This window comes from Brevibacillus sp. MCWH, from assembly GCF_013096935.1.
GTDB lineage: Bacteria > Bacillota > Bacilli > Brevibacillales > Brevibacillaceae > Brevibacillus > Brevibacillus aydinogluensis.
Genome location: NZ_SDLF01000016.1, coordinates 1 through 56671, shown reverse-complemented (window position 1 = coordinate 56671; position 56671 = coordinate 1). Strand labels below are relative to the sequence as shown.

Annotated in this window: 56 protein-coding genes and 1 tRNA gene (1 of these 57 cut by a window edge); 19 read left to right on the top strand and 38 right to left on the bottom strand. The window is 57.5% G+C overall.

Annotation, left to right across the window (positions count from 1 at the left end):
- On the bottom strand, positions 1-1208 hold the 5' portion of the coding sequence (locus tag ETC00_RS14325; protein ID WP_171566754.1) for a CoA-acylating methylmalonate-semialdehyde dehydrogenase. Its footprint begins 301 nt before the window's first position; only the first 1208 of its 1509 coding nucleotides appear in the window; its start codon is at positions 1206-1208; its stop codon lies off the left edge, out of view.
- 125 nt (positions 1209-1333) lie between these two features.
- Here ETC00_RS14325 and ETC00_RS14320 point away from each other — a divergent pair, with 125 nt between their 5' ends.
- Positions 1334-3010: a PucR family transcriptional regulator gene (locus tag ETC00_RS14320; protein WP_171566753.1), complete on the top strand. Its 1677-nt coding sequence runs from the start codon at positions 1334-1336 to the stop codon at positions 3008-3010.
- Between the two features lie 45 nt (positions 3011-3055).
- Here the strand turns inward: ETC00_RS14320 and ETC00_RS14315 are convergent, their stop codons facing one another.
- The 9 genes from ETC00_RS14315 to ETC00_RS14275 all read right to left on the bottom strand — a co-directional run bounded on the left by ETC00_RS14315 (position 3056) and on the right by ETC00_RS14275 (position 16515).
- Positions 3056-5281: a S8 family serine peptidase gene (locus tag ETC00_RS14315; RefSeq protein ID WP_171566752.1), complete on the bottom strand. Its 2226-nt coding sequence runs from the start codon at positions 5279-5281 to the stop codon at positions 3056-3058.
- Between the two features lie 180 nt (positions 5282-5461).
- Positions 5462-7873 (bottom strand): AAA family ATPase, encoded by a 2412-nt coding sequence (locus tag ETC00_RS14310; RefSeq protein ID WP_171566751.1) that lies wholly within the window; start codon positions 7871-7873, stop codon positions 5462-5464.
- 231 nt (positions 7874-8104) lie between these two features.
- Positions 8105-8308 carry a hypothetical protein gene (locus ETC00_RS14305; RefSeq protein WP_171566750.1) on the bottom strand — a complete coding sequence of 68 codons (204 nt, stop codon included), beginning with the start codon at positions 8306-8308 and terminating at the stop codon, positions 8105-8107.
- Positions 8309-8502: 194 nt separating this feature from the next.
- A complete protein-coding gene (locus ETC00_RS14300; protein ID WP_171566749.1) occupies positions 8503-8829 on the bottom strand; it encodes a hypothetical protein in 327 nt (108 codons plus the stop codon).
- 5 nt (positions 8830-8834) lie between these two features.
- Complete coding sequence (gene parC / locus ETC00_RS14295; protein WP_171566748.1) at positions 8835-11387, bottom strand: DNA topoisomerase IV subunit A; 2553 nt, start codon at positions 11385-11387, stop codon at positions 8835-8837.
- A gap of 2 nt (positions 11388-11389) precedes the next feature.
- Positions 11390-13351 (bottom strand): DNA gyrase/topoisomerase IV subunit B, encoded by a 1962-nt coding sequence (locus ETC00_RS14290; protein ID WP_171566747.1) that lies wholly within the window; start codon positions 13349-13351, stop codon positions 11390-11392.
- A 309-nt stretch (positions 13352-13660) separates the two neighbouring features.
- Positions 13661-14413, bottom strand: coding sequence for a YebC/PmpR family DNA-binding transcriptional regulator (locus tag ETC00_RS14285; protein ID WP_171566746.1), 753 nt, complete (start codon positions 14411-14413; stop codon positions 13661-13663).
- 78 nt (positions 14414-14491) lie between these two features.
- Positions 14492-15622 carry an Rv1355c family protein gene (locus ETC00_RS14280; RefSeq protein WP_171566745.1) on the bottom strand — a complete coding sequence of 377 codons (1131 nt, stop codon included), beginning with the start codon at positions 15620-15622 and terminating at the stop codon, positions 14492-14494.
- Positions 15623-15645: 23 nt separating this feature from the next.
- Positions 15646-16515, bottom strand: a complete 870-nt coding sequence (locus tag ETC00_RS14275) for a hypothetical protein (protein ID WP_171566744.1) — start codon at positions 16513-16515, stop codon at positions 15646-15648.
- Positions 16516-16786: 271 nt separating this feature from the next.
- Here ETC00_RS14275 and ETC00_RS14270 point away from each other — a divergent pair, with 271 nt between their 5' ends.
- Positions 16787-17164 (top strand): YflT domain-containing protein, encoded by a 378-nt coding sequence (locus ETC00_RS14270; protein ID WP_171566743.1) that lies wholly within the window; start codon positions 16787-16789, stop codon positions 17162-17164.
- Positions 17165-17622: 458 nt separating this feature from the next.
- On the opposite strand, the gene ETC00_RS14265 is transcribed toward ETC00_RS14270, so the two are convergent.
- Both ETC00_RS14265 and ETC00_RS14260 read right to left on the bottom strand, forming a co-directional pair.
- A complete protein-coding gene (locus ETC00_RS14265; RefSeq protein WP_171566742.1) occupies positions 17623-17928 on the bottom strand; it encodes a DUF1292 domain-containing protein in 306 nt (101 codons plus the stop codon).
- Positions 17929-18010: 82 nt separating this feature from the next.
- On the bottom strand, positions 18011-19447 hold the full coding sequence (locus ETC00_RS14260; RefSeq protein WP_216369499.1) for an ATP-binding protein: 1437 nt from the start codon (positions 19445-19447) through the stop codon (positions 18011-18013).
- A gap of 188 nt (positions 19448-19635) precedes the next feature.
- Here ETC00_RS14260 and ETC00_RS14255 point away from each other — a divergent pair, with 188 nt between their 5' ends.
- The gene (locus ETC00_RS14255; RefSeq protein WP_212132525.1) at positions 19636-20553 is read left to right on the top strand and encodes a TIGR01777 family oxidoreductase; all 918 of its coding nucleotides are present in this window, start codon (positions 19636-19638) and stop codon (positions 20551-20553) included.
- Between the two features lie 50 nt (positions 20554-20603).
- Here ETC00_RS14255 and ETC00_RS14250 read toward each other — a convergent pair whose 3' ends face one another.
- The 7 genes from ETC00_RS14250 to ETC00_RS14220 all read right to left on the bottom strand — a co-directional run bounded on the left by ETC00_RS14250 (position 20604) and on the right by ETC00_RS14220 (position 27952).
- Positions 20604-20774 carry a hypothetical protein gene (locus ETC00_RS14250; RefSeq protein WP_171566740.1) on the bottom strand — a complete coding sequence of 57 codons (171 nt, stop codon included), beginning with the start codon at positions 20772-20774 and terminating at the stop codon, positions 20604-20606.
- A gap of 23 nt (positions 20775-20797) precedes the next feature.
- Complete coding sequence (locus tag ETC00_RS14245) at positions 20798-21664, bottom strand: ABC transporter permease (RefSeq protein ID WP_171566739.1); 867 nt, start codon at positions 21662-21664, stop codon at positions 20798-20800.
- Positions 21664-22590, bottom strand: coding sequence for an ABC transporter ATP-binding protein (locus ETC00_RS14240; protein ID WP_171566738.1), 927 nt, complete (start codon positions 22588-22590; stop codon positions 21664-21666). The genes ETC00_RS14245 and ETC00_RS14240 overlap by 1 nt, the downstream gene beginning before the upstream one ends.
- Positions 22583-24835, bottom strand: a complete 2253-nt coding sequence (locus tag ETC00_RS14235; RefSeq protein ID WP_171566737.1) for a hypothetical protein — start codon at positions 24833-24835, stop codon at positions 22583-22585. Before ETC00_RS14235 ends, ETC00_RS14240 begins: the two co-directional genes overlap by 8 nt.
- Positions 24836-24853: 18 nt before the next feature.
- The gene (locus tag ETC00_RS14230) at positions 24854-25927 is read right to left on the bottom strand and encodes a PD40 domain-containing protein (RefSeq protein ID WP_171566736.1); all 1074 of its coding nucleotides are present in this window, start codon (positions 25925-25927) and stop codon (positions 24854-24856) included.
- Positions 25924-26487 (bottom strand): RNA polymerase sigma factor, encoded by a 564-nt coding sequence (locus ETC00_RS14225; protein WP_171566778.1) that lies wholly within the window; start codon positions 26485-26487, stop codon positions 25924-25926. Before ETC00_RS14225 ends, ETC00_RS14230 begins: the two co-directional genes overlap by 4 nt.
- A 289-nt stretch (positions 26488-26776) precedes the next feature.
- The gene (locus tag ETC00_RS14220; RefSeq protein WP_171566735.1) at positions 26777-27952 is read right to left on the bottom strand and encodes a trans-sulfuration enzyme family protein; all 1176 of its coding nucleotides are present in this window, start codon (positions 27950-27952) and stop codon (positions 26777-26779) included.
- Positions 27953-28062: 110 nt separating this feature from the next.
- On the opposite strand from ETC00_RS14220, the gene ETC00_RS14215 reads away from it, so the two are divergent.
- From ETC00_RS14215 to ETC00_RS14200, 4 genes are all read left to right on the top strand, one after another.
- Entirely contained in the window at positions 28063-28755 is a 693-nt protein-coding gene (locus ETC00_RS14215; RefSeq protein WP_171566734.1) for a peptidylprolyl isomerase, read from the top strand.
- A 236-nt stretch (positions 28756-28991) separates the two neighbouring features.
- Entirely contained in the window at positions 28992-29615 is a 624-nt protein-coding gene (locus tag ETC00_RS14210) for a cell wall hydrolase (protein ID WP_171566733.1), read from the top strand.
- A gap of 376 nt (positions 29616-29991) precedes the next feature.
- On the top strand, positions 29992-30300 hold the full coding sequence (locus ETC00_RS14205) for a DUF1811 family protein (protein WP_171566732.1): 309 nt from the start codon (positions 29992-29994) through the stop codon (positions 30298-30300).
- A gap of 228 nt (positions 30301-30528) precedes the next feature.
- Positions 30529-30978 carry a DUF441 domain-containing protein gene (locus ETC00_RS14200; protein ID WP_171566731.1) on the top strand — a complete coding sequence of 150 codons (450 nt, stop codon included), beginning with the start codon at positions 30529-30531 and terminating at the stop codon, positions 30976-30978.
- Positions 30979-30987: 9 nt separating this feature from the next.
- On the opposite strand, the gene ETC00_RS14195 is transcribed toward ETC00_RS14200, so the two are convergent.
- On the bottom strand, positions 30988-31308 hold the full coding sequence (locus tag ETC00_RS14195) for an iron-sulfur cluster biosynthesis family protein (RefSeq protein ID WP_171566730.1): 321 nt from the start codon (positions 31306-31308) through the stop codon (positions 30988-30990).
- Positions 31309-31409: 101 nt separating this feature from the next.
- Between ETC00_RS14195 and ETC00_RS14190 the strand changes: the two genes are divergently transcribed.
- The 3 genes from ETC00_RS14190 to ETC00_RS14180 all read left to right on the top strand — a co-directional run bounded on the left by ETC00_RS14190 (position 31410) and on the right by ETC00_RS14180 (position 33708).
- A complete protein-coding gene (locus ETC00_RS14190) occupies positions 31410-31550 on the top strand; it encodes a hypothetical protein (RefSeq protein ID WP_171566729.1) in 141 nt (46 codons plus the stop codon).
- 146 nt (positions 31551-31696) lie between these two features.
- The gene (locus ETC00_RS14185) at positions 31697-32743 is read left to right on the top strand and encodes a DUF2515 family protein (RefSeq protein WP_171566728.1); all 1047 of its coding nucleotides are present in this window, start codon (positions 31697-31699) and stop codon (positions 32741-32743) included.
- 23 nt (positions 32744-32766) lie between these two features.
- Positions 32767-33708: a hypothetical protein gene (locus ETC00_RS14180; RefSeq protein ID WP_371808908.1), complete on the top strand. Its 942-nt coding sequence runs from the start codon at positions 32767-32769 to the stop codon at positions 33706-33708.
- On the opposite strand, the gene ETC00_RS14175 is transcribed toward ETC00_RS14180, so the two are convergent.
- On the bottom strand, positions 33705-34553 hold the full coding sequence (locus tag ETC00_RS14175) for a DUF1444 family protein (RefSeq protein ID WP_171566726.1): 849 nt from the start codon (positions 34551-34553) through the stop codon (positions 33705-33707). The two genes, ETC00_RS14180 and ETC00_RS14175, sit on opposite strands and share 4 nt — an antisense overlap.
- 26 nt (positions 34554-34579) lie before the next feature.
- Positions 34580-35692 (bottom strand): DUF3900 domain-containing protein, encoded by a 1113-nt coding sequence (locus ETC00_RS14170; protein WP_171566725.1) that lies wholly within the window; start codon positions 35690-35692, stop codon positions 34580-34582.
- 109 nt (positions 35693-35801) lie between these two features.
- On the opposite strand from ETC00_RS14170, the gene ETC00_RS14165 reads away from it, so the two are divergent.
- Positions 35802-36638 (top strand): serine/threonine protein kinase, encoded by an 837-nt coding sequence (locus ETC00_RS14165; protein ID WP_171566724.1) that lies wholly within the window; start codon positions 35802-35804, stop codon positions 36636-36638.
- Positions 36639-36668: 30 nt separating this feature from the next.
- Here the strand turns inward: ETC00_RS14165 and ETC00_RS14160 are convergent, their stop codons facing one another.
- The 3 genes from ETC00_RS14160 to ETC00_RS14150 all read right to left on the bottom strand — a co-directional run bounded on the left by ETC00_RS14160 (position 36669) and on the right by ETC00_RS14150 (position 38337).
- Positions 36669-36824 carry a hypothetical protein gene (locus ETC00_RS14160; protein WP_171566723.1) on the bottom strand — a complete coding sequence of 52 codons (156 nt, stop codon included), beginning with the start codon at positions 36822-36824 and terminating at the stop codon, positions 36669-36671.
- Between the two features lie 37 nt (positions 36825-36861).
- Entirely contained in the window at positions 36862-38052 is a 1191-nt protein-coding gene (locus tag ETC00_RS14155; protein WP_171566722.1) for a DEAD/DEAH box helicase, read from the bottom strand.
- 141 nt (positions 38053-38193) lie between these two features.
- Positions 38194-38337 (bottom strand): hypothetical protein, encoded by a 144-nt coding sequence (locus tag ETC00_RS14150; protein ID WP_171566721.1) that lies wholly within the window; start codon positions 38335-38337, stop codon positions 38194-38196.
- A 121-nt stretch (positions 38338-38458) separates the two neighbouring features.
- On the opposite strand from ETC00_RS14150, the gene ETC00_RS14145 reads away from it, so the two are divergent.
- The gene (locus ETC00_RS14145; protein ID WP_171566720.1) at positions 38459-39511 is read left to right on the top strand and encodes a phosphodiester glycosidase family protein; all 1053 of its coding nucleotides are present in this window, start codon (positions 38459-38461) and stop codon (positions 39509-39511) included.
- Positions 39512-39678: 167 nt separating this feature from the next.
- Here ETC00_RS14145 and ETC00_RS14140 read toward each other — a convergent pair whose 3' ends face one another.
- Positions 39679-40566, bottom strand: coding sequence for a HEPN domain-containing protein (locus ETC00_RS14140; RefSeq protein ID WP_171566719.1), 888 nt, complete (start codon positions 40564-40566; stop codon positions 39679-39681).
- A gap of 195 nt (positions 40567-40761) precedes the next feature.
- Here ETC00_RS14140 and ETC00_RS14135 point away from each other — a divergent pair, with 195 nt between their 5' ends.
- Together ETC00_RS14135 and ETC00_RS14130 are read left to right on the top strand one after the other, a co-directional pair.
- Positions 40762-40914, top strand: a complete 153-nt coding sequence (locus ETC00_RS14135; RefSeq protein ID WP_230076979.1) for a small acid-soluble spore protein P — start codon at positions 40762-40764, stop codon at positions 40912-40914.
- Positions 40915-40977: 63 nt separating this feature from the next.
- Positions 40978-41742 carry a DUF5937 family protein gene (locus ETC00_RS14130; protein WP_253264307.1) on the top strand — a complete coding sequence of 255 codons (765 nt, stop codon included), beginning with the start codon at positions 40978-40980 and terminating at the stop codon, positions 41740-41742.
- An 11-nt stretch (positions 41743-41753) separates the two neighbouring features.
- Here the strand turns inward: ETC00_RS14130 and ETC00_RS14125 are convergent, their stop codons facing one another.
- The 5 genes from ETC00_RS14125 to pdhA all read right to left on the bottom strand — a co-directional run bounded on the left by ETC00_RS14125 (position 41754) and on the right by pdhA (position 47020).
- On the bottom strand, positions 41754-41915 hold the full coding sequence (locus tag ETC00_RS14125; RefSeq protein WP_171566718.1) for an aspartyl-phosphate phosphatase Spo0E family protein: 162 nt from the start codon (positions 41913-41915) through the stop codon (positions 41754-41756).
- Between the two features lie 137 nt (positions 41916-42052).
- Complete coding sequence (lpdA, locus tag ETC00_RS14120) at positions 42053-43465, bottom strand: dihydrolipoyl dehydrogenase (RefSeq protein WP_171566717.1); 1413 nt, start codon at positions 43463-43465, stop codon at positions 42053-42055.
- Positions 43466-43470: 5 nt separating this feature from the next.
- A complete protein-coding gene (locus tag ETC00_RS14115; RefSeq protein ID WP_171566716.1) occupies positions 43471-44850 on the bottom strand; it encodes a dihydrolipoamide acetyltransferase family protein in 1380 nt (459 codons plus the stop codon).
- Between the two features lie 100 nt (positions 44851-44950).
- Entirely contained in the window at positions 44951-45931 is a 981-nt protein-coding gene (locus ETC00_RS14110; RefSeq protein ID WP_171566715.1) for an alpha-ketoacid dehydrogenase subunit beta, read from the bottom strand.
- 3 nt (positions 45932-45934) lie between these two features.
- Positions 45935-47020, bottom strand: a complete 1086-nt coding sequence (pdhA, locus tag ETC00_RS14105; protein ID WP_171566714.1) for a pyruvate dehydrogenase (acetyl-transferring) E1 component subunit alpha — start codon at positions 47018-47020, stop codon at positions 45935-45937.
- 306 nt (positions 47021-47326) lie between these two features.
- Between pdhA and ETC00_RS14100 the strand changes: the two genes are divergently transcribed.
- A complete protein-coding gene (locus ETC00_RS14100; RefSeq protein WP_171566713.1) occupies positions 47327-48061 on the top strand; it encodes an alpha/beta hydrolase in 735 nt (244 codons plus the stop codon).
- A gap of 18 nt (positions 48062-48079) precedes the next feature.
- Here ETC00_RS14100 and ETC00_RS14095 read toward each other — a convergent pair whose 3' ends face one another.
- Complete coding sequence (locus tag ETC00_RS14095) at positions 48080-48274, bottom strand: hypothetical protein (RefSeq protein ID WP_171566712.1); 195 nt, start codon at positions 48272-48274, stop codon at positions 48080-48082.
- 321 nt (positions 48275-48595) lie between these two features.
- Between ETC00_RS14095 and ETC00_RS14090 the strand changes: the two genes are divergently transcribed.
- The gene (locus tag ETC00_RS14090; protein WP_171566711.1) at positions 48596-50029 is read left to right on the top strand and encodes an amino acid permease; all 1434 of its coding nucleotides are present in this window, start codon (positions 48596-48598) and stop codon (positions 50027-50029) included.
- Between the two features lie 312 nt (positions 50030-50341).
- On the opposite strand, the gene ETC00_RS14085 is transcribed toward ETC00_RS14090, so the two are convergent.
- A tRNA-Ser gene (locus ETC00_RS14085) sits at positions 50342-50434 on the bottom strand.
- Between the two features lie 241 nt (positions 50435-50675).
- On the opposite strand from ETC00_RS14085, the gene ETC00_RS14080 reads away from it, so the two are divergent.
- Entirely contained in the window at positions 50676-50978 is a 303-nt protein-coding gene (locus ETC00_RS14080) for a HesB/IscA family protein (protein WP_171566710.1), read from the top strand.
- Positions 50979-51057: 79 nt separating this feature from the next.
- Here ETC00_RS14080 and ETC00_RS14075 read toward each other — a convergent pair whose 3' ends face one another.
- From ETC00_RS14075 to yneA, 4 genes are all read right to left on the bottom strand, one after another.
- Positions 51058-53301: a UvrD-helicase domain-containing protein gene (locus ETC00_RS14075; RefSeq protein WP_171566709.1), complete on the bottom strand. Its 2244-nt coding sequence runs from the start codon at positions 53299-53301 to the stop codon at positions 51058-51060.
- Between the two features lie 33 nt (positions 53302-53334).
- Positions 53335-53700, bottom strand: a complete 366-nt coding sequence (crcB, locus tag ETC00_RS14070) for a fluoride efflux transporter CrcB (protein ID WP_171566708.1) — start codon at positions 53698-53700, stop codon at positions 53335-53337.
- Between the two features lie 90 nt (positions 53701-53790).
- Positions 53791-53988: a DUF896 domain-containing protein gene (locus tag ETC00_RS14065; RefSeq protein ID WP_171566707.1), complete on the bottom strand. Its 198-nt coding sequence runs from the start codon at positions 53986-53988 to the stop codon at positions 53791-53793.
- Positions 53989-54093: 105 nt separating this feature from the next.
- Positions 54094-54432, bottom strand: a complete 339-nt coding sequence (gene yneA / locus ETC00_RS14060; RefSeq protein WP_171566706.1) for a cell division suppressor protein YneA — start codon at positions 54430-54432, stop codon at positions 54094-54096.
- 156 nt (positions 54433-54588) lie between these two features.
- Here yneA and lexA point away from each other — a divergent pair, with 156 nt between their 5' ends.
- Positions 54589-55212, top strand: coding sequence for a transcriptional repressor LexA (lexA, locus tag ETC00_RS14055; RefSeq protein WP_171566705.1), 624 nt, complete (start codon positions 54589-54591; stop codon positions 55210-55212).
- A 123-nt stretch (positions 55213-55335) separates the two neighbouring features.
- On the opposite strand, the gene ETC00_RS14050 is transcribed toward lexA, so the two are convergent.
- Positions 55336-55824 carry a DUF456 domain-containing protein gene (locus ETC00_RS14050; RefSeq protein WP_171566704.1) on the bottom strand — a complete coding sequence of 163 codons (489 nt, stop codon included), beginning with the start codon at positions 55822-55824 and terminating at the stop codon, positions 55336-55338.
- 361 nt (positions 55825-56185) lie between these two features.
- Between ETC00_RS14050 and ETC00_RS14045 the strand changes: the two genes are divergently transcribed.
- A complete protein-coding gene (locus ETC00_RS14045; RefSeq protein ID WP_171566703.1) occupies positions 56186-56410 on the top strand; it encodes a hypothetical protein in 225 nt (74 codons plus the stop codon).
- The last annotated feature ends 261 nt before the right edge of the window (positions 56411-56671 follow it).

Genomic DNA, 56671 nt, shown 5'->3' with positions numbered 1-56671 from the left:
TCTTCAAAATCGCGGACCCGCAGCACGCTTAACACCGGCGCAAAAATCTCGTCGCGGACGATGACCATTTCCGCATCCGCGTGGTCGAAGATGGTCGGACCGAGGAAAAAGCCCTCCCGTTTGGCCTTGGCGTCTTCCCGGCCGTCCCGGACCAGACGGGCACCGGCAGCGATCCCTTTCTCGATGTAGCCGTGCACTTTTTCCAGATGAGCCGGCCGGATGACTGGCCCCAGATCGACGCCCGGCTCCAGTCCGTTGCCCATCTTCAGCGCGTCGGACTCTTCGACCAGGTATTGAATCAGCTCGTCGGCGATCTCCTCCACCGCGACGACGACACTGGCCGCCATACAGCGCTCCCCTGCACAGCCAAATGCTGAGCTGACAATCGTTTTGGCGGCGCGGCGCAGGTCGGTGTCAGGCATGACGAGATGATGGTTTTTCGCGCCGGCCAGCGCCTGCACCCGTTTGCCGTGAGCAGAAGCCGTTTTGTAGACGTACTCCGCGACGGGCTGGGAACCGACGAACGAAATGGCTTTCACATCCGGATGCTCCAGCAGGCCGTTGACGACGTCGTGAGCGCCGTTGACCACGTTGAACACCCCGTCCGGCAGGCCCGCTTCCTTCAGCAGTTCGGCAATCCGGATGCAGGAGAGCGGCGTGCGCTCGGACGGTTTCAGCACAAAGGTGTTGCCCGCCGTAATGGCAATCGGGTACATCCACATCGGCACCATCAGCGGGAAGTTGAACGGCGTGATGCCGGCCACGACGCCCAGCGGAAAGCGGATTACCTGGCAGTCGATGCCCTTGGCAATGTTGGGCAGCGACTCGCTCATCAACAGCGTCGGCATCCCGGCGGCAAACTCCACCATCTCAATCCCGCGCAGCAGTTCGGCGTGCGCCTCGGGCAGGTTCTTTCCGTTTTCCAGCGTGATCATCCGCGCCAGTTCGTCCTGGTTTTCCCACAGCAAATGCTGGAAGCGAAACATGATGCGCGCCCGCTCCACCACCGGGGTCTCGCTCCAGGCGGGAAACGCCGCCTTGGCTGCCTGGACAGCCTTGTCCACGTCGTCTTTGGTCGACAGCGGGACGCGCGACAAAAGCTCGCCTGTCGCCGGATTGGGGATGTCCTCGTAACGGTCGGACTGGGACTGCACCCACTCGCCGGCGATGTAGTTCTTCAGCATGGGCCCTACGGTCGTCGTACTCATTGCTTCAACTCCTTACCATTTGTTTGATAGTTCCATCTTATCTGAATTTTTCACACGACATCACTAGACAAACTGCAAGTAGTTGGGTAGTATTCATCATACATACTGTCAAGAGGAGGAAAAGCATGAACAGCGACTGGCGTCTTACCGTGGCCGATGTCATCAGACGGCCGCTGTTTTGCGATGCGGAGGTGGTGGCCGGCAGCCGCGGGTTGTCCCGTCCCATCCGCTGGGTCCACGTGCTGGAATCGGCCGACACCTGTCAATTCCTCAACGGCGGCGAACTGATCCTGTCCACCGGCCTAGGATTCGGCGAGGCCAAAGAGAAACGGCTGGCCTATCTGTCCGAGCTGATTCGCCGCAAAGCGGTCGGCCTCTGTATCGAGCTGGGCGCCTATATCCCGCACGTGCCGGATGACATGCTGGAACTGGCCGATCATCACGATTTTCCCCTGATCGTGTTCCACCAACCTGTCCGCTTCGTCGACATCACGCTCGATCTCCATGAACATCTGATCAACCGGCAGATGCAGGCGCTGCGCAATCTGGAGTCCTACTCGCGCGGCCTGCAGCGTTTGAGCCTGCAGACGCAGGGCATCTCCAGGCTGCTGCAGCATTTCCAGGCGGCCGTGGGAACACAGGTGTTTTTGTACACACCGGAAGCGCCTCCGCAATTTGTGCCGCCGCTTCCGCAGACCGTTCAGAGCGAACTTGCGTCCATGATGCGCTCCGCCTTTCCCGCTGTTCCCTCGGCGGAGGGGGGAAATGGCGTCCTCGCCCTGTCCGACAAAAAGCGCATCGTCTACCAGCCGGTGACCGCGATGGGCCATCTGCTTGCGTACCTCGGCGTGATTCTGTACGAACGGGAAGCGGACGAGTACCTGCTGCTCACGCTGGATTACACAGTCAGCGCTCTGGCCCAGGTCCTGATGCGCCGAATGTTTGCCGAAGAGCAGGCGCTCGCGACGGAAAACCGGCTGTTTGACGACCTGATCATCAACCGTTCGCTGACGGAAGAGCAGATTCGCGCGCTGCTCGGGCTGGCCGGGACAGGAAAGGCGCCCGTCTACCATATCCTGTTGATGTCCCTGCGGCGTGACGGCGACGAGCACGCCGCTCCCCTGCCGCCGCACGAACTGACAGGTGTATTCCGTTCGCTCCTCTCGCGGCTGGGCTTTCGCCCGTTTATCCGCTGCAAGGGCAGCCGCTTTTACCTGCTCGTGATCGGCCCGTACAAAGCTGCAGACGCCCGCCGCTCTCTGGACAAGGCAATGGCCGAGATGAAACGCATCTGCCGGCAGGTGATGGGAGCGGACACGGACGTGCTGTTTGGCGTCAGCCGTCCAGGCACTCGGCTGGGGGAGGCCGGCAGGCACCTGACAGAGGCGGAACAGGCGCTCGCCTTTCAGCACGATTCTCCAAGCCCCTATTTTGCCGATCTTGGCCTGTTTCGCCTGCTCTTTCACGTTCCGCATGAATCGGTGTTGAAGCCGTTCATCAACGATTACCTGGGGGCGCTGATCGACTACGACGAAAAACACGGCACACAGCTCGTCCACACACTGCGTGTCTACCTTGATTCCAACCTCTCCAAGCAGGAGACGGCCACGAAACTCTACATTCACCGCCAAACCTTGTATCACCGTCTGGAAAAGATTGAAGAGATCCTTCCGCCTGACTATGCCCATCCGCACCACCGGCTTTGTCTCGAAATTGCCCTGCGTGCCTATGAATGGCTGAACCACAGACCGGCCGCTGCCCCCTTCCGTCCGGACGAACAAACGGCGCGACCGTCACGCTGACGTGACGGGACGCGCCGTTCAATTGGGGTTGTCTGTGTGTCTGCCTCAACGGCGGGATCTGGCCGGATAGGTAATTTGCATGTCATACCAAGCCATCCTGCCTTTTTCCAGTTGAATGACGATTCGGTACGGTCCGGGTTCGGCCAAATCCACCGTCAGCGTTTCGGGATTGTCTTCGCTGTCGGTGGAGCCGATCAGATTTCTGTCACCATCGTAGACGTACAGATTGACATCGGCATCGCCGATCCATTCCGCAGTCACGGTCATTTCACCCGCCTGCTTGGCCCGGATCCAATACGTGTGATACCTGTTATTACGCGAATTTTCGATAAGTCGCCCCGTTTTGACTTCTGTTATCCAATCGTCGGACAGCAGCTTGCCGTTGGCTGCCAGAGCGTACGGCTGAGGCCCCTTGGGGATGTTGTAGCCCTCTACCGTCACCGTGTAGATGCCTTCCTCGGGATGCTTGATCCAGACCTGCTCCACGTTGTTGAGGTTGTCCACTTCATCGTCGTAGGGATAGCGGAAAAAGTCGTTGCCGTTCAAGGTCTCGCCGCTTGGCGTTACTACTCGCAGGTTCAGATCGTTGACCAGCGTGCGCGTGGCTGCCAGGGAAGCCGGGTAATCTGTCCAGGCCAGGGTGATGGCCAGCGGTTGGGAATCGTCCGTCACCTTGAGACGGTAGGTGGCTTCATCCCCTGTTTTCATCCCCTTTTTCTCATCCACAAAGCTCGTCTCGATCGCACGCTGCAGGTTGGCTCGTCCAAAACCCTGCAAGCGCATGTCTTCGTCCAAATCGTCGGCGCCGCTGATGAGCATTGCCTTGATCAACGCCCCGCTTGGATTGTCCACGCCGTTTTCCTGCAGGTACTGACGGACTTGGGCCACACCGCCGGCCAACACTGGCGTCGCCATGCTTGTCCCGCTGAGATAGGCGTAGAACTCATCAAAATGTCCGTGATAATTCTCGTCGGGTGCCAAAGAGGAACGCGTGGACAGGATGTAGCTTCCCGGCGCGACCAGATCGGGCTTGAGGCGGCCGTCCGCCGTCGTCCCCCGGCTGCTGAATTCGGCTACCTCGTCCGGGTCGTCCGCTTCGTAATCATCCAGCTCCGGCCGGTCGTTCTCGGTAGCGCCCACGGCGATCACGTTTTTGGCTGTCGCCGGCGTGCCGATGGTCTCGTATCCGTATACGCCCGAATTGCCAGCCGCCACCAACGCCGTCATGTCCGGATGTTCCCAGAGGAACTGGTCGAACAAAAACGAGTCCAGGCCGTATTCGCCATAGTCATCGACGCCCCAGGAATCGGAGTGGATGCGCGCGCCTTCCGCGTAAGCCTCCTCCAGAATGTCATGGACATCTCCTGCCAGATATCCGTCTTCGTCCAGCATGGAATGAAAGACGAGCTTCGCATCGGGAGCCATGCCTTTGTACTGGCCGTCTGACGCTTTGCCGGTGCCCACGATCGAGCCCGCCACGTGAGTGCCGTGGCCGTCAGGATCGCTGGCATCCCCTTGGCGCCCGATGGCATAGAGTTCTTTCACCTGGCCTTCAAAATCCGGGTGGATCTGATCGGGATCGCCGGTGTCCAGGCCGCTGTCCGCTACGCCGACAATCTGCCCTTCGCCGGTGTAGCCGGTGGAGGCCAGGTAGTCGGAATGGATGATTGCCGCCGCCCGGTCATTGCGAAGTTTTCGCTCCAAAACGGGAACGACGGCGATGACCTCGTCGGATTGGATTACCTCTTCCAGACTGCGGCCGCTCAGCCGCGCCATCGAGATGTGGGGAGCTTCCTCCAGGCTTTTCACTTGTCTGGCTTCCCCGTCTTTCACGATCCGCTTCAAGGTGCGCTCCATGTCGACACGGTGGTCAAACCCGATGACCGCTACCTCCACATCCGCCCGCTTGCCGAGGGTGGAGCGCAGCGACGGCGACACCTTGGAAACGGGATGAAACGGGAGGACGTCCCTGACGAACGGCAGCTTTTTCAGCGCCCGCCGCGCTTTTTCCTCGTCCACCCGGGCAATGAACGCGTAATCGGGTATGTAATCCCCCAGGGTTACGCCCAGGTCTTCCACCTGCTCCTTCCACTCTTCCACCACCGGACCGTCAAACTGAATGACGATCAGATCCGTGCTTCCCTTCTGCGACGTTTGGGAAGCGAGTGAAAGTTCCTCCTTCGCCTCGATCGCCAGTCTGCCCTTGCGCCCCTCTTCCCGCTTGGCGCTGACAGGCAGTTGACCGACCATCAAGGATACGACCAGTGTCATGGATAGTGCCGCATGCCATTTGAACCGCAAAGAATCAACACCCTCTTCCCATTGTTGTATAATGTTTCCATTATACGGAAAAATTCGACGATGGGAAAGAGTCTGAATATTTCCTTTAGACAAAAAAGGATCGAGGAACAGTCCCCGATCCAGGATGAAGAACTTCCCTGCACCGACTCGTCACCCTCCGTGGACAGACGTTCCTGACGCCGGTGCGCCATTTGGAAACAACGGCTGAAAATCAACCCATTCCAAACGGCTCAACTGCTCAATGTCCGGGCTGTCGTCGCCCGCCTGCGTCAGCCGGAGCGCCTGGTATTGCAAGGCTTCCTGCAGCAGGTTGTGCACCATCCGACCGTTGCCAGTGAGCGTCCCCGCTTGAGCCGCTTGTTCCAACTGCTGCCGAATGCGCTCCTCCACATCGCCGCCGAGCCGGTATCCCGCCTGCGTGACCGCCTGCAGCAGCATGCGGGTGAGCTCGTCTGTCGTGTAATCGGGGAAGTGGAGGTATTTTTTGAAGCGAGACAACAGGCCCGGATTGCTCGCCAGCAAACGCTGCATCTCCGACGGATAGCCGGCCAGCACGACCACCAGGTTTTCGCCATGACGGGACATTTCCTCCACCAGCGTGTGAATCGCTTCCCGACCGTAGTCCCGTTCGCCGCCCTCCAGCAGTGCGTACGCCTCGTCGATAAACAGGACGCCGCCCAGCGCTTCGCGGATTTTGCGCCGGGTCAGCGCCGCCGTCTGCCCGACGTATCCGGCTACCAGATCGGCCCGGCTGGCCGTGACCAGATGGCCCCGTTTCAGATAGCCGATTTCCTGCAGCATCTCCGCATACAGGCGGGCGACCGTCGTTTTCCCCGTGCCCGGACTGCCGGTGAATACGGCGTGCAGCTCAACGGGAACGGTCGGCAGTCCGCAGGCGGCCCGCTTCCGCTGCACCGAGGCAAACGCGGCGATTTTGTTCAGTTCCGCCTTTACTTCATCCAGGCCAATCAAGGACGCCAGCTTTTCTCTCGCCGGCTGGACATCCGGCAGCGCGTCCAGACCGCCAACGTCTTTGGGGTAGAGAATGGTGAAGTCGTCCCACTTCAGTTCATCCGGTTCGTCGAGACGCCGCCCCTTTGCAAAAATCGCTTCCATCACGAGATTGGCCACCGTTCGGGCATTGCCGAAGGTGTGGTCCACACGCGCCTGTTCGATTCGCTGCCGCAAAGCCCGCCGCGCTTCCGGCGTGAAGGAAAAATCGTTTCGGCTGGCCACCTGCTCGGCAATCGCCACCAGTTCGTCGGTCGTATAGTCGGGCAATAGGAAGTGGCCCGTCTCTGGAAAACGACTGCGCAGCCCCGGATTGGCGTACAAAAACTGCCGCATCTCCTCCGGATAACCGGCCAGCATCACCACAAACCGGCCGGCGTATTCACCGCCGGTCATCGCGGCCACCAGCGTGTCGATTGCAGCCTGGCCGTAATCGCTGCCCGAGCTGTCAGCCCGCTTCAGGCTGTAGGCCTCGTCAATAAACAGCACGCCCCCGACCGCCCGTTTGACCGCCTCCATCACCCGCTGTTCCGTCTGTCCCACATACGCCCCGACCAGATGGGAGCGGTCCACTTCCACCACGTCGCCGCGCTCCAGAAGTCCCAGCTCGTGATACAGACGGCCGATCAGACGGGCCAGCGTGGTCTTCCCCGTCCCCGGATTGCCCATCAGCACCAGATGGAGGGGCAGCTGATCGGTCAGGTGCCAACCTTTTTCCTCACGGAGCTGCCGATACCGCAGGAAGCAGGCCAGCTTGCGCACGCGCTCCTTGATCTCGTCCAGCCCGATCAGCCCTTCCAGTTCCTCCAGGGCTGACTGCCCGCGCCCGCCTCCAGGCATCTCTGCATCGTCCGATTCCCCGTCAATGGACAGCAGCCGTTCATGTTCTTCCTGCTGTGCGGTCAAGCGTTTGACGCTCTCCTGCAAGGCAGCCAGCATTTCCGCCGAATAAAACATGCCCTGCAGCGAGGCCGCATAGGCCTGGGTCCTCTCCAGCATATCGCCGAGCAGGCGCTCCCGCTCCGCGTACAACCGCTCCACGCCGGCTGCCGCGTGCACCGCTGTTTCGTCCCCGGCCGCTTCGGCCGCTTCGCGCGCGGCGGCAGCCAGAGCCTGCCATGACGGAAGGGCTTGCAACTCGGCCTCGGCGGCTTGTTTCAGCTGCTCTGCGTTCCGCCTGCGGGTAGCGGCGTTATCCGTTTCGCGGATCAGCGGATAGCTGCCGTCGAGGCGGTGTTCCTTCAGACGGGTCAGGTACAGGCGCACCCGCAGTTCGGCGGACGGCCGGTAGGCAGGGTCCAGCCGGACGGCACGGGACAGCCATTCCTCGGCCAACCCGTAGCCTCCCCGCTTTTCCATGCGGAGAGCAGCCAGCCAGGTGAGCACCACCGCTTCCGCCTGATCCAGCCGTTTGTCCTCGTCCGTCCCGCGCCGCTCCTCGATCAAGCGGAGGAGCGGGATTAGCTCCCCTTCCGACAGCTGTCGTATGTCAGGTGGGTGCTCCCGCCACCTCCACACAACTTCCAACCGGTCCGCTGCTCGCTGCTGCATCGTGCCCCTCTCCTTTTCTGGTTTTTCGTGTGTACTCCAGTTGTACCATACTTCAATTTTGGTGAAAAAGGCAATGATCGAAAGCACACGCCTGGCACACGGCAAAAAAGCAACCTCCCGTCATTAGGAGGTTGCTCAGGCCCGATCACCCATGCGCCACGAACTTTGTCTGCATGCTGAACAACCTCCCGTCATAGGAGGTTGCTCGTTTTTGTTGTGTTGTTCCCTACACTACAGCTTTACGTTGCCAATGTCCACATCGGCCTTGAAGCGGGCCTGGGCTGCTGCAAATACGTCCTGTTCCGACTCGGCGGCGACCTTGAACATGGTAATCAGTTTGTCGCCGCTGTGCACCTGCACGTTGTACTGCGAATCACCGTCGTACGTAGCGGAAAACGTGTATGCGCTGCCGTTCACGTTGATTGTTCGTTCCATATCGTTCGGACACACCTCCCGCCATAGTGTGTCCGCCTGCGGCCCGCTTCATCCCCGGGGCAGTGCGTGCTCAAGACGCGGCTGCTGCCTGCCTGGGCACAGCGAAACACAGTGAAACTGGCAGTGCGTCCCGCAGGCTGCATGCGGTCAGGGAGAAAGCAGTCGCGGACAGGACGTTCATATCTGACAGGACCCTATACCGGCGAAAACGCCTGGTAGTCAGTCGGCTGGCGGATAATGGTACCATCCGGGAGCTCGACCAGCAGCAGATCAGCCTCCTCTTGGCTGCCCTCCTGCCAGTCAAAGACAAACACTTGTTTGTCCATCGGCTTGTTTTCGTCCAGAACGGCCAGGATTGCGCGCAGCGTGTCGGCCGTGATCGGCACCGGAATGCTCGTCCCCTGCCGGTCAGGGATGGAGAGCAGCTTCGGTGCCTCTTCAAAATACTGGACGGTATCCAGCAGCAGCGACACCTGCTGAGCGTTCAGTTCAGAAGCAAATCGTTCAAACGGCTTGGCCATGTGCATCATTCCTTTTCATCCGCAGAATTGTCGAACAGGCTGAATTGGGTTACCGCATTACCATCCCGGGTTGTTTTGTCCGGCTCCGCTTCGGCCGACCCTTTCGGGGGCTCCGCCGCTTTTTCCGCTTCGTCCGGCAAAACGGCTTCATAGGCGACGGCTTCCACGCCGCCGTCCACCACGCTGCGAGCCGCCCCCCCTTGTTCCGTCACAGCCACCTGTTCGGTCGGCACCAGTACCCACTCGTTTCTGTCCGTCAAAGCGTACAGCGTGTCTTCCACAGTCACCGCCACCACCCGATGCGGATTGGTTTTCCGCTTGCGAATCACCTGGACCCCTTTGCCTGCCCGGCCCTGCAGCGGGATGGCGGAGATCAAGGTGCGTTTCACTTGTCCTTCAGCCGTCAGCAGGCCGAACGACCGCGCATCTTCCGCCTCCGTCGGCAGCAAGGCGACTACCTCGTCGCCAGCCGCAAGCGAAATCGCCTTGACGCCGCTGGACGCCCGGCCGGTCGCACTCACCTCGCTGCGCGGGAAGCGGATGCCCATGCCGTCTTTGGTCACCGCGAGGAAGGCACCCTCATCACCTGCCACAAACGCCGTGACAAACTCGTCTCCCTCTGCTTTCAGCTTGGCCGCCACCAGCGCGCCGGAACGATTTGTCTCGTACTCGGTCAGCGCCGTCCGCTTGATCAAGCCGGAGCGGCTGACGTGATAGACGTAGAGCGGCTGCTTGAAATCGTCCACGATCGCAAACCCGACGATGTGCTGCTGCTTGTCCAGCGGGATGACGTTGACCAGCGCGGTCCCGATCTCTTTCCACTTGTCGTCGGGAATGGAGTTGACCAGCGTGGCAAAATACTTGCCGTCCTGGGTGAAGAACAAGGCCGTGTGGGAGGTGTTGGCCTCCGCAAAATAGCGGACCTTGTCCCCTTCCTTGACGCCGCAGGTCTCGATTGTCCCGCCCATCGACTTGAACGAGCGCGGGCTGGTGCGCTTGATGTAGCCTTCGTTGGTCAAGGTCACGACGCAGTCTTCCGCGTTGATCTGCATCGCGATATCCACTTTGACCTCCTCGATCTCTCCCTGGATCTCGGTCAGACGCGGCTCCGCGTACTTTTTCTTGATTTCGTTCAGCTCGGCGGTAATCACCTGGATCAGCTTTTTCTCGCTGCCAAGAATCGCCTTCAATACCTCGATCTCTTTGGACAGCGTTGCCAGCTCCTTCTCCAGCTTGACGATATCCAACCGGGTGAGCGACGCCAACTGGATGGACAGGATCGCCTCCGCCTGTGCCTCCGTGAACCCGTACTGCTCCATGATGTTTTTTCTTGCGTCGGCCCGGTCTTCGGAGTTCATGATCGTCTCCACGATCTGCCGCAGGATCGACTTGGCCCGGATCAGCCCCTGTACGACGTGCTCCCGTCTTTGCTTTTTGTCCAGGTCGTACTGGGTACGGCGCGTCACCACGTCTTTCTGGTGGTCGATGTAGGCGGCCAAAAGCTCCTTCAGCCCCATCTGCCGGATCGTTCCCTCGTGGATGACGTTCATGTTGTAGTTGTAATAGATCTGCAGGTCGGTGTTTTTGTACAAATAGTTGAGGATCGCATTTTCGTCCGCGTCTTTTCGGATGTCGATGACAATCCGCACCTTCTTTTGTTCCGCCTCTTTACGGCCGGTCTCGTCGCGGACAGCCAGCGCCCCCTCGATCTTACGCTCCATTACCAGTTCGTCAATCTGGGCGACCAGCTTCGATTTGATCACGTCATACGGAATCTCCGAGATGACGATCTTTTTCACCTTGGTGCCTTTGGGCTCCTCCACGTGGCTGCGGCCGCGGATGACAAATTGTCCGCGCCCGGTCTCAAACGCCTTGCGAATGCCGGATGTGCCCTGGACAATGCCGCCGGTGGGAAAATCGGGCCCTTTGATATGCTGCATCAGCTCGTCCAGCGTGATGTCCGGCTTTTTCATCTGGGCGATCGCCGCGTCGATCACTTCCCCCAGGTTGTGCGTCGGAATCTCCGTCGCAAACCCGACCGCAATCCCCGACGCTCCGTTGACGAGCAGGTTGGGAAAACGGGACGGCAGCACGGCCGGCTGCTGTGCCGAGTTGTCGTAGTTGGGGATAAAGGTGACCGTGTCTTTTTCAATGTCGCGCAGCATTTCGTTGGCCAGCGCGGACAGGCGGGACTCGGTGTAACGCATCGCTGCCGGCGGGTCGGCGTCCAGGCTCCCGAAGTTGCCATGACCCTGAATCAACACCTGACGCATTTTCCACCACTGCGCCATCCGTACCATCGTCTCGTAAATGGCGCTGTCCCCGTGCGGATGGTAGGTCCCCATCACATACCCGACCGTCTTGGCCGATTTGCGGTACGGCTTGTCATGCGTATTGCCCTCCTGGTACATCGCGTACAGGATGCGGCGCTGCACCGGTTTGAGGCCGTCGCGGGCATCGGGAATGGCGCGGGACAAGATGACCAGGTTGGCGTAGTCGCTGAAACGCTTCCCCATGATTTCCGCGAAACTCTGTTCGATGATCTGATTGGACAGCATGCTTATTCATCCTCTCCCACTTCAAAGGTGACGTGGTTCTCGATCCACTCGCGCCGGGGCGGCACCTTGTCGCCCATCAGGACAGTGACCAGTTTTTCGCAATGGGCGAGGTCTTCCAACTGCACCTTGATCAGCTTGCGCGTCTCCGGATTCATCGTCGTCTCCCAGAGCTGGTCGGCGTTCATCTCGCCCAAGCCCTTGTAGCGCTGCACTTCCGCACCGCGCCCCAGCCGCTTGAGAGCCTGCTCCAGCTCGTAGTCGTTCCAACAGTAGACCACGTCCGCCGGCTTGCCGCGGTTTTCCTTTCGCACCTGATACAGCGGCGGCTGGGCGATGTACAGCTTGCCTGCGGCGATCAGCGGCTGCATGTAGCGGAAGAAAAACGTCAGCAGTAGCGTCTGGATGTGCGACCCGTCCACGTCGGCGTCGGACATGATGATGATTTTGTCAAACGCGCAGTTTTCGATGGAAAAGTCTTCTCCGATATCGGTCTCCAGCACCTCCAGAATGGTGCGGAACTCCTCGTTGGCGAGGATGTCGGACAGCTTTGCCTTTTCGGTGTTGAGCGGTTTACCCTTCAGGCCAAAAATCGCCTGAAACTCGGAGTTGCGCGCCTGCTTGGCCGAACCGCCGGCCGAATCCCCCTCGACGAGGAACAGCTCATTGCGCTTGGGGTCCTTGTACTGCGGCGGCGCGAATTTGTCGGAGATGGATTTCCGCTTCTTGGCGTTTTTGCCCTTCTTGTCGCCGCGCAGCGCTTCCCGCTGTTTGCGCAGTTCCTCACGAATTTCCGCGGAACGAATCGCCTTTTCGATCAACAACTTGCCGATCTCCGGGTTTTCCTCGAGGAAAAATCCGAGTTTTTCCGAGACGATCTGCTCCACAATGGTCCGCGCCTCTTCGTTGCCCAGCTTGTCCTTGGTTTGAGACTCAAACTGGACATCGGCCATCTGCAGGGACAGCACCCCGAGGAAGCCTTCGCGCAGGTCGTTGCCCGACAGGTTGGGGTCCTTCTCCTTGAGGAAGCCTTTTTTACGGGCAAATTCGTTGAACACCCGCGTGGTTCCGTTGCGGAAGCCGGTTACGTGCGTGCCGCCGTCCGTCGTCGGAATGGAGTTGACGTACGAGACGAGCGTTTCCGTGTAGCCGTCGTTGTACTGAAACGCCAGCTCGACGTAAACGTTTTCCTTTTCCCCCTCGAAATAGACCACCGGGTGGAGCGTTTGTTTGCCTTCGTTGAGGTACTCCACGTAGGATTTAAGCCCGTCCTCGAAGTAAAACTCCTCCCGTTTGACCTCGGGGCCGCGCTCGTCAATCAGCACCAGGCGCAGCTTTTTCAGCAAAAACGCCGTCTCGCGCAAACGGTCGCGGATCGTCTCGTAATCAAACCGGGCGCTGCCAAACACCGCGTCGTCCGGCAGAAAGCGCACGGTCACACCGGTTCGCCTGGTGGTGCCGACCACTTCCAGGCCGGTCACGGGCTTGCCCACGTGTTCGTTGCCTTGTTCGTCCACCACGTAGGCATACCGCTGTTTGTGAATCTTGCCGTCGCGGTGGATCTCCACCTCCAGCCATTTGGAGAGGGCGACTACCACGCTGGAACCGACCCCGTGCAGTCCCCCGCTCTTTTTGTATCCGCCGCCGCCAAACTTGCCGCCGGCATGCAGCGTGGTAAAAATCACTTCCGGCACCGGGCGGCCCGTCTTGTGCATGCCGGTGGGGATACCCCGCCCGTGGTCCTCCACACTGACGCTGCCGTCCTTGTGCAGGGTGACGATGATCGTATCGTTAAAACCGGCCAGCGTTTCGTCCTTGGCGTTGTCCACAATCTCCCACAGGAGATGGTGCAGACCGCGGCTGCCGGTGGAACCTATGTACATGCCCGGCCGCTTGCGCACGGCAATCAGGCCTTCCAGCACCTGAATGTCTTCTTCGGTATACGTAAGTGTATCTGTTTCCTTCAATCGCGTTCTCCCCTCTGCTTCTTCAACTTGCGCAAGGAAACGCGGCGCCGGCCGCCCGTGGCGAAAAGCGGCGCCGTGGTCGCCCTTATGCGTAACGGACGTGACGTTTCCGGTCTTTGTCCGGTAAAAAAGCGAACACTTAATCGCTATTGTACCGTATGGAATTGACTGTATTCAACGCCTGCTGGCAGCAAACGGCAAGAAAATGCGATGTTGACGGGCAAAAAAACGCCCGTCCGTCTTGTGCGGTGACGGGTGAACTCTGAAAAAAGGCCACCTCGTCCCCGCGAGATGGCCGAATGTGCTGCATTATTTTTCATTCAGCAGCCGTTCCATTTCTTCGTCGTCAATTTCGTAGTTGGCGTAGACGTTTTGGACGTCGTCGTTTTCTTCGAATGCCTCCATCATCTTGAGCATTTTCGCTGCATCTTCTCCGCTGATTTTGACGGTGTTCTGCGGAATCCACTGAACGGAGGCGTTGGCAAACGTGTAACCTTCTGCTTCCAGTCCGTTTTTTACCTGTTCCAGCTCGTGCGGGTGGGTCAAAATCTCGTAGGAGTCTTCGCTGGTCACCATATCCTCGGCGCCGGCTTCGAGCGCCTGCATCAGGATGGTGTCCTCGTCGACGGGAAACGCTTCGCGGTCGATGACGATGACGCCTTTCTTGTCAAACATAAAGCTGACGGAACCGGTCTCCCCCAGGTTGCCGCCGCGCTTGTTGAAGATGGCGCGCACGTCGGCCGCGGTCCGGTTGCGGTTGTCTGTCAGGCATTCGACGATGACGGCCACGCCGCCCGGTCCGTATCCTTCGTAGCGGATTTCTTCGTAGTTGTCCATGTTGCCGGTATCCGTCGCCTTTTTGATCGCACGTTCGATATTTTCCACCGGCATATTGATCGCGCGCGCGTTGGCGATGATCGATTTCAGCTTCAGATTGGCGTTCGGGTCCGGGCCGCCTTTCTTTGCCTCCACGTAAATCTGCCGGGCAAATTTTACAAACAGGTTGTTTCGTTTTTGGTCGGCTGCGCCTTTTTTGGCGGCAAACAGTTTGAATTTTGGCATAACCAACTCTCCTCATCTCAAACAAAAATACCATGTTTAAGTGTAGCACTAGAGGAGAAGATCGGTCAAAGCCAAACCTCACACGACCAGGCAGTTCCCGTCGGCGATCAACTGTTCCAGATCGACATAAAATCGGCCGGACGCGCGAAACTGGCCGAGGGCGATTCTGCGGCAGACATCGGTGCCAACTGCTGCTCCCAGCGTGACGGACGAGGCCAACTGCGGCCAGGTGCAGACGGTTTTGCCCACCTCTAAAAGCGACATACGCAAGCGCGCCGAGATGGCGTCACCCCCGACGATCCGCAGCACATACGGGATTTTTTCCTGGTTGGACAGCCCCTTTAGAGTGTCGTAGTCCAATCCGTCGACCAGCCCGTGTAAAATCGGCCGGTCCGGTTCAAGGTCAAACCGTTCCACGTCCAACAGCCCTCTGTCGCTGGTGTCCATCACGACGGGAATGCCCAGCTCCCGGGCTTTGAGCCGGCATAAAATCTTCATGTTCAAGCTGTCGCACTCGTCCACCAGGATGTCCAGCCGCCCTCCTTCCACCAGAAAGCGGTCCAGATTCTCCTCGTTCACCCCGTCTGCAAAGCAGACCACTTTCAAAAAGGGATCGATCTCCGCAATCTCCCGCGCCGTGACGATGACTTTCGGCATGCCCAGATGGTGAACGCCGGCCCGGATGCGGTTTAGGTTGGAAAGTTCCAGCGTGTCAAAATCGGCCAGGCGAATTTCGCCGCACACCCGTTCCATCGCCAGCGTGAGCGCGAGGGACTGGCCGACGGAAAGGCCGATCACCCCTATCGCCTTTCGGGCCAACACCTCTTGTTCCTGCTGTGTGATCTTGTTTCGATTCCGATTCGTCCGCACAAACACGAATTCCTCTTCGTCCAGCAGGTGCACGAGGGTCTTGCGCCAGGGGTAGTACACCCACACGCCTTTCTCCTCGGGGGCATCCCCCAGATACTCGTCGACCGCCGCTTGCAGCTCTTCCCGGCTGAACTGGCGGTCCGGGTGCCTTGTCTCGATCAGTTCCTCCACCTGTCCGCGAAACGGATTGAGCATCACGAGATCGTTTTGGCAGCGGCAGAGGTCCTGTAAGCGGCGGCGGTCATCCTCCTGCCGGAGGCGGAAAAACAGCGGCGTATACAGCCATTCCTCCCTCCTCGTCTCTGTATGTGCGGCCAGCAGCGAACGCAGGTCCGTCATGATAAACTTCCCCCTTTCTTTCGTCACTCCTGATCAATCACAATGCTGAGCCCGTCCACGGTCTGCACCAGCGGCGACATGCAAAAGCCTACCGTGTACAGGGCCGGCTGCCGGCAGGTTTTTGCATCCGGCCGCCAGTACTTGTAAAAAGCCTGCCGCATGAACGCGTGTTTGTCCGATGCAGCGGGAACCGCAGCGGGCACTCTGGTCAGCTGAATGCCTGTCTGTTCCAGAAACACTTTGACGTGAAGTGGCAGGATGGCAAAGACCGTGCGGATTTCCCGCGCTTCCATGAACGCGAACATGTGGCGGAGCAGAAGGCGAAACAGGTAGCGCTTGTGCAGATCGAGGAGCGGTCGATACCGCTTCGTCCCTTCGTCTTTGCCGATAAAATCCAGCAGCGGATGAAAAGCGAAGCGGACGAACTCCGCCGCTTTTGCCGGCTTGTTTACGCCAGCAAACAGCTCGTAACAGTCCAGTTCGTCGTCCACCACGGCCCGCGCGGTCGTCAGCACCAGCGGATGGCTGCCGACCTGCTGGACGACGGCAAACACGTCCGCCTGTTTTTCCGTATGGGTGCCGACATCTTCAAACTCAAGCTGGTCATGCAGATAGCGGAGGTTGTAGCTGAAATTGACGATGTCGTTCACCTGCTCGTGCAGATGCGTTTCCGTCTCGTCCAGTGTCCTGCACTCGTACAGGGCGGCGTCGAGACATGCATTTCGCTGTTCACGGACGGGACGCACCAGCTTGTCGAACAAGCAGGTCAGCTTGGTGTTTTTGATACCCGCTGAGGAAGACTGCACCAACCAATCGTTCGGCAGCAAGCTGAATGGGCTGGAACTAAAAGGGACCAATTCTGTTACCGTTTGACAAGAGCGGGAGTACACCATTCCGTTTGTTCCTCCAATCTCCCATGCAGGGCGCCGTGTCTGTCGACAGCGGACGGCCACGGATGGGATGAGATTTTTGAAACAGGAAAAAAGTTCTACAAAATGCACGGTTTTCCTCCAAAAACATACAACGTTTTCCAATTTTTTAAACTTTTTGTTCTTTTCAAACGTCGAACCGTGTGGTCAACACCATGTTTTTCGGCTAATTGCCTGAAGATGGGGCAAGCTATGGAGGAGTTGAAAACCCAAGGCAGACAAAGGGGGAAGTTCCTTGATCAGCGCAACAAAACCGTTTGTGAAGTTTCACCGCTATGACCAGGAGCTGGTCTCCGACATTCAGGCGCTTAATTCCTCCGGCTACCACAAGGACGATATCTGGGTCCTACGGTGGAATCCGGACAAAAACCACTCCAACCAGCGCGACAACTACTACAAGTACAGCAGCCATTCCGAGGATGTCATCGGCGATATCGACAGCAAGGCACATGTCTTTGAAAACGGCGGCGAAGAGCTGCGGACTCGTTTGGAGAAGCTGGGGCTGAGCAAGGACGAAGCCTCGGCACTGTTCCGCGAGCTGCAGGAGTCGGATTACTCCTGCCTGCTGGTCGTGCGGGATCTCAAGGACAATATCATAAAGATGAGCAACTGATTCCTCGCATAAGAGAGGTGCCTTTCGCGCACTGAAAAAAGCCGCTGCTATGCCGCAGCGGCCTCTGACTGAAGACAAAGTGCATTTTTTATCATTACGAGTTCGTAAGGAACCGATTTTCCCATCGGTTCCAGGCCGCAAGGCCTGCACATTGATCAACCAAGGTGGAGAAAAAGTACGAGGCATGGGGTGATGGGCAAAGCGAGCTCCTTTGACGACCTGCCAAGCGAAAAAACGCAGGACGCGGGGAAAACAGGGGGCACAAGTCTCACTTCGTTGAACTACCCAGATGTTTGCCCCCCTGCCCGCGTCGCGTTTTGGAGCGGACATCATCCACTTCTTTGCTGGTCGTCAAGTGAGCGAGCGGGCCTCATCACCCATGACACCACCGGACTTTGTCTACACGCTGAAGCCGCTGCCATGCCGCAGCGGCTTTATTGCATGTGTTTTTGTGATGCTTACTTTGTTTCGTCGACCAGTTCGATGCCTTCCAGCACTTCGTTGAGCTTGACGTAGACGGCTGCTTCCTCGTTTTCCTCCAGCGGCACCATTTCACCGCCGTCGACCTGGAATACGAAGATGTCCACTTCTTCATCCACGTCGTCTGCTTGCGCCTCGTCTTCAACAGCGTCGGTCAAGGCGACGTATTCCTTTCCGTTTAGTTCAAACAAGGCGATGACTTCGAAGTCGCCAAGCGGTTCGCCGTTTTCGTCGTCCAGCGTAATGATGTCGCCCAGTTCCAGGTCTTTGTTTTCTGCGGTCAATGTGTTCACGTCCTTATTGAAAGATTCATGATACGTGTCCATCATACAGGTTTTTTCGCAAAGACGCAAACACGCATGGCTGTCAGCTGACAGGCAGCCTCACCTCGAAGGTGGAACCTTGGTGCAGCTGACTCGTGACGGAAATGGTTCCGCCGTGGTTGTGAATAATCCGGTAGCTGACCATCAACCCCAGACCTGTCCCGTTCTCCTTGGTCGTGTAAAACGGCTCCCCCAGTCTCGCCAGGCGATCTTCGGGAATGCCGCAGCCTTGATCGCGGAAGCTGATGACAACCGTGTCTTCCTCCCGCCGCACGCTCACGTGCACTTCGCCTCCGTCCGGCATGGCCTCGATGGCGTTTTTCAAAAGATTGAGAAACACCTGTTTGAGCTGGTTCTCCTCGCACATGACCGCAGGAAGATTGGGTTCGTGATGGATGAAGATGCGGACGTTGTGCATGACGGCGTGTGTCTCCGCCAGCACGATAATATGCTCCAGCATGGGAACGACGTCCCTCTCCTTGAAGGCGATGTCCTGCGGTTTGGCCAGCACGAGCAGTTCACTGATAATTTTGTCGATCCGGTTTAACTCCGACAACATGATGGTAAAGTACTGCTGCTTGTCCTGATGGTGGGAGTACATCAGCTGCAAAAAGCCCTTGAGCGAGGTCAGGGGGTTGCGGATCTCGTGCGCCACTCCGGCCGCTAGCTGACCGATGACGGAGAGCAGTTCCGACTTGCGGACCATCTCCTCCGCCTGTTTTCGCTCCGTGATGTCCTGCAGAATGCCGATTACGGCCGGCTTCCCCTTGTAGATCGTGGTCTTCTGCAGCACTTCGAGATGAACAATGTTGCCGTCGCTGCGCAGACCGTGAAACTGATAACGAATGGGCGAGCGGTCTCCCTTGCTGCGGCGGCTCTGGTTTTTCAGCACAATCTCCCGTTCCTGCGGCACGACCAGATCGACCGCTCCTAGCCGCATCATGTCCTCCTGGGTGTAGCCGAACATCTCGGCCATGCGGGGATTGACGTAGACGAAGCTGTGTTCGTTCACGTACGCAATGTACACGCCGACCAACGTGTCCTCGACCAGACTGCGGTACAATTCCTCCGCTTCCTGCAGTTCATGCTCGATGCGCTTGCGCTCCGTAATCTCCGTCGAGGAGCCGACCACTTCCACGACCCGCCCCTGTTCGATGATCGGGGAGAGGGTCGTCGTAAAAATTCGTTCCCCCATGGTTGACTCATACTCCACCACATGGCCGTCATACGCCTTTTCGTACATGGACATGATGTCATCGCTGCACAACTGCAATACGTCTTGCAGCCGCTTGCCGCTGATGCTGTCCGTCGTCAGTCCGAACTCTCTGGCCAACTTTCCTTCCGAGAGGGTGAACACGAACTGACCGTCTGCGTCACGCTTGTACTTGAAAATGTGATTGTGCAGATTTTCCACAGTTCGGCGTAGTTCGTCCTTGTTCAAGTCGACCGACGGTTTTCCGGTGTAGATCCCTGCTTGCAACAGGCGAGCACTCCTTTACCCTGAGAATGAGATGCAACAAGAATTCGCTGTGCCTTCCACGTTTCCTCTTTTTTCCTAAAAAAATCGTATCTTCCGCAATCTGCGCCCGCATGGTTTTGTCAAAATCTTTCTATTTTTGGTATAATTGGATGGGTTGTGGGCACATCTCTCCGAGAAAGGGTGGTCGTGTGAAGAAAAAAATCATTCTCGCAGGGGGTTCCGGTTTTCTTGGGCAATCACTGGCTGCGTTGTTGACTCAGAAAGGATATGACGTCGTCATCTTGACGAGAGGCGCGTCGACCGAACGAAATCATGTCCGGTACGTTCACTGGGACGGCGCGACCATCGACACGTGGACGGACGAAATCGACGGAAGCCATGCCGTCATCAACCTCACCGGGAAAAGCGTCAACTGCATCTATACCAAAAAAAACCGGGACGAAATCATCCGCTCCCGCCTGGATTCCGTCAACGTGTTGGCCGACACCATTTTGACCTGCAAGCATCCGCCCAAAGTCTTTGTTCAGGCGGGGTCCCTGGCCATTTTCGGCGACACGCGAAACCTCTGCGACGAGGATGCCCCACATGGAACGGGATTTTCCGCTGACGTCTGCAAACAATGGGAAACAGCCTTTTTTTCCAGGGAGCTGCCTTCGACCAGACAAGTGCTATTGCGGATCGGCTTTGTGCTGGGTCGCGACGGCGGCGCGCTTGAACCGATGATCAAGCTGACCCGGTACAACCTGGGAGGAACCATCGGGAAGGGCAATCAGTACATCAGCTGGCTGCATATTGACGATATGAACCAGATCTTCCTCGCAGCTGTCGAAGACGACAGGATGACCGGCATCTACAACGCGACCGGGCCGCACCCGGTCACAAACAAGGAATTCATGGCTGTGCTGAGAAAGGTGCTGAACAAGGGGTGGGCACCCCCGACTCCTGCGCCTCTGGTGTGGCTGGGAGCATACGTCTTCATGCGGACGGAACCAAGCCTGGCGCTGACCGGCAGAAATTGTGTGCCAAAGCGGTTGGCGGATCACGGTTTTCGCTTCCGCCATCCCGACCTGGAGGCAGCGCTGTTCGACCTGCTCGGCAAGCCGTAGTCCCGCCAAAAAGAAACAGCCTGCGGTCCCCCCGCAGGCTGCCCTCGATTCTATTCTTTTACTTCTTGCAGCACGCCTTTTTCCATCAGGAACGCCTCTTCCGCCTGCAAGATGGCAATGATGGCATCCCGCTGGACGTATTTGCCGGATTCGGCGAGGCGGCGTTCGATATACCGAAGCAGTTCTTCAAAGTCGAGAATCTGGACTTGCTGGTCGCTCACGACGTTCCCCCCTTATACCCTTCCTATTGTACACGAACCGGGCGCTTCTTCCAACTCCACCACCTGCGCCGCACCGGTTTCAGCAGATATCCGCTCCACAGCATGAACAGCACGCTCAGCGCCAGGTAACAGCAGGCAAAAAACAGCCAGGGGGTAAAGGCAAACTCCACCGACGGCATCAGCGAATCGTCGAGGATGGCGAAGAGCACGATCACCGGGTTGATTCCAGCCAGAATTTGCAGTTCCGGAAGACTCCACACCACTGCCTGGGAATACCGTTCCGGATCGATCTGCTGCAAAATTTCGCCGAGGAAGAAAAACAGCAGGCCGGTTCCGACGACAAAGCAAAACGCGATGCCGTACGCGGTAATCGTGCTGACGGCGGTTCGCTTGATCCAGGTGGAACAGAACAAGCCAAGCGATCCCAGAAAAAGGATGTTGACGGCGAAGAACAGGACCAGCTTCACCACCTGTTCCGGCGACACGTTGCCGTACAGCATGACCAGGCTGTACAGGGGCATGGACGCGGTCAGAAGCAGGCTGGTAAAGGCGAGCGACGTGACCAGCTTGCTCCAGACGATCGTGCGGGGCGACAGCTGGGTAGTGAGCAAAATGTTGAGCGTCTGACGTTCCCTCTCGCCGCTGATGGCGCCCGCTGTCAGCGCCGGAACGACAAAGCAGATCATGGCGTAATGGATCGCTGCCGAGATGAGGAACAGTTCCCCGTTTTCTCCCAGCGTTCCCGCACTGGACGGGCTGATCAGCAGCAGCCCAAGCGGAATGCCTCCCATGATCAGCAGAAACAGCGTGAGAATCCACACGGTCCGCTTTGTGCGGAACCGTTCCCGCAGTTCCTTGACGAGGATCGGATTGGACAGAAAATCCCGCATCAGCCTCCCACTCCTTCCGTGATGGCCAAAAAGACGGCTTCCAGGTTTTCGCTGGACTCGCCAAAGTACGTGACAGTCGCACCCGCGTTCACCAATTCTTGCAGCAATTGGGCTTTTTCCGCTTCGCCTCCGACAAACCGAAAGCGAAACCCGTCTTCCTGTTCCTCCAGATCCTTTACCAGGGGACACTGTGACAGAACGTGTCCCGCCTGATGGCGATTGGTCAGCGTCCGCACCAGCATGAGCGTAATGCCGCGGGCTCGGACGCTCACGTCATCCAGCGCTCCGCAGGCGATCAGCCTGCCCTGCTCGATCACGCCGATCTCGTCGCACAGCTCCGCCAACTCTGGCAGAATGTGGGAGCTGATCAGGATCGTCTTGCCCATCGCGCGAAGCTGTTTCAGGATTTCCCTGAGCTCAATGCGGGCGCGCGGGTCAAGTCCGGAAGCGGGCTCGTCCAGAATCAGCACCGCGGGATCGTGGACCAGGCACCGCGCCAGTCCCAGACGCTGCTGCATGCCCCGGGAGAGCGAATCGACGTAGGCGTCCACTTTGTTGGACAGGTTGACCAATTCCAGCAGATCGGCGATCAGGGCATTCCGTTTGTTCGCCGGAATCTTGTAGGCCCCGGCGTAAAAGTCCAGGTACTCTCGCACCGTCAGGTTGTCATAAACGCCGAAAAAATCAGGCATGTACCCAATCGACTGCCGAACGTCCGCAGGCTCCTTCATCACGTCGTAGCCGCAGACAAACGCCTGTCCCTCACTCGGCTCCAGCAACGTGGACAAAATCTGCATGGTGGTCGTCTTCCCCGCGCCATTGGGACCGATGAAGCCGAACACCTTTCCCTGCTCAATCCGCAGATTGAGGTCGCTAAGCGCCCGCAGGCTGCCGTATCGCTTGCTCAGATGGATCGTTTCAATCATGGCGGACAGGTTCCCTCCCCTCTACCTGGAAGAACGGGATCGGCAGCGAAAGACGCTTTGCACCCGGGTGGGAGAAGCGAAGCAGGACAGTGCCGTCGGGCGTCAGGTACTCGCTCAAGTCCGCCTCGAGGACCAATCGCTTGTCTCTTGGCAGCGGCTTCCACTGTCCGCTCTTTTGGTGGAAAATCGCTTTCTGAAACGGGCGGAACGAACTGTGGTCGAGCGGCACGATGAGCCGCTCCGCGTGGTGTCTCGCCTGACCCAGCTTCAGCGAAAACGTGACGCTGCCTTTTGCCACATCCCACAGATAAGGCGATTTCGGCTCCAATTCTCCGGTCGACTCTTGTATGCTCACGTCCAGCAGACCGTACGGATACGTGATCACGCCGCGCTTATCCGGTTGAAGCCGCACCGTTTGGCTGATCACGTTCCAGTAGTGGGAACGATGCTCTTCCTGAAAGGTGATGAGCGGGATGGGCTGGCTGTTGACGCCGAGAATTCGCACAGAATCACCGCCCTCGACTGACAGCACGTCGTCCTTCATCCAGTGGATACGCTCTTCCACAGAGGGACTCGTATTCTCGTAATCACTTCGGCTGGGCAGGTAGAGCGGCTCCAGTTTGGCGTCGACCCGCTTCGTTTCTCCCGGCCGCATGCTGCCGAGCGGAATCCGCTGCGGTCCCACCTCCACGTAGGCCGTCTCCAGCGGAAATGCCGTGTTGTTGGTCACCGTCCCGCGCAGCCTGTCTTTTCGCACGTAAAGACTGGCCGCAAACTCGCCTGCATCGCGCATCAGTCCGAATCCGACCACCTGCCGCGGCGTCAGATACGGCACTTTCTGAAACTCCAGGACGTATGTCGTGTCCGCCTGCTTTTCCGACATCAACCCGTCCGGTTGGAAATTATATCGGTTGTAGGAAAGCGGCAGGGCAACAATCCCCGGCTGGACCTCCGTCCTGAAACGATCTTTGCTGACCGAAAGAAACGTGGACGCGGACTCCACCTCAGCCAGCTGCTCATCGAGAATCCGCACCCGATTGACGGAGTAACTGCTGTTTTCCCGGACGACCATCGGCTTGCCGATGAAAATGACCCCGACCATCAAGAGCACAGCCATTCCCGGAATGACGCCCCACGCCCACTGCCGCCGGTTCAACCGTTTCAACAGCAAATAAGTGCCGGGGGCCACCGCCCCTACGTACACGACCCACAGCACGGCGATCCAGACGGGATGAGGCGGTTGCACGTCGGGAATGTAGCGGCTCAGCTCGAGCAAGTGGCGATTGAACTGGTTGATGCGCCGTCCCTGTTCGAGCACATCCTGCACACCATGACGGATCAGGACGTTTTGCCACAACTCGTCACCGTGCTGCCAGGACGCAAGCGGCTCTGTCGTCACGTCATAATTGACAAACAGCAGCCGGCCGTGGCCCGCCTCTTGGGCAACGAACAGCGGCAGCGTGCTGTTGAAAACGGGAATGCTTCCGTCAGGCAGATTTTTCGCCGGCATATAGGCAGAGAGCGCCTGTTTCAGATCGACGCGTCCGCTTTTCGGCTCGATCGGCAAAACATCGGCAAACCGCCGGACTGCTTCCTCCTGACCGGGTCCGGCGGACAAAATGACGACGCCGCCGCTCTTGATCCACTCTGTAATCGCCCTTACCTGTTCATCGCGCAGCTGCTTCACCTGTTCTCCACTCAGCGCGAGAATATCCAGGTTGCGGTACAGCCATGGCTCGTCCGGCAGCATCTCGGCGGTCAGGTTTTGCACGAGGACGTGGCCGCCGTCCATCTGCCGCTGTGTCAGCGTCAATACATGAAAAGCGCCGCTGCCGGAATCCAGCACGCCAATGATGCGTCCCTCATTGGGAAAACGCATCCGCAGCTTTTCCGACGCGACCACCTTGTCACCCTGGGTCAGCCAGAGCCGCCATTCTTCCAGAAACAATTGCGCCGGCATGTCAAAGGCGATCGTCTTGCTTTCGCCTGCCGTCAGCTTTACCGGCTGCCGAAGCACGCCATACCCGGTTTTTCTCGGTTTTCTTGCATTGGACAGCTCGACCAAACCGGAAAACGGCTGTTCCTGCGAGTGCACGGTCACTTCCAGTCGTACCCAGGCATCGTATTTGAACACTCCGTTGAACGGCATGTGTACTTTCATCTCAACGCTGCCTTCGGCGGCAGCCGGCTGAGCGGCGAAACTCAACCACACGACCGCGAAGACGAGCAGCCAACTCCTGTTCATCTCGTTCTCCTCCGCTCGTTATCGTGACGCCAGTGAGACGACCAATGTGTTCTCTGTCTCGTCGCCAGCCTGGAGCAGCAGCAAGTGCTCGCGGTCAGCCGCCCAGTGAGCCCGCACCAGACGTCCGCCCTTCCATGATCGGATCGGCACCTCTTTTAGCACAGGCGGCTGTTCGTTTACTTCCGCTTCCGCGAGGGTGCCTTCCGGAGTGGTGAACGTCAGGCTGGACTCACTGTTCCAGGACGGCCAGCCGCCTCGACCGACGAGCGTAGTCCGACCGGAGCGCATTTCCATCACGAACACGCTGCCCTGTTTTGTAAAGGCAAGCAGGCGTCCGTCGGGCGACCACTCCGGTTGACTGCCTTCTGCCACCTTCCAATCCCGCATGGAAACGATGCTGCTTACCCATATCTCCTCCACGCCGTCGCTCGTGCGCGTATAGACAATGCTGTCGTCGGCCGGCGACCAATTGGGAGAACGAAACGCAGCCCCCTCTTCCTCCTTGATCAAACGGCTGCTGCCCGACTGCTTGTCGTCGGGCACGTCCACGATCCAGAGCCGGGACGTCTCTCCCTGCTGCTCCACCACGGCCAACTGGTCGGCCCGATTGCTCCAGGACAGGGACGTGAAATCGCCGTGATCGACCGGCAGTGACAGGTCCACTTTTTTATCCGGCTCATGCAGCGCATACGTGCGGATGGTTGAACCGCCCGTCACGTACGCGATCCGCGTACCGTCGGCATTCAGATCGACCCGCTCCTGATCGATCACCGCTTCCATGGCGAGCAGCGACGGCTGCCGAACCGACAGCACACCATGCGGCCAGAAGCCGTACCAGACAGCCAGCACGAGCAGGACCACCCCGCCTGCCAGGCTCCAGACCAGGCGGAACCTGTTTGGCCGGGACCCCACCAGGCTTTGCTGCCGCTCCTTGTCCAGTTCCTTGATCCGCTGCAACAGCTGTTTTTTCAACTCCGCTTTCAGCTGGTAGTTCACCGGCACGGACCGGCGAAGCTTTTGCAGATGGGCCAGCAGTTGGGCGACGGAATGATCTTCTGACCAGTCGGTGGGGATGTGCTTCTCGTCTCTCATTCGCCCTCTCCCCTTTCGTACATCTTCTGTAGCTGATGCAAAGCGCGATAGGAGATCATCTTTACGCTCGATTCCGTTTTGCCCAGCACTTCCGCCACCTGGCTGATTTTCAGATCGGCAAAATAACGCAGGGTCAGGACGTCACGCTGATCCTGCGTCAACTTGTCCAACCGGTCGCGCAGCAGGCGAATCTCTTCGTTGGTCAGCGCCTGCCGTTCCGGCTGCCATGTATCGTCCGGTTCACCGCCGAGCAGGTCGTCCTGATCGACTGGAAACTCCCGGTTTTTTCGCATGAAATCGACGTACGTATTGTGAGCGATGCGAAATATCCAGGAAGCAAACGGACTTGTTCTGCTGTATTGATCAAATTTTTCAAGCGCTTTTAAAAACACTGTCGTCGTCAAGTCGTCGGCATCCCACGGATTTTGCACGCGGCAGCGCAAATAGCGGTTGACGCGGTCAAAGTACTCGTCGTACAACTCGGTAAAATCGCGGGACTCGTAATACTCGGCCGAAGAGTCTGACGACGGGCGCGTCGAACGCTTCATCGCCATTGCCATCGTGATTTCCTCCACCCCGCCGTATCGGCCGGAAGCCCGATCGCCGTGTTCCAACGACGCGGGCACACTCCGACGCGGTCAGGTCTTCTCGTTTCAAACGCAAAAGCAAGCACCCCTTTCCGGTCAGCGCTTGCGGACGAGGAAAAAGCATCCGCGAATGCGGCCGTCCCGTGAACGGACCTCATACAGATGCTTTATTATCCAAATGAGTATTACGTATGGAGGCGGAAAAAAGTCACAAGGCTGGCAGAAAATTTTTTGAGGTGATGCAAAGCTGCCGTCTCAGGACCTAGAGTGCCCGGTCCAGTTCGGCGATGATGTCCTCTACCGCCTCTATGCCGACCGAAAGGCGAATCAGCCCCTGGGTGATGCCGGCTTCCCGCCGCTGCTCTTCCGACAATGCGCGGTGGGAGGTGGTGACGGGATGAGACACGCTTGTCTCCACACCCGCCAGAGACGGGGCCAGCTTGATCCAGTCGAGGGAGCGGAAGAAGTCGTACACCTTTTCTTCGTCCGCCAGGCAGAACGAGATCATCGCCCCTTGCTTATCGGTGTGAAAAAACGAAGTGGAAGCCGGGTCCGGATAATAGGTGTGCTTGACCGCCGGATGGTTCCGTAAAAACTGCGCCACTGCACTCGCGTTGTCGCACTGCCGCTCCATGCGCAGCGCCAACGTCTTCAGCCCGCGGGCGGTCAGCCACGCTTCAAACGGGCTGAGGGACGCGCCGTAGTTGACCACGATCTCCGCGGCCCTTTCCACCAGATCCTGCCGGCCGACCAGAACGCCCGCCGTGACGTCGCTGTGGCCGCCGATGTACTTCGTCGCGCTGTGCACCACCAGATCGGCTCCCAGTTGAATCGGCCGGACCAGATACGGAGTGGCAAACGTGTTGTCCACCATGACGGCGAGTCCGTACTGTTTTGCTTCGCGTATCCAATATGGCAGATCCGGCACCGACAGCAGCGGGTTGGTAATCGTCTCGGTGAAAAGGAGCTTGGTCTGCGGCCGGACATGGGCCGCCAGCGATTCCTTTCGGCTCAGGTCAATGCACTCCAGTTCGATCCCGAACCGGGACAGTTCCTTGTGCAGCAGCGCATAGGTTCCGCCGTACAGTTCATGGGAGGCGAGTACGTGGTCGCCCGGTCCCAGTACGGCGAGCAGGCCGGCCATGATTGCGCCCATCCCGGACGCGGCACTGACGCCTGCCTCCGCCTGTTCCAACCGGGCAACAGCCAATGCCAGTTCCGTTTGGTTCGGGTTGCCGTTGCGGGTGTACAGGTACTCTCCTTCTCCTGCGTAGTATCGCTCTACATCCTCCAGCCCAGAAAAGGCAAACACGGACGTTTGATAAATGGGGGTAGACTTGCTGGCCACCTGTTGAAGCGGCTTGTGGCCGATATGTACTGTTTTCGTCTCGAAGCGCTCGCCCACCAGAAATCCCTCCAGCGTCAACTTTTCTAACATTCTATCACGCGCCGGCCATTCCGACCACCCTATTGGCGTTCTCTTGCATGTTTGTGCTATAATCCTCTGCGTCCCCATATCAGGACAAGCAGGAAAGGAAGGTGCACAAGATGAAACGACTGTTTACCACCCTACTCGCATGTCTGACAGCAGCCGCATTGATTGCGGGATGTTCCGGCGGAAGCAGCGAAACGGCGCCCCCTCAACCGAAGCCGCCTGTCAAGGAAAATTCCAAGGAACCGGCACAGCCGCCGGGGCCGACGGGCGAGAAAAAGTACGCCACACCTCCGGCCATGCAAATTGACAAAAACAAAAAATACCAGGCGGTTATCTCCACGACGATGGGCGACATCACGGTGGAACTGTTTGCCAAAGACGCGCCCATAACGGTAAATAATTTCGTCTTTTTGGCAAAGGACAAGTTTTATGACGGTTTGACGTTCCACCGCGTGATCAAGGATTTCATGATCCAGACAGGCGATCCGCTGGGCAACGGAACCGGCGGTCCGGGCTACAATTTCGAAGACGAGCTGAACAACGGCCACGTCTACGAACCGGGCGTCGTCGCCATGGCCAACGCTGGTGCCAACACCAACGGCAGCCAGTTCTTCATCGGCTCCGGCGATGATGTGAAAAACCTGAAGCACACCCCGTACTACACCATCTTCGGCAAGGTAATCAGCGGCATGGACGTCGTGAAAAAAATTGAATCCGTCAAGGTGAAAAACAACCCGCTTACGGGCGAAGCGAGCATGCCTGCCGATCCGATCAAAATCAAAACGATTACCATTCAGGAAAAATAAGCGGAGCAAACGGCGCCAGTCTCTAGATCGGCGCCGTTTGCTTTTGACGCAGCCCGACTTTTCCGGTTCCGTCCGCTCGTGTTCACCCAATGCGCGCGGCGGTCCGGCTGAGCTGTTTTGGGGGGCATGGAATCCATTCCCTCTTGAACCACAGTTGTTTCACCGATAGACTTGCAAATGACCCGATTCGCTTTACGCGACCGCAAGCTAAGAGCGAAAAGGAGTGTGATGTCTTCGTGATGAAACGAGAGGCGCGAACGCGCTTTTTCTTCTTTTCCGGCAGCATTTTGCTGCTCTTGGTGTGCCTGCTGGTGACGCCGACCAGCGCAACGGCACCCCAGGCGAAAAAAACCGCGCCCGCCCAGAACGAGCCTCGGCCACATGGACCTATGGCACTGGCGACGGACGTCCCCAAAACTCTTGAACCCCGACAACAGGAGCGGCGCCCAGCGGTCCGGGCGAGTCGTGACGAGCGGCGCACGGCCACAAGAGCGCGTGTTCGGCTGACCGAACGTGAAATGGAACTGCTGGCCCGACTCGTTTACGCGGAAGGCCGGGGCGAACCCTACGAAGGCCAAGTGGCCATCGCGGCGGTCGTATTGAATCGTGTAAAATCGCCCCAATTTCCCAACACGGTGCGAGAGGTCATCTATCAACCCAACGCCTTTTCACCTGTAAATGACGGCCATCTAACGTATAAGACGAACGATACGGCGCGCAAGGCCGTCCGGGACGCCGTTAACGGCAAGGATCCATCTCGCGGGTCCCTCTACTTCTACAATCCGAAAACGGCGACGTCCGATTGGATTCGGACGAGACCGCTGACGGTGCGAATCGCCAACCACGTGTTTGCGCGCTGACCGCAGGCATGCACGTTATTAGATCACATTTAACATAACTTTATTTTTATTTTACCGTTTGTTTACAATTATTTGCTAATCTGTACCAGTACGCACTTTTTCAATCATTGAGAAAAGCACCGATGCTTTTGTCGTCATGCAAGTATCAATTGTGACCCCAACTCGTCATGATTACTGTGACGCACCTTGTTGCTGGCGGTGACGTTTGGCCTGATTGCCAACGGCGTCCGCCGCGCCCATCGGTTTTTTTCTCAATCGCCCCCTACCCTTGGGCACTCCTGCATTGGGAGTGCCATTTTTTTATCCGCCGCCTTTGCTCCATGGCCGAAACCCCTGTTTCCTGTTACAATGATAGGGATGAAAGGAGGGGGGCACCGTGCGCTTGTACAGTCAAATGACCCTTGCCGAACTGCAGGAAGAGATGGAACGGCTGCGCCTCGCGGCAGAAGAAAAGAAGCAGGCCGGTGACGAGTCACAGTACGCCGTCCTGCAGCAAAAATTTTTCCTGGCCAAATCGTATTACATCGGAACCGCAGAGTTTCGCGTCGGCGGTAGCTATCGAGTCTACGGCCACGACGAACCGTTTACGATCGAATACTTTAACGGCGTGTTTGCCTGGGGCAAATTTCCCGCTTCACCGGAGCCTGTCGGCTATCCCGTCGGCATGCTGGAGCCGTGGGTGTAGGCGACAGCAGCTGGGGAAGGTTGCGGCCGTTGTCCCTGTGATTGACGCTGACGCCACACAGCCGGCGCTTCGCTGCAGCCGGCTGTTTCATTGCACACCGTTTCAGAAGCGCCGCCCGTTCCTTCCATGGACGGCCCGGGTGCGGTGCTTGACTGTCAAATATTGTCCACACACTGCCCCGCATTGGATATAATAGGGGCAAAATAAAGAAAGCGAGTTTCGTCAACTATGGATGTCATCAATCTTGTTCTGCTCGCGCTTCTGGCGCTGGGCATTGTCGGCAACAATCCGGCCGTCTCCATTGCGGTGGCGATTTTGCTGCTCATCCGCCTGCTCCACCTGGAGCGAATGTTCCCTTTTCTGGAACAGTACGGCCTGCAGATTGGCATTGTCGTGTTAACGATCGGGGTGCTTTCGCCTCTGGCGAGCGGCAAGATCCGCCCTGATACGATTCTTTCCATCTTTACTCACTGGCAGTCCGTTCTCGCCGTCCTGATCGGCATTTTTGTCGCCTATCTGGGCGGGAAGGGGGCCAGCTTGATGACGCAAAATCCGCTGGTCGTCACCGGCATTTTGCTCGGCACGATCATTGGTGTCACCTTTTTCCGCGGCGTCCCGGTCGGACCGCTCATCGCGGCCGGCATGCTCGCCTTTCTCCTGCAATTTCTCCCAAAGTGAGCGGCGGTGTCAGCCCCACCGCTCCTTGACCTTCAGGCCGTAGGCGAGAATCTCCTGCGGCGTCACCAGCCGAAAGCCCTGTTGCTCACGGTAATCGATGACCAACTCCTCCGCTCCGACATAGGTCTCGGTCTCCTTGTCCACCAACAGGGTCATCCCCTCTACCTCCAGCACCCGATCGCCGCTCAGCGGTTCGTCCCAACACAGGCTGTATTCCACCGTCATGCCGCAGCCCCCTGTCAGTTCTCCGTTGATTCGCAGCGCCTGCTTTCGTTCGTTGGCCAGCGCTGTGAGAACAGAACGGGCTGCATCCGTCAAAGTTACACGCATGCATGGTCCTCCATTTCTTCCGTCTTGTCCGTTTTGGATGCATCTTCCTTCCCATCATAGCATAGAATAGTTGAAAGGCAGCAAGGAAAGGACGATTGCACATGCGCATATACGAACGAGACGGCATCTTCATCGCAGAAGCGGAATACCAATCGGAACTGGTCGTCATTTGCGGAAACTCGTGGGAAGAAGCCTGGGAGAGGCTGCAGATGAGGCTTCTCGTTCTGGAAATGATTGGATGACGGAAGGAGCGGGTCGCCAGAGACCTGCTTTTTTCACGCCCCAAGCCGTTGGATGACTTTTCACCGACACGTCCAAAGCCCTGTTCTCCAATGGGCCGCTTGGCGTATCACCTGCTGAAAAACCACTGCACAAGGAGCGCAACATCATGTCTTCCTTCATCACGCACGACATGTCGCTGGTCGCTGAGATTCGTCGGCGGACAGCGGCAGCCAACCGCAACAATGTGAGCCGCACGGCCGCCTACCTCGCATTCTATCGCGAGCACCCGGAAGTGCACTGGGCCCTGCTTGCCCACCTGGTCTCCCGCAACAGCGGCTGGAGCATGACCGATCTGTGCGGCGAATGGCTCCCCCGCCTGATCGACGAGCAGGACATCCGGGCGTTTTTCTGGTTTTTGGAGCGAAACAACTGGCTGATTTTTCACGACGCCTACGCCCAACTGCTGCTCTATGCGGAGATGAAGCGGACAGGAACCGATCTGACACACCTCCTGCCCCACCTCGGTGTCTCCCGCTTCATGCAGCCAGTGTGGCGCGAGTTTCTGGAAAAGAAGGACAGCGTGCGGCTCACCCGCGCCCTGATCGTCAACGAACAGCAGTACATTGAGCAGCGCGTGGTGCGCAAACCGTTCATCCGAGAGCAGGTCTTGGCCAACCTCACGGATCAGGTGCAGTCCGTGCTTTCGCTCAACCAGGTGTTGTTTCCCTACAAGGCCCATCCCGCCGACCGGCGGCTGAGCATCGTCGGCATCGCGACAAACCGTTTTCCCGCTGTCCGGCAGCGCATATCCACAGGCAAGACGCTGTACCGGCTCCTCTACGCCGATGACCAACGGCACGAGGCGATTGTCAGGTGGGCGGAGCGCATTCCGCATACGGGATCGCGTGCCGATTACTGGCCCCACCTGTTTTCTCCCAAACCTCACGACGAAATAGCGGCCCCCGTCTACGTGCCGCGCATCGACGGCACTGCGCTGCGGCCGGGCTGTCCCAAGCTGTACAGCCCAGTGCTGAGCGCTGTCTGGCCGGATGTGGAACACGCCCCGGCTGACGGCGTGGACTGGTATCGTGACGAGAAATGGCTGGAGGCGCTGGAAGACGAGGATGATCTGCCGACGATGGAGAGCGAGGCGTATCTGCGCTCGCTGCAGCTCGCCGAGAAAGGGTTGGAGAGGATTACGGCCATGAAATGACACGATGTGGAGGTGTCGGAAGCGTGAAATCATTGATCGAAAACCAGAAGGCGTATCTGCTGGGCTGCCAACTGTCGAGCGGCGCATTTCGGCTGGCCCCCAGGCGCGTCCAGATCAATCCGTACTTCACCAACCTGGCGCTGATCTCCCTGGTCCGGCTCGGCGAAGGGGAGGCAGTGCGAAAGTACGTGGATTGGTATCTGGACCACGTCAACGAACGCGGTTACATCAACGACTACCGGCTGGACGGCGAACGGGAAGTGGACACCGGCAATGCCGACAGCGAGGACAGCTATCACGCCACGCTTTTCAGTCTGCTTGTGGAGTGGCTGCGGCTCACCGGCGACACAGACTGGCTGCGGCAGCGCCGGGATGAGTTGGCCAAAATGCTTCAGGCAGTGGGGCGGCTGCAGCAAAAAGACGGGTTGACCTGGGCGAAGCATTCGTATCGGGTCAAATATTTGATGGACAATTGCGAAGTGGCCGTCGGACTGGAAGATGCGGCCACCCTGTTTGCAGCTATCGGTGACGACGCGCTGGCGCAGGAAGCGCAGTATCGGGCGGAAGCCTGCCGCAGGGGAATTGCGGCGATGTACAGCCCGGCGCGGGCAGCCTACGCGATGTACGATCGCAAGTATCCCGGCTGGCGCAAGTGGTACCCGGACGTCACCTCCCAGGCGTTTCCGATCGTGTACGGACTGGCCTCCCCCGATGCAGCCAGCGGCCTGTACGAGCGCATTACGGCCGCCTTTCCCCACTACGACATCTTTCAGACCGGCGACCTGTACCCCTGGATGATCATGGGAGAATGCGCCAGACGGGTGGGCGACGTGCGCAGGGTGGAGCGCATGCTGCAGACTGCGGCTGAACTGTACATACGCGGTCCACGCCATCCCTACTGGCTCATCCACGAATCGGGCCGGTTTATCGAACTGATGCAGGCTGCCGGTGCATCCGCCGCCTAATCTCGACGGTTCTTCTGCCGCCTGACGCGGGGGTGAGTGCCATGCTGCACCACCAGGAACGGCACCAATTCACCCTTTTCCCAGAAAAAGGGGAGCGGACAGATTGGCACGGGCCCTTTGGCCGCGAAATCTTGCGCGAGCCGGGCCAGCAGCGTGGCCCCGGTCTCACCGTGCAGATCGGCCACGATCAACACGTCCTGATGGGGAACAGCCACGCCGAGGGCATCCCCTGTCTTGCTGCGTTCCATCTCCTCCAGCATGGATGTGAGCAGCACGCGGCTGGCGGCATACCCGTCGCGCGGACTGATAAAAAAAATGCGGTTGGGTCCCACCAGCTGTGTCTTGATGGGAACGGGCAGTCCCTGCAGATTGGCCATCGCATGTCGGTGCAGCTCCTCCTCCGACCAGCCCGCTTCCGCCAACGCCTCCCGTTCAATCAGGGTATACCCCTCACCGTGGTCCAAGGCGTACAGGATGGCCGTCTCCTCCGTGTGCGGACGAGACACCCAGGGCCCGGCGTTCTCCCGGAGCAGCGAGGCATGCCGCAGGACTGGATAGATCCGACTTTCCCGTCCGGCCAAGGTGCGATCAGCCGTCTGCCCGCGAACGGCGGCGAGCACGCGGGAGACAAATGCGTATAGAGCCGTCCGCCGCTCGTCCGGCTTGTCCTCTACGCGGCGATAAAGCGGCTCCAACGGGATCACGGACACGACTGGCGAGCCGTCCGCTCGCCGCATGATGCTGAGGCTGTCCTCCTCCGCTTCGCAAAACAGCTCGTCCGGCAGTTCCCTGCCGATCAGTTCGACGACCCGCCGCTTCAGTGACTGGCGCACATTGTTTGTCATGATGATTCCCCCTCGTTTGTCATATCTCACTCCCACGGCGGCCGGTCGTCCGGATCGGCGGCGGGCGGCGCTGCCGAGCAGGAACGGCTGCGTTCCTCAATCTCGCTTATGACCTCATGCAGGCTTTTGGGCTTGGCAAATTCCACAGGTGATACGCCCCGTTCAAACTGCAGCGCATCTCCTTCCAGCAGCACCACGTACCGGCCGTTTGTCTTGGCGATGTGCAGATTGATCCCGTAGTCGGCCAACAGTGCCCGCACCTGCATGTGGTCCAGCTTGAATTTCAGCTCTGCTTCCGGCTGCCGCTCGGTGATGATCTGCGCGGCTTCCATCACCGTGTCGTGTTCCCATTTTTCGGCCAGTTCCCGCTTGGGGCTGGCGGCGATCAGCTCGATCTCCTCTTCTGCCCGCAGCCGCTCCTCCGTTTCTTCCGGATAGACGTATTCGATGTGCTGACGGGCCAGTGACAGCACTTCTTCCGAGACGAGCTGGGTCAGCGTTTGCGGATATTCAATGAAACGCATAAATTCTTCAAAGTACCGGGCATGGGAAAATTGATGGATCTTCACGTGATACGGATCGTTCATCCCCTGCTCGACCATGTGCGGGTACATCATCGACTTCATGTTTTTCGCGCTGATCGCCATGTTGACGTTGGCGATCAGGCTGTGTTCATCAGTGATGATGGCCGTTTTCTGTTCAAAGTCGCATTTGAGTATGAATACGTACCGGTCGTCCAGCGTTTCCAGCCGTGTGCGGACGACCAGGAGCACCCCGCCCCTCACCTGGGATGTGCGCAGATAGGACTGAACCAGCTCCTGACAAGGTTCCCTGCTCTCCCCCGGCGTCTCTGCGGCCAAGAGCCGCTGCAGCAGGGCGTAATTGGGGTTGGACTCCAGCGGATGTCCCTCCTCCAGCACAAAGCGGCCCAGCTTGGTTGGGCTGGCTTCGCTCTTCGGGTTCGGCTCCACCTTGCGCTTGGCAATCCGGGCAAATTCCCCGTCCAAGAACGGGCGCAGCTCGCTTTTCTGGTATTCATCCCCGGACAAGAACCGGCTCATCCGAACGTGCTTGGCGCCTCCCTCTCCTTCCGGTTGTTCGATCAAAAAAAACGTCAGCCAATCGATGACAAAATTCATCCGTTCTTCGCTCCTGTCCCATATCTGAACGACATGATTATAGCAAAGCCGGAAAAAACGGTCAGGCGTTTTTCCGAAAATGGTATCATGGAGACAGGAGGGACACTTCATGTGGAAACAGCTTTGCGCCTGGTGGAACCTCAACGTGCGCGACAGACCGTACAAGCCCGGCACGCTGGTCGGCAGCTACCGGATCGAAGAGGTGCTGGGCATGGGCAGCTACGGAATCGCCTACCGGGCCGTCCATCTCCCGTCCGGACGGGTTGTCGTGATCAAACAGGTGAAGCCCAGCCTGCGCCGCTCCCCCAAGGGAGAAGCGATGCAGCACTACGAACAGCGAGTGCTGGCCGCCCTCTCCCACCCGCAGATCCCGCGCTGGCTGGAGTCGTTTCGGCACGGGAACGATTCGTTTCTGGTGATGTCATACATCGCCGGGCCGACGCTGGAAGAGCTGCTGTTCGAAGAGGGGACCGCGCTCAGTGAGTGGGAAGCGGCCCGCTTGATGCGGCAGGTGGGTGAGCTGGTCGCCTATCTGCACGAAAAAAACGTCATTCATCGCGACATCCGCATCCCCAACGTGATCTGGCAGGAAGGCAGGCTCCATCTGATCGACTTTGGACTGGCCCGATTCCGGGGAGACCCGCCCACCTACATCGCCCAGGACCTGAGTGACTATCCGGAGGAAAAACAGTTGAAGCGGCAAGTGGAGCCGACAAGCGACCTGTATGCCCTCGGCCACTTTTTCCTGTTTTTGCTCTACTCCGGGTATCGCGCAGATGAGAACCAGCCGGAGCGCAGTTGGGAAGAAGAGTTGACGCTCACCCCGCAGATCCGGGAGATGATCCGCCGCCTGCTGCAAATCGACCCGGCATACGACAGTGTCGAGGAGTGGCTCGCTGATCTGGATGGGTATTTGAACGTGAAAAAAGAGCAGTCCAATCGATGAACAATACCGATTGCGTCTGCTCTTTTTTGCTTACTCGTGAATCGGCTGCTTCTTGGCCGTTTCCATCTGCCGTTTCAGTTCCCCCGCTTCCCGGCGCAGCGTTTGCCGCTCGCTTTTGGAGAGGCGCTCGCCGCCAACAGGGCCGTTTACCAGCAGAGCTTCTTCATCCAATCGATCTTTGCGCATGGAGACCTCCTGTGGGCATCAATAGGTATTCCTTTTCCTACTTTGTACGAAAGCGTCCTTTCTTATGTACGCGGCCGCTGTTCTTTTTGCGCAGCTCAGAGGGATCGACCAGCGCACCGTACGACATCGCTTTTTCCACGATGGACAAACCGGTCTGCTTGGCAAACTTGCGGACGATAAACAACTCCTGCGGCGTGACAATGGAAAAGACCAGACCCGCCCGTCCCATCCGGCCGGTACGGCCGCTGCGGTGGATGTAGGTATCCGCATCGGGAGCGGGATCGTAATGGACGATGCATTCCACGCCCGGAATGTCAAGACCGCGGGCCGCCACGTCCGTGGTAATCAGGACGGGAAACGCACCGTTGCGAAACTGCTGCAAAGTATGGGCCCGCTCCTCCTTGCTGGCGTCACGGTGCAGCAACCGGCACGGCAGGTGGTGATATGTGAGCTTGGCGGTGATCTCCTCCACCTTGTCGATCTGATTGACAAACACGATCGACGCGCGTGCGTTGACGAGACGCAGCAGCCGACGCAGCGTGTCCGCCTTTTTGCGGGGATCGCTGACCAGGTACATGTGCGCCACACCCGCCGTGTTCTCCGGCGCCGCCGATCGGATCACCACCGGTTCGGCGGCAAGCGCCGAGGCAAGCTGCACCACCTGTTCTGATAAGGTAGCGGAGAAAAACAGCCGCTGCGTGTCCCGCATCGTCCGTTTCAACACGTCCTGGACCGGCCGCGAAAACCCTTCGTCCAGAAGACGGTCAGCTTCATCCACCACCACTGCTTTGACGGTGTGCACCTTTACTTTCCGCTGCTCAATCAGCTCCAGCAGACGTCCCGGTGTGGCGGCAATCAGCGCCGGCCGTTTTTTCAGGCGCTCCACCTGCCGCTTCACATCGACGCCGCCGATGATCGGCACCACGGTTGCCCCTTTTTTTGCGAGCAGCGGCTCCGCCTCTCTGGCAATCTGCATTACCAATTCATGCGTCGGTGCCAGCACCAGCACCTGCAGCTCCTTGGTGTCCGCTTCCACTTTGTCGATCAGCGGCAGCAGATAGGCCAGCGTTTTCCCCGTTCCCGTCGGCGATTCCACCAGAGCGTTTCGGCCGCTCTGAATGACGGGAATGGCATCCTGCTGCACGGGTGTGGGCCGCTTCATGTTTCGTTCCTCAAGCGCTTCCAACAGCGGTGCGCTCAGCTTGAAATCAGCAAACGTGGTACTCACAACAATCCTCCTGGCAAGACATGATCATGGGTAAGCTTACCACAAATGACTGCCAAGCGAAACCGCCAATCAGGATGCCTCAACGCTTGATCCAACCCGTACGTCCACCTGATCCATCCGGCTGAAATCCGCCTGATGCCCTCAACGGTTGTTGGAATCGAGACGGGTTTCCCGTTTTTCCATTTTGTCGTGCCGATCTTTCTCGCTGTGCTGGTTGTGCGTCCCGGGCGGATTTTTCATGTACTCTTCCACCTGTTGTTGAAATTCCTTGTCATAACCGCGCATGCGCCTCACCTCCTGCAGTTAGTCTGTCCGCCAACGCTCCCGCTGTCCCCTGAAACTTTTTTCCCGTCCGATCGTCAAACTTATACGACAAAAATAAATATGAATGTAGGGAAGATTACGCATGACCACCTTGTCACGAACCTTGACGCGGAAGCGAAGGCAGCGGCGCAGCCGGCGGTGGAACTGGTTCTGGCGGTTGACGGCTGTCTGCACGTTCACGTTTTCCACCCTTGCCCTGGGAGGCGCGCTCTTTCTGTTTTGCACGGATACGGGCGATGAGCTGCGGGAATGGGCAGCCGGCACGCTGCTGACAACGCAGCACGACTACTGGGCACCGTACACGTTTTTGCCCGACGACAAACTGGAAGAACTAAAAAGACAGATTCGCAATCCTGTCGTCATTAATTCGGTGGCGGACACGAAGCAGCCGGGCGTCCGGCCGGTCGACATCCCCGCGCCGGAAAAGCCAAGGGAGCTGATCGAGATCGAGGAGATCGACGAAGCGCGCGGCAGTTATTATTTCAAAGGCAAGCTGATGTACATCAGCGATCCCAACCGCGTCCATCTGGTCGTCACCACGCGCAAAGACCGGGGCGATCTTCTCGACGAGTTCGCCAAGAAGTACAACGCCATCGGGATCGTCAACGCCAGCGGGTTTTACGACCCGGACGGCTACGGCAAGGGAACCAAAGCGTACGGCGTGGTGATCAAGGACGGCAAAATCCTGCAGGGGTACAACCCCAAGAGCGGGGAAACAGCCTTGGGCATCACTTACGACGGCAGGCTGGTGACCGGCAATTACTCCGCCCAGGAGTTGGTAAACATGGGCGTTCGGGACGCGATGAGTTTCCGGCCGCAGCTCATCGTCAACGGCAAAAACCTGTTTGCGGACAAGCCCGCCAAAAGCTGGGGGATACAGCCGCGCACCGCTGTCGGCCAAAAAGCGGACGGCACCATCGTGTTCCTGGTCATCGACGGACGGCAGCCCGGCCACTCCATCGGGGCCAGCATGAACGACGTCGCGGAAATCCTGGCAGCACGGGGCGTCGTCAATGCGATGGCCATGGACGGCGGGTCCAGCTCGATGATGCTGTACAACGGGGAAGCCATCACCAGGACATCCTGCCCGTACGAACGCGGCCGCTTTTTGCCCAATGCATGGGCCGTCTACTAAGACCAACCGTTGTCCGGTTTGACCCACGCCCCATCCGCCGCATTCCACCACGCCGCATGGTCAGTCTCACGCATCAAAAACAGGCAGCCCGCTTACAGAAGCGTCGGGCTGCCTGTTTTGCATCCACTCGATTCGCCTGGCGTCTAGATTTATTTCCAGGAAAACACTCATGATTTCCGCTTGTTTAGCGACTCCAGGTTTACTCGTTCAAAGAAGGTGGGCTTGTACCGGCTGGCGTAACTCTCTCCGGCGATGATCAGCTCGTCCAGCCGTATGCGCAATTCCTGCAGCGTAATGCCCTCCATCGCCGTGTTTAATATAACCGCGCGAGCCATTTGACGCAGGCGGTGCACATCGTGCTCCAACGCTTTGCCCAGCAGCTTCCCGCTGTGGACGATCTCCGAGCGGTGGTTGTAGGAGCGCTTGACAAACTGGGCCACCTGTTCCCGTTCGGCAAACGTATCCCCGAAGTAATAGGCCATGCGCAGCCGCAGCTTGTAGGTGATCTCTCCTTTTTTGCCGTCGGGCACAAACAGCGATTCCAGCGCAATCCACAAGTCCAGCAGTTGATCCTCCAGATTTTTCTTCTCCAGGGAGAGGGCGTAGCGGCGAACGGCCAGTTGAGGCAAAGACGGCTTGTCCCAGATGAGGGACTGAAAAATTTCTTCGGTCCGCTCGTCGAAGATAAATTTCTTCCCGTCATTGGACCGCTTCAAATAGGTGATCCCAAACACCGGCGGCTGGGCCGTGATGATGTACGGGATGGAGCAGATGCCGTCCAATGCCGCCAGGTTCAGCTTTTGTTCAATTTCTTCGATCCAGGCTTGGTCCTGCCTTACCTTCAAATCAGGGTATTCGGCAAACAAAAACAGGCTGTCCGCCCTTACTTTGCGGTCAAACAGCAGACGGCTCTCGTCCATTTGATTTTTAAGAAAACGGGAGGCCAGCTTGTACAGTTTTTCCTCTCCCGACAGCAGCAGAAACGACTGAGGCAATTCAATCCGAACCGGTCTGAGCGTCGTTGAGTTAAAGACCGGGGCAATCAGATACGGCATGGGCGTCTCTCCTTTCCGGCTCTGGACAGGTACGTGCAGCCGACGGGCAGTCTTGGTTCAGCCCAATAAGATTACATAATAAACGTTATGTCATCTAGTCTGCAGTCTGCAACATGCTTCCTTATAGAATACCAGCAATTCCTATGGTTCGTCATCCTGCTTGTCCGGCATGCTATACAAAAAGGAGTTGATATGATGATGGACAAGGATCGCGTACGCGAAGAAAATCCTCATCAAATGTACAACAACACCTACCAACCCATGGAACAGACCGGCGAGCCGATGCCCGGCTCCAAAAAGGTAAAACAGGCGAATCACTCGCGCCAGGTAAAGACGAGGGAAGGCTGATCCGCTAAGCCTTCCTGTTTTTTACAATCAAATGATTGAATTGTCCCACAAGGATGAACTATCATGAATACAGTATCCTTGGATGGAGGTCAACCAATCATGATTCTCATTCCGCTTTCGGGCGACAGCCCACTTCCGCACAAAATCAGCTACAGTGTTTCTCCCTTGTACGAGTTGGCGGCAAGCCTCCACGCACTGGCTCAGGAAACGCCCGACCCGCGTCTGGCCGACTGGGCCGCGGACGTACTGGCCGGCTTTCGTGCCGCCCGCATCCAATCAGACTGGGAATACTTCCGTCCGATGTTTACCCGCGCCATCCCCGACGCGTTTGATCCTGTGCAAACGCGAGGCGTGATGGCCGTTGACGATCAATACAATTACTTCTTCACGCTGTCCGAAGAAGCGTTTGTGGACAACCTGCGGCCGATGCTGGACGCATGGGAGACTCGCTGTGAGGATGTTCCGCTGGCAGCTGACCTGAGGGAAGACCCTGCGTTTGTTAAAGGGCGCTTCAATCTGTTTCTCTCCACCTACTGGCAGCTTTTTTTCGCCTCGCAGTGGGAGGCGTTGGCGCCCCGGTTTGTACGGGAAGCGGAACGCATCCATCTGTCGCTGCGGTCACTGGATGAGATCACGTCCTATTTGCGGATAATCGATCCCCGCTTCCGCTATGACGACGAACAGGAACAGCTCGTATGGGAAAACGGTGATCCCGACGCTCAACCCGTCCAGCAGTTGGTCCTCTCCCCCAGCCATTTTTACACTGCCGCTGCCTCTCTCATCAATAAAGGGGAAACTGCTCACCTGCTTTATCGTTTTGAACAATGAAAAACGCCCTGTTAAGGGCGTTTTGCGTATTGCAGCATGTGCGCAACGATTAACCGATCCAGTTGTTGACTCATCCTCACAATTTTAGGGTCGTTAAAATTGTAACCGGCATCTTTGGCTGCGCGTTCCAGTTGCTGCCGCAGATCATCAATCTTCTTCTGCGTAATTTTCATGCTGCCAGACCCCCACCGACTCAGTCAACCACTATTTTACATTAATTGATAATGCATGGAAAGAGGAGAATGCCAGCGAGAACGCATCAAAAAAAGGAAGCCCCGCATCTGTTGCTGATGCAGGGCATGTTGTGCGTTTACTTGTTCAGCACGTGAATCGGATGGCCGAGAGCCAGTTCCGCAGCTTCCATCGTCACTTCGCCCAGGGTCGGGTGAGCGTGAATGGTGAGCTCGATGTCTTCCAGCGTCGCTCCCATCTCGATGGCCAGACCAATTTCGGCGATAATGTTGGACGCCTCCGGTCCGACAATCTGGGCGCCCAGCACCAGGTTGGTGCCTTTTTCGGCGATCAGTTTCACGAAGCCTTCACCGGCATTGACAGACAGCGCGCGGCCGTTCGCGGCAAACGGGAAGCGGCCCGCCACGTAGTCGATGCCCTGTTCTTTGGCTTCTCTTTCGCTGATCCCGACGCTGGCGATCTCCGGATCGGAGAAAACGACAGCGGGGATGGCCTTGTAGTCCACTTCGGACGGATGACCGGCGATTGCTTCCGCCGCTACTTTGCCCTCGTAGGACGCCTTGTGGGCCAGAGCCGGACCGGCAACGATGTCCCCGATCGCGTAGACGTTGGGGATGTTGGTGCGGCCCTGTTTGTCCACCACAATGTAGCCGCGATCGGTCAGGTTCATGCCAATGTCGCGTACGCCCAGTTCGTCCGTGTTGGGACGGCGGCCGACGGTTACCAGCACGTATTCTGCATCAAACTGCTTCTGCTCTCCTTTTACTTCCGCAGTGACGACCACGCCGTCTTCCTTTTCCTCCATGCCTTGGGCGAGCGCTTTGACATTGATGTCCACGCCCAGCTTTTTCAGCTTGCGTTCTACCAGGCGGGTCATCTCCGGCTCGAATCCCGGCAGGATTTGGTCAGAGCCTTCCAAAATGGTTACCTTGGTGCCAAACTTGGCAAAGACGGTACCCAGCTCAATTCCGATGTAGCCGCCGCCGATTACGACCAGGCTCTTCGGAATTTCCGTCAGGGACAGGGCTTCCGTCGAGGAGAGCACGCGCTTGCCAAACGGGAACGCCGGCAGTTCGATCGGACGGGACCCCGTGGCGATGATGCAGTGGTTAAAACGGTAGCGGTTCACGTCGTAACCGTGGAAGACCCGTACTTCGTTTTCGTTGACAAACAGCGCTTCGCCGGGGATTACCTGAATCTTGTTGCCCTTGAACAGCGAAGCAACGCCGCCGGTCAACTGCTTGACAATGCCGTTTTTCCATTCCTGGACTTTGGCGAAGTCCACTTTTACGTTTTCCATGGTAATGCCCATGTTCGCCGTGTGCTGAGCATGCTCATACGTGTGAGCGGCGTGAATCATTGCTTTGGACGGAATGCAGCCGACATTGAGGCACACACCGCCCAGGTCTGCTTTCTCCACCACGGCGACGGATTTGCCCAGTTGGGCGGCGCGAATGGCCGCCACATAACCGCCCGGACCGGCGCCGATGACGAGAACGTCAACTTCTGTGGTAAATTCCCCTACTACCATTGTTGTTATCCCTCCATGACGAGCAGCGTCGGATTCTCCAGGAGCTGCTTCACGTAGTTGACGAAACGCTGCGCCGGTTCGCCGTCAATCAGGCGGTGGTCAAAGCTGAGCGACAGGGACAGCACTTGTCCGACCACGATTTCGCCGTTTTTCACTACCGGTTTTTCGCTGATACGGCCTACACCGAGAATGGCAACTTCCGGGTAGTTGATGATCGGCGTGAAGAACATGCCGCCAGCGGAACCAATATTGGTGATGCTGAAGGTGGAGCCTTTCAGCTCGTCTGCCGTCGCCTTGCGTTCACGCGATTTCTTCGCCAGTTCACTGATTTCGCCGGCGATTTCAAAGATGGATTTGCGGTCTGCCGCTTTGACAACCGGCACCAACAGACCGTCGTCGGTGGAAGTGGCAATGCCGATGTTATAGTACTTTTTGTAGACGATCTCTTGTTTTTCTTCGTCGATGGAAGCGTTCAGTTCCGGGAACTTTTTCAGTCCGGCCACAACCGCCTTGACGATGAACGGCAGATAGGTCAGTTTTACACCGCGCTCCTCTGCCAGCGGTTTGGCTTCCTTGCGCATGGCCACCAGCTCGGTGACATCCACTTCGTCGAAAATGGTAACGTGCGGAGCGGTGTACGCCGATTTGACCATTGCTTTGGCGATGGCTTTGCGAATGCCTTTGAGCGGAACGCGCTCCTCCACTTCGCCTGCTTGTGCAGTGTAGTGTACGGTCGGTGCAGCAGCCGCTTGCTGTACGCCGGTCGGCGCTTGATCTGCAGGTGCAGCCGCTTCAGCCTGTGCTTGGGCAGCTTGAGCTTGTGCGGGTGCCGCGCCGCCTGCGAGGAAGCGGTCTACGTCTTCGCGCGTGATGCGGCCCAATTTGCCGGTGCCTGGCACCAGTGCGAGCTGAACGCCTTTTTCCCGCGCGTATTTGCGCACGGACGGCGTTGCCAGCACGTGTTTGCGGTCTACAGGTGCTGCTGCTGCAGTCGCCTGCGCCATCGGCGTGTCGATCGGCTGGTTGGCGTTGGCGCTTACTTGGGAGCCAATGTCGCAGCCCGGTTCCATCTTGTCTTCTTTTGCAGGCTCGGCCGCAGCCGGAGCTTCTCCATGACCGTGATCCGGCAGGTTGGGCAGTTCGCCTTCGACTTCAAATTCGATCAGCGGATCGCCGACGACGGAAACAGTGCCCTCGGTCACTTTCAGTTCCAGCACTTTCCCTTTGACCGGAGACGGTACTTCCACGACCGCCTTGTCATTTTGCACTTCCATGATTACTTGGTCTTCTTCAACGGTATCCCCCGGCTTCACGTGCCATTTGACGATTTCGCCTTCATGGATGCCCTCGCCAAGCTCCGGGAGTCTGAATGTAAAACGACTCACGTTATCTCCTCCTTAAAATAAACGCTCCGACGTAATCGCTCACAGGTGTGCCTAAAGAAGGCGGAAAGCTGATCTTTCCGCCGCATGTGCAGTTCAATCGTTAAAAGTCGAGAACTTGCGTCAGGCCGTCCACGACGCGTTTTACATCAGGCAGCCAGATGTCTTCTGCCTGCGCGAACGGGTATACCGTATCCGGCGCGGCCACGCGAAGCACCGGCGCTTCCAGGTGCAGGATGGCGCGTTCGTTGATTTGAGCGATGATTTCGGCAGCTACGCCGGAAGTTTTTTGCGCTTCCTGCACGACGATGGCACGGTTGGTCTTTTTCACCGATTCCACGATCGTGTCGATGTCGATCGGATTGATGGTGCGCAGGTCGATCACTTCCACTTTCGCGCCGCGCGCCTTCTCGATCTCTTCCGCCGCTTTCAGGCTGGTATGAACCATGGCGCCATAGGTGATGATGGTAACGTCGCTGCCTTCCTTCACCACATTGGCCTTGCCCAGCGGGATGGTGTACTCGCCCTCCGGCACCTCCTGACGGAAGGAGCGGTACAGTTTCATGTGCTCCAGGAACACGACCGGATCGTTGTCGCGGATCGCGGAGATCAACAGCCCTTTTGCATCGTACGGGTTGGACGGGATGACCACTTTCACGCCAGGCGTCTGCAGAATCAGGCCTTCCAGCGAGTCAGCGTGCAGCTCCGGAGTTTTCACGCCGCCGCCAAACGGGGAGCGGAACGTGATCGGGCTGTGGAAGCGCCCGCCGGAACGGTAGCGCATCCGGGAAGCCTGGGACGCGATCGCGTCAAAGGTTTCAAACACAAAACCAAAGAACTGGATTTCCGCAACCGGACGGAAGCCGTTGACGGACAGACCCACGGCCAGACCGCCGATACCGGACTCTGCCAGCGGCGTGTCAAACACGCGATGTTCACCGAACTCAGCTTGCAGACCTTCTGTCGCGCGGAAGACCCCACCGTTTTTCCCTACGTCTTCCCCGAAGACGAGAACGGTTTCGTCGCGCTTCAGTTCACAGCGCAATGCATCCGTGATGGCTTGAATCATAGTCATTTGTGCCATGGCTTACTTCGACTCCTTCGCCAGATATTCTGCCTTCTGCTCTTCCAGCGCCGGCGGCAGTGTTTCAAACATGACGTCGATCAGTTCGCTCACTTTCATCTTCGGCGTTTCGTCCGCTTTCTTGATGGCGTCGGCAACCGCCTGTTTCGCTTCTTCAATGACGGCTTCTTCGTCTTTTTCGCTCCACAGACCTTTGCTTTCCAGGAACTTGCGGAAGCGGATCAGCGGGTCTTTTTGCTCCCACTCGCCTTGCTCTTCCCCGGTGCGGTAACGGGTCGGGTCATCGCCGGCCATGGTGTGCGGACCATAGCGGTAGGTAAGCGCCTCGATCAGAGTAGCGCCCTCACCGTTGATGCCGCGCTGTTTCGCTTCTTGGACAGCGTGGTAAACGGCCAAGACGTCCATGCCGTCTACACGCGCGCTGGCGATACCGGCTGCAACCGCTTTGACCGCGATATTCTCAGCAGCGGTTTGTTTCTCAAACGGAACGGAGATGGCGTAGCCGTTGTTTTGCGAGAAGAAGATCACCGGCAGTTTGTAGACGCCGGCAAAGTTCATGCCTTCGTAGAAGTCGCCCTGAGAGGTGGCACCGTCGCCAAAGTAGGTGATGGCCACGCGCTTTTCGCCGCGCAGCTTGTACCCCATGGCAACGCCGGCAGCTTGGGTACATTGAGCTGCGATGATGATTTGCGGCATCAGCACATTGACGTCTTCGGGGATGCGGCCGCCTTCAATATGCCCGCGGGAGTACAGGAACGCCTTGTACAGCGGGAAGCCGTGCCACACCATTTGCGGGATGTCGCGGTAGCTCGGCAGGATGAAGTCTTCTTTGGACAGGGCCGCTTCCGATCCGATCATGCACGCTTCCTGACCGGCCACAGGGGCGTAGAAGCCGAGACGGCCTTGACGGTTCAGGCTGATGGCACGCTGGTCCCACACACGGGTAAAGACCATTCTGCGCATCAGTTCACGCAGTTCATCATCGGAGAGCTTGGGCATCAGGTCAGGACGAACAACTGTACCGTCTGGAGCAAGGATTTGCAGCGGGGTGTTGTTGCCTGTTTTTTCAACAGCAGTTTTCACACTCATCACTTTCACCTCGTCACTGGTATCGTGGAAACGAGACAGCCCCTCACCGACACCGGCGCAACCAAGCCGCGCTCGTGCAGAAAGGGAAAACTGCCTAAAAAACATTGGGGAAATTTCACCTGTGCTGAAAGTGCTTACAAACACGATCGCACACCCTGTTATATCTCAGTACAATCATCTGTTTAACGTGTTATACTATTGATATTACAGGGTTTATTTCCTTGCTGTTATCATTTACTATAAAATCTGTATCAGTTTTTTTCAAGGCTAAGTTCGGAAATTCCTGCACTTAGGAGGCGGATCGCCATGTCCGACTATGTAAAACGTACAATTGTCAAAGAAGAAGTGCCCAGCCTTCACGTGGACACTCCCCGTTCCGTCAAGGTATACCTTCCGCCCGGATACAACGAACTGCTCTCATATCCAGTCGTCTACTGCCAGGACGGCAACGATTTTTTTACCATGGGCCGGATTGCCACCATCGCCAATCAACTGATCCTGGAAGATGGGGTGGAGCCGTTTCTCATCGTCGGCGTATCCGTGGAACGAAGCAAACGGACGAGTGAATACTCCCCCGTCGGTTCGCGCCATGACGGATACAAACGCTTCTTTACAGACGAACTGCTCCCCTACATCGAGGAGCGTTATCCGGTGCGTCGCGATCCAAAATCCCGCGTCCTGGCGGGCGACTCGCTGGGGGGAACAGTCTCCCTGCACATCGCGCTGGACCGTCCTGATCTGTTTACACGCGTGCTGTCTCTCTCCGGCGCTTTTTTCCAGCCGACTCTGGATCGGATCGCTCAGGAATCCACTCTCTCCTGGCTGGACATCTGGATGGTGGTCGGGCTGGAGGAAACTGCTGTGGAGACACATATCGGCACATTTGATTTTGTGGAGTGGAACCGCGCCGCCCGGCAGTCGCTCATGGAAAAGCACGCTGCCGTGTCGTATCGCGAAAAACCGGGTAACCACGTTTGGGGACTGTGGCAAAAGGAACTGCCGGACGGTCTGCGCCACTTTTTTCCCGCCCTGCCGCTGTAAAAACGGCGTCGCGTTCCCTCAGTACAATCCGTTGATTTCCCGAATATCCGCATACGGGTAGTAGCTGCCATCCGTCAGGTATACACCCTGATGGGTGGCTTTTTCAATTTCACCCGCCACCTGTCTGGCGTCACTCAACACAATGTTGACGATCCTGCTTTCGTCCCGCTGCATCTGACGCTGCACCAACTGGCGCTGTTTGGGGGAAATCATCGTCATCCCTCTTTCTTTTCCCTATTGTTGGCTACCTATAGTATTGCTCGCTTCGGGCGATTTACTCCCCGAAAGCGGACGCCCTCCTCCCGCACATTTCTTGTTGACGGTCAATTTCAACATTGCTATACTTTTTAACGTTCGTTTTACTTTATCCAATTAAATAATTAAACAAGTAAAATGGTAAAACCTTATGCGGAAGCGGGTACGTCACTGTTCTATTGCACACATTCCCGCTTGTCCGGTTTTGTACGGCCGGGACCCCGCCTTTACGGATGGGCTGACATCAAGGTATGACTTCATGACTGTGGAGGGATTCCAATGAGTTCGCAAAAATGGGGCTTCTGGCTGCTGACCGCCTTCGTGGTGGGAAACATGGTCGGTTCCGGCATTTTCATGCTGCCCAACACGTTGGTGCAAGCGTCCAGTCCGCTCGCTGTGCTGTTCGCCTGGCTGCTGACCGGGTTTGGCGTGCTGATGATCGCGCTCGTCTTCGGCAACCTGTCCGTCCGCCGGCCCGATTTGACTGCCGGCCCGCAGAGCTACGCCCGCGCCATGTTTGATAATCCGCGCGCCGGAAAGGTTGCCGGCTTCAGCATGGTTTGGGGGTACTGGGTGGCAAACTGGGCGGGCAATGTCGCCGTCATCACCACGTTTGCCGGGTATCTGTCCGCATTTTTCCCGATTATGCAGGACAAAACCGTCCTGTTCTCGCTCTTTTCCTTTCCGGTGGAAAAAGGAAAGTTCACGACATTTCTCGTCTGCACCGCGCTGTTGTGGGGCTTCCACACCTTGCTGGTGAGGGGGCTGAACGGCGCCGGCAAGCTGAACTTCCTGTCCACCGCCACCAAGGTATTGGGATTCGTGCTGTTTATCGTCGTCTGCCTGTTTGCCTTTAATGCAACCAACATGGGCGATTTCTATGCCCCGATCACGGATAAAAACGGTGCAGTGTACGATCTGCCCGGTCAGATAAACATGGCGATGGTGGCTACACTGTGGGCCTTCATCGGGATTGAATCGGCCGTGGTCCTCTCCGGCCGGGCCCGTTCCCAACGTGACGTGCGGTCGGCCACGATCGCCGGGCTGCTGATTTCGCTCGTCCTGTACATGGGCATCACCTTCCTGACGATGGGGGTCCTGCCGCTCGAACAACTGCGCGTGTCGGACAAGCCGCTGGTAGACGCCTTGTCCCAAGTCATCGGCAGCACCGGCGGGATCGTCATGGCTGTGCTGGCCATCATTTCGCTGATCGGCAGCACAATCGGTTGGCTCCTGATCGGAGCAGAGCCGCCGTTTCAAGCGGCCCGCGCCGGCATGTTCCCCGCTTCGTTTGCCAAGGTAAACGCCAGCGGGAGTCCGGTTCGCTCGCTGACCGTTACGAATCTCATGTCGCAACTGTTCATTTTTTCGACGATCTCCGGCACGATTGCCGAAGCGTACCACTTTGTCATCACGGTGGCAACACTGGCCATCCTCCTGCCCTATCTGGCTTCTGCCATTTTCCAGCTGAAGCTGGTGGTTGTCGGTCAGACGTATGAACGGCAGCCGGCCGCACGCCTCTTTGATGGTGTGGTGGCTGTGCTGGCTGTGCTGTTCTCGCTCTGGGTCATCAAGACGGGGACAGCCGACATGAAAACGCTGCTGTTCGGACTGGCTCTCTACGCAGTCGGGCTGCTGCTCTATCCGGTGATGACGCCGCGACAGACGACAGTAAGCACTCCCTCGCCGCAGGCAAGCACCGAACTACAGTGATATATAAAGAAAAAAGGCATGTCCATCAGGGCATGCCTTTTTTTACGATATTTAAGGAAGAAACTGATCTTCCCATCGGTCCCAGGCTGCAAGGCCTGCACATTGATCAAAGGTGGAGACCGAACTACCCAGCTGTTTGCCGCCCGCCCGCGTCGCGTTTTGGAGCGGACGCTTTCCGCTTCCTTGCTGGTCGTCAAGAGAGCGGGCGGGCCCCATCACCCATGCGGCACAGACTTTGTCTACACACTGATGAACAAAAAAAGAAACAAAAAAACGCCTCCCGCTTCCGGAAGACGTATGGTGTACGCGTAATGGCGGATGGGGTGGGATTTGAACCCACGAGACGGCTCAACACCGCCTACACGATTTCCAATCGTGCTCCTTCGGCCACTCGGACACCCATCCGTATTCGTGACGAGTGATAGTATACCCTGTTTTTTAAAGCAAATCAAGAGGGCTCGTGGATTTCAGGCAAAAAAATATGCAGCAGGATGGACACAGGCTGCACGTTTCCGCCGCTGCTTCGTCAGGGCGATGCGCTTGATCACACGCGTCTTGCTGACGTTTCACACTTTGCGCATTGCACAGCGATTTTTCTGTTGGTAAGATGAAGAAGACACTTTTACAAGTAAGGAGACTGCCCCGCATGAAGGTAAAAATCACCCGCAACGCTGCGAAGCAATTGAAAGCTGTGCTGGATCAAGAAGAAGACAAAGAGCTGAAACTGCGCGTCTACATCACGCATAAGCACGGCGACCACGCCCATTACGGCCTGGCGCTGGACAAGCCCGGTGCCGACGACGAGGTCGTCTCCACCGACAAGGAGATCGACGTGATCGTCAACAAAAACGAGCCGCTGCTGGATGGCGTAAAAATTGACTACCTGTACCTGCCGGAAGAAGGCTACGTCATCACCAATCCGTCCAAAGGCAATCACGGGGATCACTGATTCCAACGAAAAAGCTCTCTGCACGACAACCTGCGCAGAGAGCTCTTTTCTTTGTTTAGCAAAATTGAACAACGCGTTTCTATGATGTAACGGACAACAACTCGTCGGGAACATCGCACAGCAGCGGGCTGATTCGGCCCGCTTCGTGCAGGATCAACAGCCGGTGAACGGGACGGGTCATCGCCACGTACAGCAGTTTGGCGTCCCACTCGCTGTCCGTGTATCGCTCCACATCCAAGAGGATCACTGCGTCAAACTGCAGCCCTTTGGTCAGATACGCCGGCATGACCGTTACACCTCCGGGGTATCGGCTGTCTTTGGAGCCGAGCAGGACCAGTTCGCTGATCGCGCCGCGCAGCGCCTTGTGCGCCTGTTTGCTCTCTTCGGCTGTCTTGGTGACGATGGCGACGGTCTGAAAGCCTTCTTCTTGCAATTCCCGGACAAGCCGTGCCGTTTGTTCCCATTTTTCGGCCGGAGCCGCATACGACAGCATCTTCGGCTTTTCTCCGTGCCGCAGCACCGGCCTGGCCATCACCGACTCGGGCAGGCGAATCCTGCGCAGCACCTCGTTGGCACAGCGCATGATCTCAATCGTGGACCGATAGCTTTGCGCCAGCGTGTAATACGCAGCGGGAGGCTGGACAAACACACCGCCTGTCAATTCGTCCCACGTCTGCAGGCCCCGGTAGCCGTGGATGCCCTGTGCGATGTCGCCCACCACGGTCAAGGACTGCCGCTTCGTCACCAGGGCGATCACGGCAATCTCCAAGGCGCTCAGATCCTGCGCCTCGTCCACCACCGTATGGTCGAACTGCCCCGCCTGTTCGAGCCCGTCCACCAGATGGCGCAGGTACAACAGCGGCGCCACGTCTTCCGGCTCGATCCGCTCGTTGGCAAAAAGCGCCTCCGATGATTGACAGACGTCCGCAATGACGCTGTCCTCCACGCCATCCGGCGCCAGGCGTCTGAGCAGCGTCTCATCCGTGATCAGCTTCCGGTACGCCGCGAATACATCCACCTGCGGGAAGGACGACAAGTACTTCTCCAGAATCTGTTCCATCATCCGCTCAAACCTTGTCAAACCCTGTTTGTCCAAATCAATCCGCATCTCGCGCAAATGGGCAAACAGCTGCTTGTTCATCTCCTGCTTCAGATGCTTGCGCAGCGCCTCGAGGCGCTTTCGGTAGGGCAGGTGGCCGAACTGGCCGGTAAACAGTTCCCGGATCGTCTCTCCGCTGATGGAAAAGACCTGTTGGGTCCGGCTGTAGACAAAGCTCAACTTTTTAAACGGGATTTCCGTCTCCGCCAGATAGCGCAGATAGTTATCCAAGGCAGCCTTGCAGGCGAGCGAGCCTTTGAACCGCAGGCGGTTTTGCGTCATCTCCCGTTCCCGCCGGTCCTGTCCTTCCTCGAAAAACAGGCGCAGCAGCTTCTGCGGGTCGGTGATGCGCCAGCCTTTGGGCAGAAGCGGCTTGGCCAGCTTGGCCGCCCAGTCCAAGAACGTGGCCTGCTGGACGTCATCCACCCCCAGTTCCGGAAGCACGTCCGATATGTAGTTCAGAAACAGGCGGTTCGGCGCAAACACCATGAATTTTTTCGACATCATCGTATCCTGGTAGTTGTAGATCAGGTAGGAGAGGCGGTGCAGCGCGATGGTGGTCTTCCCGCTCCCGGCCACCCCCTGGACGACGATGGGACGGTCTTTGTCCGCCCGAATGATGTCGTTTTGTTCGGACTGGATGGTCGCCACGATGTCCTTCAGCCGACTGTCGTTGGTCTGGTTGAGATTGGCGGCGAGGAACTCATCGATATACCCTTCCTCGAGAAACTCGTCGGGATGGCCGATACCCCGGCGGATCGTCTCCTTGACCGCCCCGTCGTAGATGCCGGTAATCTTTCCCTTCTCAATCGCAAAGTTGCGCTTCAGGCGAACTTCTCCACGGACGATGCCCTTGTCGGTCCGGTAGAAGGCGTCCTTGCTTTCGCCGCTGTAGTACAGGCTGGCAATCGGAGCCCGCCAGTCCACGACCAGCGCATCAAACGTATCGCTGCGGACAATGCCGCGCTTGCCGATATAGACGATGTCCAGTTCGTATGTCTCATCCTTGAGAAAGTCCACCCGGCCGAAGTAAGGTTTGTCTTTCCCCTGGTCTTCCAGATACCGCAGTTCCTTGGCCTTTTTGTACCCGACCACCTGCTTCACGTAGTCGTCGGTCACTTCCCTTACTTCCTCGCGCAGTATCTCGATCTCCCGTTCAATGGCGGACACCGTTTCATCCAGCCGCTTTTGTTCCTGTTCGTAATCGGGATGCCGAATCGTCACGTCCATCCTCCCTTCGCTTCAATCGCGCTGGCGTCAGCCCACATGCCGGCCCAGCCAGACTCCGGCTCCGCAGGCCAACAGCCCAATGCCGACGCTGAGCAGCACGTACGCCAATCCGCGTCCAATGTTCCCGTCGCCAAAAAAGGTGATGACCTCCAGAGAAAAGGTAGAAAAGGTCGTAAAGCCGCCCAACAGCCCGGTGGTAAAAAGCAGGTACAGCTCCGGCGGGAGAAACCCCCGCTCCTTTCCCCAGGCGTACAAAAGACCGATGCAAAACGAGCCGACAACATTGGCTCCCCACGTACCTGCCGGCCAGCCCGGCTGATTCAGCACCAGGCCCAATCCATACCGCACGATTGATCCGACAGCGCCCCCCACTGCCACAGCAAGCCACGACATGCGCATTCCTCCCTGTTCGCTCCGTTTCGTCGTAGAAAAAGACATCCAAGCGAAGCGCGTGGATGCCTTTTTGTGCCAGTACACGTTATCTTAATGTTTGGGACCGTTGTCCTCAAGATCTTCCACATAGCGGATCGATTCCAGGTTAGCCCGCAGGGACGCCTTGACAGCGTCGATGTACTTGCGCCGCAGTGCCTGCTGCTCCTGTTTTTCATCGTCGGTCAGGCCTTGTTCGCGGGATTTCTTGGCCAACTCGTTGATCCGTTTGATTTCCGCGTCGGTTACCACAGCCTCTCCCCCTACTCTCTGTAATGCCGCTCTATTATAACACATCGGCGGCACAACGCAAGCGAAAGGATATACACTGGCCTGCCCCGCTGTCTTGGCTGCCGTCTACTCTCCGACGGGAACAGCCAGGCGCTGTCCGGGGTATATGTCGGAGTTGTCCAGTCGGTTCATCTTTTTGATCGCGTACACCAGTTCGCGCACCTCCATGTCGGCTTCGTCCTGGTGCTCAACGGCAATTTTCCACAAGCTGTCACCCTTCTGAACGGTCACTACCTTCACAGGCACGATCGACGACGACTCCGATGCGAACACAAGTTCTGTCAGGAAGTAAAAAAAGAGAGAGAATACCACGAAAAAGATCAATGCCCCACCGCGTCTCACACCAGTGCGGCTATGGCGCTCCTGTTTTTTGGTGAAACGGTTGTGTGCGGATACAGCATGCATGATACCATCCCCCTGCAAACATACGTTCTATATTCTTGTTTTCATCATAATGCGAACATGTGTTTTGTGTCAAGCGAAATCGAACTAACGTTTGTCGAACGCAAGATCCCATGGTACAATATAGAAAACATGTTCGAGAAAACAGGGGTGTGGTCCATGTCCAAGCTATCCAGCAGACAACAAGCCATTATCGATTTCATTCGCAAGGAAGTCCGCGACAAGGGATATCCGCCGTCCGTTCGTGAAATTGGCGAGGCCGTCGGGTTGGCCTCCAGCTCCACCGTCCACGGTCACCTGGCCCGTCTGGAAAAGAAAGGATTGATCCGGCGCGACCCCACCAAGCCGCGCGCGATTGAGCTGTTGACCGATGGCGACCGCTATCAGGATGACTATGAAGTATCCGTCGTGCGCGTGCCCGTCATCGGGAAGGTAACGGCCGGGCAGCCAATTACGGCCGTGGAACACGTGGAGGATTACTTCCCCCTGCCGGAACACATTGTCACCTCGGACAAGGTGTACATGCTTCGCGTGTCGGGTGACAGCATGATCGAGGCAGGCATCCTCGACGGCGACTACGTCATCGTGCGCCAGCAAAACGTGGCCAACAACGGCGACATTGTCGTGGCCATGACCGATGAGGACGAAGCCACCGTCAAGCGGTTCTTCAAGGAGAAAAACCACTTCCGCCTGCAGCCGGAGAATTCCACGATGGAGCCGATCATCCTGGACTCGGTCACCATTCTGGGAAAAGTCATCGGAGTGTACCGGTTGATTCACTAGGAAAACGAATAGCCCGTATCTTTTCCGACCATCGTCGAAAGATACGGGCTTGTTTTTTCTATGGCGCTGTCAGACCGGAACGATCCGGTGCAGGAATTGCATCTCGCCCTCTTGGAGCACGATCTACAGGGCGGCGATGAAAAACCAGATGATCATCACGATTTGCAGGACGACCTTGACGACTGCGCTGCCGAGAAATCCGACGAGCGATCCCACCCCCGCCTTAATCGCCCGTTCAAACGGCTGGTTGGATACGAACAGCTCCACCAACACCACAAACAAAAACGGCAGGATCAGCATCCCGAACGGCGGGAACAGGAAAATCCCGAGAAAGATACCGACCGCCGCTGCAATCGACGACCACTTGGAACCGCCGTACCGCTTCACGAAGTACATGTTGGTCAGCAAATCGGCGCCGTACAGCAGCACACTCAGCACCACCATCCCCCACCAGAACGACGCCGGCAGCCCGGCCCCCGGTTCGGCGAGGACAAAGTGGTACAGCAAAAACCCGGCCCAAAGCAAAATCGTATCCGGCAAAACCGGAAGAAAAATACCGGCGATGCTTGCGACAAACAACGCCACGATGACAATCCACAGCAGTATTTCCATCGGGCACACTCCTTTCTCTTAGGATATACGGATTACCTCGCCAATCGTTGCATCCTTCTATATATTCTCGTCCACATTTTTGCAGAAGCCAGCCAGGCTGCAAAATTACACGGCCCCATGCGGTTCCATTTCATATTCACATCCGTGCTGGAAAGCAAGCGGATTACTGGTTTATCACTGCCTGGATTCGTTTTTCACATGACTCATCTTGGTCAGTATGCACGTATCAGTAAAAATAAACAGATTTTTCTTTTTCCATAAATCGTAATAATTGACATATTTTATCATTATGGTTAATGTATTCTTTGGAATACGTCTGTAAGTGTACGGTCGATTAATACTTAGGAGGTACAAAAGTAATATGGAAGACGATGATATAAGATGCGAACATTGCAAGAAACTTTCTTTTTGGTGCGAAATCGAGCATTTGAGACCAAAGAAGTGCTCCATTCTCCGTGATGGAGAAATCTATTACATCTGTGAATATTGTATAGGCGAAATTGAAGTTTTAGGTGAAGGCGCTGAGGAAGTTGAATACTGGAATGAATGGGTGAAAAAGAAACGTTTGGAAAACGAACAATCATAACGCAGCCCCTGCCATGGGGCTGCTCAGACTGAAGACAAACGGTTCATTGAGTTAGCGTCCACAAAAAATGATCTCCAGGCCGAAAGGCCTGCCTATTCATCAACCGAAGCGGAAGACAATGTTCATCGCATGGCGGGATGGGCCAAGCGAGCTCCTTTGACGACCTGCTCAGCGGAAAAACGAAGACGCGGGAATCAACAGGGGACACAAGTCTCACTTCCTCGAAATACCCAGATGTTTGTCCCCTGCCCGCGTCTCGTT

Excerpts from the sequence above, each read along its gene's own strand:
- ETC00_RS14320 (WP_171566753.1), top strand. The coding sequence starts at position 1,334 with ATGAACAGCGACTGGCGTCTTACCGTGGCCGATGTCATCAGACGGCCG.
- ETC00_RS14315 (WP_171566752.1), bottom strand. The coding sequence starts at position 5,281 with ATGACACTGGTCGTATCCTTGATGGTCGGTCAACTGCCTGTCAGCGCC.
- ETC00_RS14310 (WP_171566751.1), bottom strand. The coding sequence starts at position 7,873 with ATGCAGCAGCGAGCAGCGGACCGGTTGGAAGTTGTGTGGAGGTGGCGG.
- ETC00_RS14305 (WP_171566750.1), bottom strand. The coding sequence starts at position 8,308 with ATGGAACGAACAATCAACGTGAACGGCAGCGCATACACGTTTTCCGCT.
- ETC00_RS14300 (WP_171566749.1), bottom strand. The coding sequence starts at position 8,829 with ATGGCCAAGCCGTTTGAACGATTTGCTTCTGAACTGAACGCTCAGCAG.
- parC (WP_171566748.1), bottom strand. The coding sequence starts at position 11,387 with ATGCTGTCCAATCAGATCATCGAACAGAGTTTCGCGGAAATCATGGGG.
- ETC00_RS14285 (WP_171566746.1), bottom strand. The coding sequence starts at position 14,413 with ATGCCAAAATTCAAACTGTTTGCCGCCAAAAAAGGCGCAGCCGACCAA.
- ETC00_RS14280 (WP_171566745.1), bottom strand. The coding sequence starts at position 15,622 with ATGACGGACCTGCGTTCGCTGCTGGCCGCACATACAGAGACGAGGAGG.
- ETC00_RS14275 (WP_171566744.1), bottom strand. The coding sequence starts at position 16,515 with ATGGTGTACTCCCGCTCTTGTCAAACGGTAACAGAATTGGTCCCTTTT.
- ETC00_RS14245 (WP_171566739.1), bottom strand. The coding sequence starts at position 21,664 with ATGCGGGATTTTCTGTCCAATCCGATCCTCGTCAAGGAACTGCGGGAA.
- ETC00_RS14240 (WP_171566738.1), bottom strand. The coding sequence starts at position 22,590 with ATGATTGAAACGATCCATCTGAGCAAGCGATACGGCAGCCTGCGGGCG.
- ETC00_RS14235 (WP_171566737.1), bottom strand. The coding sequence starts at position 24,835 with ATGAACAGGAGTTGGCTGCTCGTCTTCGCGGTCGTGTGGTTGAGTTTC.
- ETC00_RS14230 (WP_171566736.1), bottom strand. The coding sequence starts at position 25,927 with ATGAGAGACGAGAAGCACATCCCCACCGACTGGTCAGAAGATCATTCC.
- ETC00_RS14225 (WP_171566778.1), bottom strand. The coding sequence starts at position 26,487 with ATGGCAATGGCGATGAAGCGTTCGACGCGCCCGTCGTCAGACTCTTCG.
- ETC00_RS14220 (WP_171566735.1), bottom strand. The coding sequence starts at position 27,952 with ATGTTAGAAAAGTTGACGCTGGAGGGATTTCTGGTGGGCGAGCGCTTC.
- ETC00_RS14215 (WP_171566734.1), top strand. The coding sequence starts at position 28,063 with ATGAAACGACTGTTTACCACCCTACTCGCATGTCTGACAGCAGCCGCA.
- ETC00_RS14200 (WP_171566731.1), top strand. The coding sequence starts at position 30,529 with ATGGATGTCATCAATCTTGTTCTGCTCGCGCTTCTGGCGCTGGGCATT.
- ETC00_RS14195 (WP_171566730.1), bottom strand. The coding sequence starts at position 31,308 with ATGCGTGTAACTTTGACGGATGCAGCCCGTTCTGTTCTCACAGCGCTG.
- ETC00_RS14190 (WP_171566729.1), top strand. The coding sequence starts at position 31,410 with ATGCGCATATACGAACGAGACGGCATCTTCATCGCAGAAGCGGAATAC.
- ETC00_RS14185 (WP_171566728.1), top strand. The coding sequence starts at position 31,697 with ATGTCTTCCTTCATCACGCACGACATGTCGCTGGTCGCTGAGATTCGT.
- ETC00_RS14175 (WP_171566726.1), bottom strand. The coding sequence starts at position 34,553 with ATGACAAACAATGTGCGCCAGTCACTGAAGCGGCGGGTCGTCGAACTG.
- ETC00_RS14170 (WP_171566725.1), bottom strand. The coding sequence starts at position 35,692 with ATGAATTTTGTCATCGATTGGCTGACGTTTTTTTTGATCGAACAACCG.
- ETC00_RS14165 (WP_171566724.1), top strand. The coding sequence starts at position 35,802 with ATGTGGAAACAGCTTTGCGCCTGGTGGAACCTCAACGTGCGCGACAGA.
- ETC00_RS14160 (WP_171566723.1), bottom strand. The coding sequence starts at position 36,824 with ATGCGCAAAGATCGATTGGATGAAGAAGCTCTGCTGGTAAACGGCCCT.
- ETC00_RS14150 (WP_171566721.1), bottom strand. The coding sequence starts at position 38,337 with ATGCGCGGTTATGACAAGGAATTTCAACAACAGGTGGAAGAGTACATG.
- ETC00_RS14145 (WP_171566720.1), top strand. The coding sequence starts at position 38,459 with ATGACCACCTTGTCACGAACCTTGACGCGGAAGCGAAGGCAGCGGCGC.
- ETC00_RS14140 (WP_171566719.1), bottom strand. The coding sequence starts at position 40,566 with ATGCCGTATCTGATTGCCCCGGTCTTTAACTCAACGACGCTCAGACCG.
- ETC00_RS14135 (WP_230076979.1), top strand. The coding sequence starts at position 40,762 with ATGATGGACAAGGATCGCGTACGCGAAGAAAATCCTCATCAAATGTAC.
- ETC00_RS14130 (WP_253264307.1), top strand. The coding sequence starts at position 40,978 with ATGAATACAGTATCCTTGGATGGAGGTCAACCAATCATGATTCTCATT.
- ETC00_RS14125 (WP_171566718.1), bottom strand. The coding sequence starts at position 41,915 with ATGAAAATTACGCAGAAGAAGATTGATGATCTGCGGCAGCAACTGGAA.
- lpdA (WP_171566717.1), bottom strand. The coding sequence starts at position 43,465 with ATGGTAGTAGGGGAATTTACCACAGAAGTTGACGTTCTCGTCATCGGC.
- ETC00_RS14110 (WP_171566715.1), bottom strand. The coding sequence starts at position 45,931 with ATGGCACAAATGACTATGATTCAAGCCATCACGGATGCATTGCGCTGT.
- pdhA (WP_171566714.1), bottom strand. The coding sequence starts at position 47,020 with ATGAGTGTGAAAACTGCTGTTGAAAAAACAGGCAACAACACCCCGCTG.
- ETC00_RS14100 (WP_171566713.1), top strand. The coding sequence starts at position 47,327 with ATGTCCGACTATGTAAAACGTACAATTGTCAAAGAAGAAGTGCCCAGC.
- ETC00_RS14095 (WP_171566712.1), bottom strand. The coding sequence starts at position 48,274 with ATGATTTCCCCCAAACAGCGCCAGTTGGTGCAGCGTCAGATGCAGCGG.
- ETC00_RS14090 (WP_171566711.1), top strand. The coding sequence starts at position 48,596 with ATGAGTTCGCAAAAATGGGGCTTCTGGCTGCTGACCGCCTTCGTGGTG.
- ETC00_RS14080 (WP_171566710.1), top strand. The coding sequence starts at position 50,676 with ATGAAGGTAAAAATCACCCGCAACGCTGCGAAGCAATTGAAAGCTGTG.
- crcB (WP_171566708.1), bottom strand. The coding sequence starts at position 53,700 with ATGTCGTGGCTTGCTGTGGCAGTGGGGGGCGCTGTCGGATCAATCGTG.
- yneA (WP_171566706.1), bottom strand. The coding sequence starts at position 54,432 with ATGCATGCTGTATCCGCACACAACCGTTTCACCAAAAAACAGGAGCGC.
- lexA (WP_171566705.1), top strand. The coding sequence starts at position 54,589 with ATGTCCAAGCTATCCAGCAGACAACAAGCCATTATCGATTTCATTCGC.
- ETC00_RS14050 (WP_171566704.1), bottom strand. The coding sequence starts at position 55,824 with ATGGAAATACTGCTGTGGATTGTCATCGTGGCGTTGTTTGTCGCAAGC.
- ETC00_RS14045 (WP_171566703.1), top strand. The coding sequence starts at position 56,186 with ATGGAAGACGATGATATAAGATGCGAACATTGCAAGAAACTTTCTTTT.